General features: G+C 61.0%; 56 protein-coding genes (1 of these 56 cut by a window edge). 35 read left to right on the forward strand and 21 right to left on the reverse strand.

All coding sequences use genetic code 11. From position 1 onward, the window contains the following. Nucleotides 1-99: 99 nt before the first annotated feature. Nucleotides 100-327, reverse strand: a complete 228-nt coding sequence (locus tag AMK02_RS31825; protein WP_189637030.1) for a hypothetical protein — start codon at nt 325-327, stop codon at nt 100-102. Between AMK02_RS31825 and AMK02_RS20960 the strand changes: the two genes are divergently transcribed. Beyond that, nucleotides 275-841 (forward strand): sugar transferase, encoded by a 567-nt coding sequence (locus AMK02_RS20960; protein WP_064806430.1) that lies wholly within the window; start codon nt 275-277, stop codon nt 839-841. The two genes, AMK02_RS31825 and AMK02_RS20960, sit on opposite strands and share 53 nt — an antisense overlap. A gap of 124 nt (nt 842-965) precedes the next feature. Continuing rightward, the gene (locus tag AMK02_RS20965; protein ID WP_082929700.1) at nt 966-3,017 is read left to right on the forward strand and encodes a polysaccharide biosynthesis protein; all 2,052 of its coding nucleotides are present in this window, start codon (nt 966-968) and stop codon (nt 3,015-3,017) included. On the opposite strand, the gene AMK02_RS20970 is transcribed toward AMK02_RS20965, so the two are convergent. The 3 genes from AMK02_RS20970 to AMK02_RS20980 all read right to left on the reverse strand — a co-directional run bounded on the left by AMK02_RS20970 (nt 2,993) and on the right by AMK02_RS20980 (nt 5,304). After that, nucleotides 2,993-4,267 (reverse strand): O-antigen ligase family protein, encoded by a 1,275-nt coding sequence (locus AMK02_RS20970; protein WP_064806432.1) that lies wholly within the window; start codon nt 4,265-4,267, stop codon nt 2,993-2,995. The genes AMK02_RS20965 and AMK02_RS20970 overlap by 25 nt on opposite strands. A gap of 360 nt (nt 4,268-4,627) precedes the next feature. Next, nucleotides 4,628-4,879, reverse strand: a complete 252-nt coding sequence (locus AMK02_RS20975; RefSeq protein WP_064806653.1) for a hypothetical protein — start codon at nt 4,877-4,879, stop codon at nt 4,628-4,630. Between the two features lie 38 nt (nt 4,880-4,917). Continuing rightward, nucleotides 4,918-5,304: a DUF2934 domain-containing protein gene (locus AMK02_RS20980; RefSeq protein WP_064806434.1), complete on the reverse strand. Its 387-nt coding sequence runs from the start codon at nt 5,302-5,304 to the stop codon at nt 4,918-4,920. Between the two features lie 186 nt (nt 5,305-5,490). On the opposite strand from AMK02_RS20980, the gene AMK02_RS20985 reads away from it, so the two are divergent. Both AMK02_RS20985 and uxuA read left to right on the forward strand, forming a co-directional pair. Further along, nucleotides 5,491-6,213: a GntR family transcriptional regulator gene (locus AMK02_RS20985; RefSeq protein WP_064806436.1), complete on the forward strand. Its 723-nt coding sequence runs from the start codon at nt 5,491-5,493 to the stop codon at nt 6,211-6,213. A gap of 44 nt (nt 6,214-6,257) precedes the next feature. Next, nucleotides 6,258-7,445: a mannonate dehydratase gene (gene uxuA, locus AMK02_RS20990; RefSeq protein ID WP_064806438.1), complete on the forward strand. Its 1,188-nt coding sequence runs from the start codon at nt 6,258-6,260 to the stop codon at nt 7,443-7,445. A 12-nt stretch (nt 7,446-7,457) separates the two neighbouring features. On the opposite strand, the gene AMK02_RS20995 is transcribed toward uxuA, so the two are convergent. Continuing rightward, nucleotides 7,458-8,324 (reverse strand): aldose 1-epimerase family protein, encoded by an 867-nt coding sequence (locus tag AMK02_RS20995; protein WP_064806440.1) that lies wholly within the window; start codon nt 8,322-8,324, stop codon nt 7,458-7,460. Between the two features lie 85 nt (nt 8,325-8,409). Then, complete coding sequence (locus tag AMK02_RS21000) at nt 8,410-8,739, reverse strand: DUF6665 family protein (protein ID WP_064806443.1); 330 nt, start codon at nt 8,737-8,739, stop codon at nt 8,410-8,412. Nucleotides 8,740-8,881: 142 nt separating this feature from the next. Between AMK02_RS21000 and AMK02_RS21005 the strand changes: the two genes are divergently transcribed. From AMK02_RS21005 to AMK02_RS21025, 5 genes are all read left to right on the forward strand, one after another. Continuing rightward, nucleotides 8,882-10,504 carry an ABC-F family ATP-binding cassette domain-containing protein gene (locus tag AMK02_RS21005; RefSeq protein WP_064806445.1) on the forward strand — a complete coding sequence of 541 codons (1,623 nt, stop codon included), beginning with the start codon at nt 8,882-8,884 and terminating at the stop codon, nt 10,502-10,504. Between the two features lie 166 nt (nt 10,505-10,670). Next, nucleotides 10,671-11,243 (forward strand): hypothetical protein, encoded by a 573-nt coding sequence (locus AMK02_RS21010; RefSeq protein ID WP_237358360.1) that lies wholly within the window; start codon nt 10,671-10,673, stop codon nt 11,241-11,243. 98 nt (nt 11,244-11,341) lie between these two features. Then, the gene (locus AMK02_RS21015) at nt 11,342-11,506 is read left to right on the forward strand and encodes a DUF1328 domain-containing protein (protein WP_003571841.1); all 165 of its coding nucleotides are present in this window, start codon (nt 11,342-11,344) and stop codon (nt 11,504-11,506) included. A 327-nt stretch (nt 11,507-11,833) separates the two neighbouring features. Further along, nucleotides 11,834-12,355, forward strand: a complete 522-nt coding sequence (locus tag AMK02_RS21020) for a DUF992 domain-containing protein (RefSeq protein ID WP_011427480.1) — start codon at nt 11,834-11,836, stop codon at nt 12,353-12,355. 75 nt (nt 12,356-12,430) lie between these two features. Continuing rightward, the gene (locus AMK02_RS21025) at nt 12,431-12,898 is read left to right on the forward strand and encodes a GNAT family N-acetyltransferase (RefSeq protein ID WP_064806449.1); all 468 of its coding nucleotides are present in this window, start codon (nt 12,431-12,433) and stop codon (nt 12,896-12,898) included. Nucleotides 12,899-12,955: 57 nt separating this feature from the next. Here the strand turns inward: AMK02_RS21025 and AMK02_RS21030 are convergent, their stop codons facing one another. Beyond that, a complete protein-coding gene (locus AMK02_RS21030) occupies nt 12,956-13,885 on the reverse strand; it encodes a LysR substrate-binding domain-containing protein (protein ID WP_064806450.1) in 930 nt (309 codons plus the stop codon). Between the two features lie 73 nt (nt 13,886-13,958). Between AMK02_RS21030 and AMK02_RS21035 the strand changes: the two genes are divergently transcribed. From AMK02_RS21035 to glpK, 10 genes are all read left to right on the forward strand, one after another. Next, complete coding sequence (locus AMK02_RS21035) at nt 13,959-14,876, forward strand: DMT family transporter (RefSeq protein WP_082240391.1); 918 nt, start codon at nt 13,959-13,961, stop codon at nt 14,874-14,876. 111 nt (nt 14,877-14,987) lie between these two features. After that, entirely contained in the window at nt 14,988-15,761 is a 774-nt protein-coding gene (locus tag AMK02_RS21040; RefSeq protein WP_064806455.1) for a DeoR/GlpR family DNA-binding transcription regulator, read from the forward strand. Between the two features lie 121 nt (nt 15,762-15,882). Further along, complete coding sequence (gene glpD / locus AMK02_RS21045; RefSeq protein WP_064806457.1) at nt 15,883-17,397, forward strand: glycerol-3-phosphate dehydrogenase; 1,515 nt, start codon at nt 15,883-15,885, stop codon at nt 17,395-17,397. 42 nt (nt 17,398-17,439) lie between these two features. Continuing rightward, on the forward strand, nt 17,440-18,537 hold the full coding sequence (locus AMK02_RS21050; RefSeq protein ID WP_064806459.1) for an ABC transporter ATP-binding protein: 1,098 nt from the start codon (nt 17,440-17,442) through the stop codon (nt 18,535-18,537). Between the two features lie 9 nt (nt 18,538-18,546). Next, on the forward strand, nt 18,547-19,617 hold the full coding sequence (locus tag AMK02_RS21055) for an ABC transporter ATP-binding protein (RefSeq protein WP_064806461.1): 1,071 nt from the start codon (nt 18,547-18,549) through the stop codon (nt 19,615-19,617). A gap of 3 nt (nt 19,618-19,620) precedes the next feature. Beyond that, on the forward strand, nt 19,621-20,487 hold the full coding sequence (locus AMK02_RS21060) for a carbohydrate ABC transporter permease (protein WP_064806463.1): 867 nt from the start codon (nt 19,621-19,623) through the stop codon (nt 20,485-20,487). Between the two features lie 14 nt (nt 20,488-20,501). After that, nucleotides 20,502-21,329 (forward strand): carbohydrate ABC transporter permease, encoded by an 828-nt coding sequence (locus tag AMK02_RS21065; protein WP_064806465.1) that lies wholly within the window; start codon nt 20,502-20,504, stop codon nt 21,327-21,329. A 13-nt stretch (nt 21,330-21,342) separates the two neighbouring features. Then, a complete protein-coding gene (locus tag AMK02_RS21070) occupies nt 21,343-21,624 on the forward strand; it encodes a DUF2160 domain-containing protein (RefSeq protein WP_064806467.1) in 282 nt (93 codons plus the stop codon). Nucleotides 21,625-21,702: 78 nt separating this feature from the next. Continuing rightward, on the forward strand, nt 21,703-23,427 hold the full coding sequence (locus AMK02_RS21075; protein ID WP_064806469.1) for an ABC transporter substrate-binding protein: 1,725 nt from the start codon (nt 21,703-21,705) through the stop codon (nt 23,425-23,427). Nucleotides 23,428-23,578: 151 nt separating this feature from the next. Continuing rightward, a complete protein-coding gene (gene glpK, locus AMK02_RS21080; RefSeq protein ID WP_064806470.1) occupies nt 23,579-25,081 on the forward strand; it encodes a glycerol kinase GlpK in 1,503 nt (500 codons plus the stop codon). Nucleotides 25,082-25,183: 102 nt separating this feature from the next. Here glpK and AMK02_RS21085 read toward each other — a convergent pair whose 3' ends face one another. The 5 genes from AMK02_RS21085 to AMK02_RS21105 form a co-directional block, all read right to left on the reverse strand. After that, nucleotides 25,184-26,029: an alanine--tRNA ligase-related protein gene (locus AMK02_RS21085; RefSeq protein WP_189637029.1), complete on the reverse strand. Its 846-nt coding sequence runs from the start codon at nt 26,027-26,029 to the stop codon at nt 25,184-25,186. Between the two features lie 145 nt (nt 26,030-26,174). Next, nucleotides 26,175-27,161, reverse strand: a complete 987-nt coding sequence (pdxA, locus tag AMK02_RS21090; RefSeq protein ID WP_064806474.1) for a 4-hydroxythreonine-4-phosphate dehydrogenase PdxA — start codon at nt 27,159-27,161, stop codon at nt 26,175-26,177. A gap of 83 nt (nt 27,162-27,244) precedes the next feature. Then, a complete protein-coding gene (locus AMK02_RS21095) occupies nt 27,245-28,378 on the reverse strand; it encodes an iron-containing alcohol dehydrogenase (RefSeq protein ID WP_064806476.1) in 1,134 nt (377 codons plus the stop codon). Nucleotides 28,379-28,732: 354 nt separating this feature from the next. Next, nucleotides 28,733-29,920, reverse strand: a complete 1,188-nt coding sequence (locus AMK02_RS21100; protein WP_064806478.1) for a sialidase family protein — start codon at nt 29,918-29,920, stop codon at nt 28,733-28,735. A 13-nt stretch (nt 29,921-29,933) separates the two neighbouring features. Then, complete coding sequence (locus AMK02_RS21105) at nt 29,934-30,839, reverse strand: dihydrodipicolinate synthase family protein (protein WP_064806480.1); 906 nt, start codon at nt 30,837-30,839, stop codon at nt 29,934-29,936. A 324-nt stretch (nt 30,840-31,163) separates the two neighbouring features. Between AMK02_RS21105 and AMK02_RS21110 the strand changes: the two genes are divergently transcribed. The 7 genes from AMK02_RS21110 to AMK02_RS21140 all read left to right on the forward strand — a co-directional run bounded on the left by AMK02_RS21110 (nt 31,164) and on the right by AMK02_RS21140 (nt 38,797). Then, complete coding sequence (locus AMK02_RS21110) at nt 31,164-32,801, forward strand: ABC transporter substrate-binding protein (protein WP_064806482.1); 1,638 nt, start codon at nt 31,164-31,166, stop codon at nt 32,799-32,801. A 124-nt stretch (nt 32,802-32,925) separates the two neighbouring features. After that, nucleotides 32,926-33,882, forward strand: a complete 957-nt coding sequence (locus tag AMK02_RS21115) for an ABC transporter permease (RefSeq protein ID WP_029531769.1) — start codon at nt 32,926-32,928, stop codon at nt 33,880-33,882. A gap of 2 nt (nt 33,883-33,884) precedes the next feature. After that, nucleotides 33,885-34,844 carry an ABC transporter permease gene (locus tag AMK02_RS21120; protein WP_064806484.1) on the forward strand — a complete coding sequence of 320 codons (960 nt, stop codon included), beginning with the start codon at nt 33,885-33,887 and terminating at the stop codon, nt 34,842-34,844. Beyond that, nucleotides 34,841-35,848, forward strand: a complete 1,008-nt coding sequence (locus AMK02_RS21125; protein WP_064806486.1) for an ABC transporter ATP-binding protein — start codon at nt 34,841-34,843, stop codon at nt 35,846-35,848. The genes AMK02_RS21120 and AMK02_RS21125 overlap by 4 nt, the downstream gene beginning before the upstream one ends. Beyond that, entirely contained in the window at nt 35,848-36,840 is a 993-nt protein-coding gene (locus tag AMK02_RS21130) for an ABC transporter ATP-binding protein (RefSeq protein WP_064806488.1), read from the forward strand. The genes AMK02_RS21125 and AMK02_RS21130 overlap by 1 nt, the downstream gene beginning before the upstream one ends. Continuing rightward, complete coding sequence (locus AMK02_RS21135) at nt 36,837-37,901, forward strand: four-carbon acid sugar kinase family protein (protein WP_064806490.1); 1,065 nt, start codon at nt 36,837-36,839, stop codon at nt 37,899-37,901. Before AMK02_RS21130 ends, AMK02_RS21135 begins: the two co-directional genes overlap by 4 nt. Nucleotides 37,902-38,032: 131 nt before the next feature. Continuing rightward, nucleotides 38,033-38,797 carry a FadR/GntR family transcriptional regulator gene (locus AMK02_RS21140; RefSeq protein ID WP_064806492.1) on the forward strand — a complete coding sequence of 255 codons (765 nt, stop codon included), beginning with the start codon at nt 38,033-38,035 and terminating at the stop codon, nt 38,795-38,797. Nucleotides 38,798-38,881: 84 nt separating this feature from the next. On the opposite strand, the gene AMK02_RS21145 is transcribed toward AMK02_RS21140, so the two are convergent. The 4 genes from AMK02_RS21145 to AMK02_RS21160 all read right to left on the reverse strand — a co-directional run bounded on the left by AMK02_RS21145 (nt 38,882) and on the right by AMK02_RS21160 (nt 43,837). After that, entirely contained in the window at nt 38,882-40,666 is a 1,785-nt protein-coding gene (locus AMK02_RS21145) for a thiamine pyrophosphate-requiring protein (RefSeq protein WP_064806494.1), read from the reverse strand. Nucleotides 40,667-40,764: 98 nt separating this feature from the next. Beyond that, nucleotides 40,765-41,172, reverse strand: coding sequence for a DUF2934 domain-containing protein (locus AMK02_RS21150; RefSeq protein ID WP_082929701.1), 408 nt, complete (start codon nt 41,170-41,172; stop codon nt 40,765-40,767). Between the two features lie 51 nt (nt 41,173-41,223). After that, nucleotides 41,224-41,751 (reverse strand): DUF4142 domain-containing protein, encoded by a 528-nt coding sequence (locus AMK02_RS21155; protein WP_064806496.1) that lies wholly within the window; start codon nt 41,749-41,751, stop codon nt 41,224-41,226. Nucleotides 41,752-41,854: 103 nt separating this feature from the next. Beyond that, complete coding sequence (locus tag AMK02_RS21160; protein WP_064806498.1) at nt 41,855-43,837, reverse strand: protein-L-isoaspartate(D-aspartate) O-methyltransferase; 1,983 nt, start codon at nt 43,835-43,837, stop codon at nt 41,855-41,857. A 349-nt stretch (nt 43,838-44,186) separates the two neighbouring features. Between AMK02_RS21160 and AMK02_RS21165 the strand changes: the two genes are divergently transcribed. The 3 genes from AMK02_RS21165 (at nt 44,187) to AMK02_RS21175 (ending at nt 46,703) form a co-directional block, all read left to right on the forward strand. After that, the gene (locus AMK02_RS21165) at nt 44,187-46,085 is read left to right on the forward strand and encodes an APC family permease (RefSeq protein ID WP_064806500.1); all 1,899 of its coding nucleotides are present in this window, start codon (nt 44,187-44,189) and stop codon (nt 46,083-46,085) included. A gap of 76 nt (nt 46,086-46,161) precedes the next feature. Beyond that, the gene (locus AMK02_RS21170) at nt 46,162-46,407 is read left to right on the forward strand and encodes a hypothetical protein (RefSeq protein ID WP_064806502.1); all 246 of its coding nucleotides are present in this window, start codon (nt 46,162-46,164) and stop codon (nt 46,405-46,407) included. Between the two features lie 32 nt (nt 46,408-46,439). Next, entirely contained in the window at nt 46,440-46,703 is a 264-nt protein-coding gene (locus AMK02_RS21175; RefSeq protein WP_064806504.1) for a hypothetical protein, read from the forward strand. A gap of 51 nt (nt 46,704-46,754) precedes the next feature. Here the strand turns inward: AMK02_RS21175 and AMK02_RS21180 are convergent, their stop codons facing one another. Then, the gene (locus AMK02_RS21180) at nt 46,755-47,555 is read right to left on the reverse strand and encodes an SDR family NAD(P)-dependent oxidoreductase (protein WP_064806506.1); all 801 of its coding nucleotides are present in this window, start codon (nt 47,553-47,555) and stop codon (nt 46,755-46,757) included. Nucleotides 47,556-47,798: 243 nt separating this feature from the next. Between AMK02_RS21180 and AMK02_RS21185 the strand changes: the two genes are divergently transcribed. Next, nucleotides 47,799-48,005: a hypothetical protein gene (locus tag AMK02_RS21185; RefSeq protein WP_064806656.1), complete on the forward strand. Its 207-nt coding sequence runs from the start codon at nt 47,799-47,801 to the stop codon at nt 48,003-48,005. A gap of 18 nt (nt 48,006-48,023) precedes the next feature. Here AMK02_RS21185 and AMK02_RS21190 read toward each other — a convergent pair whose 3' ends face one another. Both AMK02_RS21190 and AMK02_RS21195 read right to left on the reverse strand, forming a co-directional pair. After that, on the reverse strand, nt 48,024-48,746 hold the full coding sequence (locus AMK02_RS21190; protein ID WP_020922670.1) for a metallophosphoesterase family protein: 723 nt from the start codon (nt 48,744-48,746) through the stop codon (nt 48,024-48,026). Nucleotides 48,747-48,756: 10 nt separating this feature from the next. Further along, nucleotides 48,757-49,563 carry a nucleotidyltransferase family protein gene (locus AMK02_RS21195; RefSeq protein WP_064806658.1) on the reverse strand — a complete coding sequence of 269 codons (807 nt, stop codon included), beginning with the start codon at nt 49,561-49,563 and terminating at the stop codon, nt 48,757-48,759. A 197-nt stretch (nt 49,564-49,760) separates the two neighbouring features. Here AMK02_RS21195 and AMK02_RS21200 point away from each other — a divergent pair, with 197 nt between their 5' ends. Both AMK02_RS21200 and AMK02_RS31830 read left to right on the forward strand, forming a co-directional pair. After that, entirely contained in the window at nt 49,761-49,991 is a 231-nt protein-coding gene (locus AMK02_RS21200) for a hypothetical protein (protein WP_064806508.1), read from the forward strand. Nucleotides 49,992-50,172: 181 nt separating this feature from the next. Continuing rightward, on the forward strand, nt 50,173-50,343 hold the full coding sequence (locus AMK02_RS31830) for a hypothetical protein (protein ID WP_164517816.1): 171 nt from the start codon (nt 50,173-50,175) through the stop codon (nt 50,341-50,343). 4 nt (nt 50,344-50,347) lie between these two features. On the opposite strand, the gene AMK02_RS21205 is transcribed toward AMK02_RS31830, so the two are convergent. Continuing rightward, nucleotides 50,348-51,343, reverse strand: coding sequence for a Gfo/Idh/MocA family protein (locus tag AMK02_RS21205; protein WP_442966373.1), 996 nt, complete (start codon nt 51,341-51,343; stop codon nt 50,348-50,350). Between the two features lie 26 nt (nt 51,344-51,369). After that, nucleotides 51,370-52,359, reverse strand: a complete 990-nt coding sequence (locus tag AMK02_RS21210; RefSeq protein ID WP_064806512.1) for an MDR/zinc-dependent alcohol dehydrogenase-like family protein — start codon at nt 52,357-52,359, stop codon at nt 51,370-51,372. A gap of 179 nt (nt 52,360-52,538) precedes the next feature. Here AMK02_RS21210 and AMK02_RS21215 point away from each other — a divergent pair, with 179 nt between their 5' ends. The 3 genes in view from AMK02_RS21215 to AMK02_RS21225 are tightly spaced (each overlapping or abutting the next) and all read left to right on the forward strand, a layout consistent with a single transcriptional unit that may run on beyond the window. Further along, on the forward strand, nt 52,539-53,642 hold the full coding sequence (locus AMK02_RS21215) for an NAD-dependent epimerase/dehydratase family protein (RefSeq protein WP_064806513.1): 1,104 nt from the start codon (nt 52,539-52,541) through the stop codon (nt 53,640-53,642). After that, nucleotides 53,639-55,678, forward strand: coding sequence for an NAD-dependent epimerase/dehydratase family protein (locus AMK02_RS21220; protein WP_064806514.1), 2,040 nt, complete (start codon nt 53,639-53,641; stop codon nt 55,676-55,678). The genes AMK02_RS21215 and AMK02_RS21220 overlap by 4 nt, the downstream gene beginning before the upstream one ends. Then, nucleotides 55,675-56,068: the beginning of a glycosyltransferase family 4 protein gene (locus AMK02_RS21225; protein ID WP_064806515.1), read on the forward strand. It continues 719 nt past the right edge of the window; the window shows 394 of its 1,113 coding nt (coding positions 1-394); the start codon lies at nt 55,675-55,677; its stop codon lies beyond the right edge, outside the window. The genes AMK02_RS21220 and AMK02_RS21225 overlap by 4 nt, the downstream gene beginning before the upstream one ends.

The raw sequence follows: 56,068 nt of genomic DNA on the forward strand, positions 1-56,068 counted from the left end.
AAAATATCGTCTCATCTGTCCGCGCAGATCTATGGTTAACGAAAGGTGACGGAAATAAACAGGGAGATAACTTCTCGTTAAGATCTTCTGCCTTTGAGATCATGAGGTTGCAAGATTTTTGATCGGCAAGGCGAGGGAAGGATCTATCGACGATCGGACGGCGTTTTCTGGAGAAACGGTGCGGTTGGAGTTGACGTGAAACGCCTTTTTGACGATACGGCGCGATGGCGTATGGCGGAAATCCGCTGAAGAGGCAACGGAAGAAGTGCGGGGCATGGGCTTGAAACGGGCGGTGGATTTTTTCCTGGCTTTGGTGGCTTCGGTCATCCTGCTCGTTCCGATCCTTGTCGTCGCTCTTAGTGTCCGGCTAACGTCGCCAGGACCGATCCTCTATTGGTCAAAACGTATCGGGCGTTTCAATCAGATCTTCCTGATGCCGAAATTCCGCAGCATGCGCGTCGACACGCCGACAGTCGCCACACATCTTCTCGAAAACCCCGAGCGGTTCCTGACGCCCATCGGCTCGTTTCTGCGCAAATCCAGTCTCGACGAACTGCCCCAGCTCTGGTGCATTTTGACGGGCAAGATGAGTTTCGTCGGGCCGCGCCCGGCGCTCTACAATCAGTATGATTTGATCGAATTGCGGACGGCCCACGGCGTCGACAAGCTCCTGCCAGGATTGACCGGATGGGCGCAGATCAACGGGCGTGATGAATTGCCAATTCCGGAGAAGGTGAAATTCGATGTCGAATATCTTGAGCGGCGCTCCCTCGGTTTCGACATGCGCATCCTCTTTCTGACGGCCGACAAGGTAGTCAGCCGTAAGGGAATAAGGCACTAAAGTTACCTACTTCTGATAGATAGGCGGTGCGGAAGACTTTGATTTCCGATTATTTCAGTTGCGCTCGTTGTAGAAAATGACAAGAAGGTGGTTGTCTGATTGATCCGCGAGACGCTGGGAAGCAATGCCTGAAAATACCCCCACTGAGACGCCACGCTCGAGATGGTTCTTGGTGCCGATGCAGGCGCTCGTCGCCCCTCTGCTGGCCATGCCGCGTGCTGCCAAACGCGCGCTCGCCTTGCTGGTGGATTCCGGTCTTTGCGTTCTGACGATCTGGCTGGCTTATTGCTTCCGTCTGAACGAATGGACGGTGCTAACCGGCGTGCAGTGGTTGCCGGTCTTCGTTTCCTTGTGCATGGCGCTTCCCATCTTCATCGTCATGGGCATGTATCGGGCGATCTTCCGTTATGCCAACATGGCCGCTTTCATTGCCGTTCTAAAAGCAATTGCGATCTACGGCGTCGCCTTCATGACGATATTTACGGCACTCAGCGTCCCGGGCGTTCCGAGAACCGTCGGCATTCTCCAGCCCTTCCTGCTGCTGATTGCGATCGGCCTGTCACGGTTGGGCATCCGTTATTGGCTCGGGGATACCTATCAGCGTATTCTTCACCAGAATACGCTCGCCAAGGTGTTGATCTATGGGGCGGGAAATGCCGGACGGCAACTCGCCGGCGCTCTGACGAACAGCGCCGAACTCAATGTCGTCGGCTACCTCGATGATGATCCGCGCCTTAAGGGCGGCATCATGGGCGGTTTGCCGATCTATGACCCGTCGGATCTTCCGGTGCTCGCCGAAGCACTTGGCGTGCACAACGTGCTTCTTGCTCTTCCATCCGCATCGCGACAGCGTCGCAATGAAATTCTCGAGCATATCCGCAAAGCCAGGGTGAACGTCCGGACATTGCCGGATCTCACGGCGCTGGCTCAGGGACGAGTCGCGGTCTCCGATATTCGTGAGCTGGAGATCGAAGACCTGCTGGGTAGGGAAGCGGTTGCGCCGCGGCAAGAGCTGCTCGACAAGGCGATGCGCAACAAGGTGGTGATGGTCACGGGCGCCGGCGGCTCTATCGGCGGCGAGTTATGTCGCCAGATTCTGCGCAACGCGCCTTCGAGCCTCATCCTCATAGATCAGAACGAGTTTGCGCTTTATAATATTCATGCCGAATTGTTGAAGCTGGCCGAAGTTTACAAGCATGAGAGCTTGCAGATCGTGCCGATCCTTTGTTCCGTCCGCGACCAGGATCGCATGGAACATATCATGCAAAGCTGGCGGCCTCAGACGCTTTATCACGCTGCTGCTTACAAGCATGTGCCTCTCGTCGAACACAATGCCGTGGAAGGCATCAAGAACAATGTCATGGGGACATTGATCACCGCACGTGCGGCAAATAAATGCGGCGTCTCGAATTTCGTGCTGATCAGCACGGACAAAGCCGTGCGCCCGACGAATGTGATGGGCGCCAGCAAGAGGCTGGCCGAGATGGTGCTGCAGGCGCTTGCGGCAGAGCTGACCGCTGACAGATTGCGGACGAACTTCTCGATGGTCCGCTTCGGAAATGTCCTCGGTTCCTCCGGATCCGTCGTGCCGCTGTTCCGGCAGCAGATCAAGGACGGCGGCCCGGTTACCCTGACGCATCCGAAAATAACCCGCTACTTCATGACCATTTCGGAAGCCTCGCAACTTGTCATTCAAGCGGGCGCCATGGCCGACGGCGGCGATGTTTTCCTGCTCGATATGGGCGAGCCCGTCCGCATTGCGGATCTCGCCCGCAAGATGGTCGAACTGTCCGGATTGACCGTCCGGGACGTTGATAATCCAGAAGGGGACATCGAGCTTGCCGTTACCGGCCTGAGGCCCGGTGAGAAGCTTTATGAAGAACTGTTGATCGGGGATAACCCCGAGACAACTGAACATCCGCGGATTATGAAGGCGCGCGAGGATTTCCTGTCCTGGGCGGAACTTTCAAAGAAGCTCAACTCGCTCAATGCGTCATTGGACCGAAACGACATGGTCGCGGCACGTGCGACTTTGGCAGAACTCGTTTCCGGCTATTCCTCGACGGGCGAGGTTTCCGATCTTGCGTTTACCGGCGCCGAAACCAATCCGGCGCATGAAGATGTCAACGCGCTAGCCTCAGCCGCAGGAAATCAGCTTCGAACGACAGGTGCATAACGCGTGCTGCCCCGGTCCGCGCAAATAAGAGCGACCATATAGGCGAAGATCGGATCCAGAGCTTTTTGGTTGAACATGATACCGAAGCTGCCGGTTATAATGTAGCTGCTGGTCAGCAAGAGAGCGAGCGCTATGGCTAAATCCCGGCCAGGGCCAGGTTCCTTTTTCCAAGCACCGATCACGGGCGTCAGGAGCAGCAGCGAAAGCGCTGCGATGCCGACAAGGCCGGCGTCAATTCCGGCGGTCAGAAAGCCGTTATGGACATGCGAATAGGGCAGTTGCTGCCTTAGGCTCTCCGGGACTTCTGCCAAGACAGCAGCCATCCGGTTTTGCGGGCCATAGCCGGTCAACGGATCCTTGGTGATTGCCGATAGGGCACCCTTGTAAAGAGCAACCCGCGCGCTCAGCGATGTGATATCGCCATTGGTGCTTTCGAGCGATGACAGATTGTCCTGGAGCTCACGGACGCGATAGACAACCTGGTCGCTGCCCAAGGCGAGAAGTGCCAGCAACAGTACCGATCCGGTGATGGCGAGGCTGCGCAGACTGACATGAAATCGGTTTTTGGGAAAATACCAGAGAAAGATGACGAGCTGAACGGGGATGACAAGCCAGGCCGAGCGTGTTCCGGAAAGCAGCGCGCAGCCGAGGCCAGCGGCATATCCCAATATCGCGATCTTTTGCTCCATGCTTTTGGGAGATTGAATATTGAGTAGCGCGACGCCGCCGAAAAGCACGCCGATAACGCCCAGCAGCGCCGCGTTCGAGGTTCCCGCCTCCGCCCTCGGCATCAGGAACAAGACCTGAAGCAGGCTGAAAAGAAAAGTAACGATCATGCCGAGACCCGCGCCGAGGATAAAGAGCGGCATAAGGCGGCCATCGGGAGATTGACGCATTCGCGGCAAAATCAGCCAGATCGAAAAGAACGGCAGGAGCCGGAAAATCCAATCCAGTTCTTCCGAGAAAGGCGGATTGACGAATATGCTGACGATCATCACCACCGGGTAAATCGTCATGCAAATGGCAACCATTCGGTCGGACTTCGACAGGTTCAGAGGAAAGCGGGCTCTTGCCAGACAATAGAGGCCTGAGACCATCGACCCGAGGAGGATGAAGGAGTTGAAGTTAGGCGAAAGTCCGGGCAGGATTGCAAAGAGAAAGACCGCAATGCCATTGGTTCGATCAAGCGCGCTTCCTGACCCGTTCCCGGGGTGAAGCACCGCAATCACGAGTTGCCTGAAATAATTCACTTTGGTAGCCCTGACGTGTCGCTTTCCAGCCTCGCTAAGGACCGTTGTCACCGCTGTCAAGCCGTGAAGGCAGGAGGAACCTGCGCTTTTTTCACTGTCGTATTCCGGCAACAGCAGATTCGGATGCTCATTGCTCCTGCTCGACGACGGTCGCAACAGGCTGCAACAGCAAAGCTGTTCCGAACAGAAAACACGTTTGAGGTGCGAACCTATTGAGAAGCTTTGTCATCTGGCGGCGCATTCCCGCTATCAGGGAACGCCTGCAGGCACAGGATCTGAATCTCTCGCCATTCCAACCAAAGTGGCCGGCCGTTGTAGGACAGCGACGCGCCAGCGCGCCGCCACTTTTGGGGCCTGCAGCTATCGCCAATATGGGCGCGGCGCGCTTTCCACCGATGACCGGCCGAGGAGATAGCCGAACCCGAATGCGAGAATACCAATACTGAGCAACAATGCGCTGGCGGTGTGCGGGTGGTTTCTAGCCCCGGCCGTGACTGCATGGACCTCACGTTTCACCCCGCTGGCCGCCGATTGGACAACCTTGGCCAGTCCTTCCGGCGGCTCGACGGGGGTGCCGGTAAATCCGGCGTCCAAGTCTTTTTTATCGACCATGTCGGGAGACCTTTCCTGCATTGGCTCAAGACCGCAATTTAATTCTGCTCGCGTGTGCCGGGTGAGGCTTCGCGTTGGTCCGCGTCTTCGATATCCGTCTTGACCAGGAAGGCATCGCTATGTTGGCGCGAGGCCTCGCGCAGCGCTTCCAGCTTGGGAGGATTGTCGGCCTCGCCATATTGCGCATCGAGCTCATGCTCGGCGCGAATCCAGTGCTCCCGATGCCTGCCCTCCGGCCTGCCTTCCTTCTCCCACAGCGCATGTGCTCTTTTCCGGATCTCCTCCTCACGGAGCACCGCCGGGCCGGTTTCGTGTGTGGCTTGCCGCGCCATCTTCCCTTTCCGCGCGCCGGTGAGGGAGAGTTCCTTCAGCCGTGTGTCATCGGTCGTGTCTTCATTTTTTGTGCGTCGTACCGGGTTCCTCATCGGCGCCTCCTTGATTGGATCTCAACCAATTCGGCTGATCTAAGTTCCAACCAACAGTCTCGACAGCATCGAAACCGCGGTGAAACGACCGCGAACCTCCAAATGTGATCCAATCCCTCCGTAGGTCTTGGCAGGGTGTTGCGACTGATATACTAGTATGCCAGAACACCATCGCTGGTTTTGATTATGCGGCAGTCCTCAGAAGCCCAAGCGCCTGCGGTTTCGATTTTTCAGGACGTCGGTCCGAGGTTGCGACGCGTCACCACGGCCGGTGCCATCTACGAACGTCTCTATGCCGACATCGTCTCGCTCAGAATGCCGCCTGGCCTGTTGCTGCAGGAAAAGCGGATCGCCGAGGATTTCGGGGTGAGCCGCACGCCGGTGCGCGAGGCACTGCTCAGGCTCTCTGAAGGCGGGCTGGTCGACATCTATCCGCAGTCGGGCACGGTCGTATCGCGTGTGCCTGTCGCGTCGATCCCGGAGGCGGTGGTCGTGCGCAAGGCGCTCGAAGGTACGACCGTCGAGGCTGCCGCCGAAACCGCCAGCGCTGCCGATATTGCCCATCTGGATGCGATCATCTCCCGGCAGCGCTCGCTTGCTGCGCTCGGCAACGCCTCGAACTTTCATGAAGAGGACGAGGCCTTCCATGAGGCGATCGCTGAGATAGCAGGTTATCCCGGCATCTGGGCGCTTCTGAAGACGGTCAAGGTGCAGATCGACCGGGCGCGGCGGCTGGCGCTGCCGGCGCTTGGGCGCATGGACAACGTTGTCCGCGAACACATCGTCATTCGCAACGCGCTCGCCGCCCATGATGCTGCGGCTGCACGCGGCGCGATGATCCATCACTTGAGCGCCGTCATTCCCGACGTCGACGAATTGCGCTCGCGTTACCCCGATTATTTCTGCTGAGGGCAGGATCACTACGAAACGAAAAGGCGAGGAAAGGAACAAGGATGCGGCAGGGTTGGAGATGGTTCGGGCCGGAAGCGCCGGTGACGCTGGATGATGTCCGTCAGACCGGGGCGACCAACATCGTCTCGTCGCTGCATCAGGTGCCGATCGGCCGGGCTTGGACGGAGAAGGAAGTGCGCGAACGCCAATCGCTGATCGAGACGACGCCGGCCGATCGCTCGTCGCTCGTCTGGTCGGTCGTCGAAAGCATTCCGATCCCGGATGCCGTCAAGCGCAGGGGCGGGGAGGCGAAGGCCGAAATCGAGGCGTGGATCGCCAGCCTCGAAGCGGTCGCCGCCTGCGGCATTCCGATCGTCTGCTATAATTTTATGCCCGTCGTGGACTGGACCCGCACCGAACTCGATTTCGTGACGCCGACCGGGGCCACCGCCATGCGCTTTGATCATGAGCGTTTCGCGGCCTTCGATCTTTTCATTTTGGAACGGCCGGATGCGGCACGAGACTATTCCGATGCGGATCGCGAACGGGCGCGCATCGTCTTCGAGGCGATGTCGGAGGATGAGATCGCCGAAATCACCCGCATCATCACATCGGCTCTGCCGGGTTCGACCACTGAACCTCTGACGATTCCGGCCTTCCGGGAAAAGCTTGTCGCCTATAGCGGCATCGATGCCGCAAAGCTGCGCCGGCACCTGATCGAATTCCTAGAGGCGGTGACGCCGGCGGCCGAAGCACGCGGCGTCAAGCTGACGCTGCATCCCGACGATCCGCCGCGGTCGCTGTTCGGCCTGCCGCGCATCGCCTCGACGGCCGATGATTATGCTGCTCTCTTCGATGCGGTGCCATCGAAGGCGAACGGGATGTGCTATTGCACCGGCAGCCTTGGCGTGCGCGCCGATAACGATTTGCCGGCGATCGCCCGCCGTTTCGCCTCACGGATCTATTTCGCCCATCTGCGCGCAACGACGCGAGAGGGCGATGGCCGAACGTTCCATGAAAGCGCGCATCTGGAAGGCGACGTCGACATGGTCGCGGTTCTCCGGGAACTGGTCGCCGAAGACCGTCGTCGCGGTGCTCAGGATACCATCGTCTTCCGCTCGGACCATGGCCACCGAATGCTCGACGATCTCGACAAAACAGTCACGCCCGGCTACCCGGCCATCGGCCGCATGCGCGGCCTTGCTGAACTGCGCGGCATCCTGCATGCGCTAGGCGCGCCGCCGAATTGAGGGCGCGGGCTGTCATGAAATCTCGACCGTAAAGGCGAAGCGCGTGCTCGCGCCGGGCGCTAATATGTTCGTGTACGGCCGCTGCAACAGTTCGCTCGAGCCTCCCGCTTCCGCAGCGGTTCCATGCCATGGTTCGACGCAGATGAAGGGCGCCCCCGGCTTCGTCCACAGGGCAAGATTCGGCAGGTTTTCGAAATGGAACCGCAAAGTCGGCCCGCCCTCGGCGCCGTAGCGCAGCCCTTCGCCTGCGCCTTTGGGGAAGATCATCGCATCCTGGTCGAACAGGGCATAATCCAGCACCACCCGGCCTTTATCGAAGGGCGAGGGCAACGGCGCTGGATTGATGAGGCCGCCCTCCAGCCGCACAAGCTCCGGCTCACCCTCATTGTCGAGCGCGACGGTGTGGGCGCGCCCGGAGGCACCCGGCAGCGGCCAGGCAAAGGCCGGATGGAAGCCGAATCCGAACGGTATCGCCTTCTGGTCGCGGTTGCTGACTTCGGCGGTGACGGTCAAAGCGCGGCCCTCGACCGCGTGTTCCACGGCCAGCAGAAAGTCGAAAGGATAGATCCCCTGTGTAGCCGCAGAGGCGGCAAGCTCGTACCGGCAGGCTGTTGCCGTAGAGGCTGCGAGGGCAAATTCGCTGCGCCGGGCAAAACCGTGCTGCGCCAATGGATAGACCATGCCGTCGATCGCGATTTTGTCGTCCGGAGCCTTGCCGACGATCGGAAACAGGATCGGCGAGCGCCCTGTCCAGAAGGTCGCGTCGCCCGTCCACAACCAAGAGCGCCCGTCATTGGTGGTCAGCGCCTGCATTTCTGCGCCGAGGGAAGAGATGTCGACGGTGATATCCCGATTGCCGATCCGAATTGTGCTTGACATGGCAATTCCTTTCACGCTGGTTCGGTACAAGCATAGCTGCCTGCACCGCGGTTTCTATCTGTAGGTGGAAGACGCACGTCAGCCGTTATTTCCGTATTGCGCCCAGTCTCGCGATCACTTCGTTCGGGATGCCGTAGCGCTGGATGGCGTCGCGGTTGTTGCGCAAGCCGCAAATCTCCCGCTGAATGAAGAATGCCCAGACGGCGTCGGAGGCGTCATTGACAAGCCTCTCGCGTTCCTCTGCGCTTTGATGCTCGCCGGTCCAGGCTTTCAGCGCGGTGAGTGCCGCCTCCACCTTCAGCCCGTGACGCCCGAGCGCATCGGCGCGTTCCGACATCAACTCATATTCGAGGACGTTGAAGCCGTTTCTATCCTGCTGGGATTGTCTGAAGGATTGCGGCGGACGAACGCTCATGGGTGCGGATTCCTTGATCGGCGTAGGCCAACAACATTATCCAATGCGGCCTTCGAGATCGAGAGGGTAGGGGAACGGACCTATCCCGCCGTTTCCCTGCGTGGTAAGGGCGCCGTAACTTTTCTCAGGCCCCGCACACATCATGATTCGTATCGAAAATATCAGCAAGCAGCTCAGCCACCGCATCCTCTTTATCGAGGCTTCGGCAGCCCTCAACAAAGGCGAGAAGATCGGCCTCGTCGGCCCGAACGGCGCCGGCAAGACGACGATCTTCCGGATGATCAACGGTGAGGAGCAGCCCGACGAGGGACAGGTCTCCTGCGAGAAGGGCGTCACCATCGGCTACTTCAACCAGGACGTCGGCGAAATGTCAGGCCACAGCGCCGTCGCCGAGGTGATGAACGGCGCCGGGCCGGTCAGCGTCGTTGCCGCCGAGCTGCGGGAGTTGGAGGCTGCCATGGTCGACCCCGAAAGGGCCGGCGACATGGAGGAGATCATCGAGCGCTACGGCGAGGTGCAGGCGCGTTACGAGGAGCTGGACGGTTATGCGCTCGACGGCCGCGCCCGCGAAGTACTTGCGGGCCTGAGCTTCAGCCAGGACATGATGGACGGCGACGTCGGCGCGCTGTCGGGCGGCTGGAAGATGCGTGTGGCGCTTGCCCGCATCCTGCTGATGCGCCCCGATGTCATGCTGCTCGACGAACCGAGCAACCATCTCGACCTCGAAAGCCTGATATGGCTCGAAGAGTTCCTGAAGGGCTATGAGGGTGCGCTGCTGATGACCTCGCATGACCGCGAGTTCATGAACCGCATCGTCAACAAGATCCTCGAGATCGATGCCGGCTCGCTGACCTCCTATTCCGGCGACTATGAATTTTACGAGCAGCAGCGGGCGCAGAATGAAAAGCAGCAGCAGGCCCAGTTCGAGCGCCAGCAGGCGATGCTCGCCAAGGAAATCAAGTTCATCGAGCGGTTCAAGGCGCGCGCTTCGCATGCTTCGCAGGTGCAGAGCCGCGTGAAGAAGCTGGAGAAGATCGACCGGGTGGAGCCGCCCAAGCGCCGCCAGTCGGTCGCGTTCGAATTCCAGCCAGCCCCGCGCTCGGGCGAGGACGTGATCAGCTTGAAGAACGTCCATAAGAAATATGGCACCCGAAGCATCTATGAGGGGCTGGACTTCATGGTGCGGCGGCGGGAACGCTGGTGCATCATGGGCATCAACGGCGCCGGCAAATCGACATTACTGAAGCTGGTGACGGGCACCACGACGCCCGACGAAGGCAGTGTCGCTCTCGGGGCGAGCGTCAAGATGGGTTATTTCGCCCAGCACGCCATGGATATTCTTGATGGCGAGCGCACGATCTTCCAATCGCTGGAAGATCGGTTTCCCCAGGCAGGGCAGGGGCCTTTGCGGGCTCTCGCCGGATGTTTCGGTTTTTCCGGCGATGATGTCGAGAAAAGGTGCCGGGTGCTGTCAGGTGGCGAGAAGGCCCGATTGGTCATGGCGATGATGCTGTTCGACCCGCCGAACCTGCTCGTGCTCGACGAACCGACCAACCATCTCGACCTCGACACGAAGGAAATGCTGATCAAGGCGCTCTCGCAATATGAGGGCACCATGCTCTTTGTATCCCACGACCGGCATTTCCTGGCTGCCCTTTCCAACCGCGTGCTGGAGCTGACGCCGGAGGGCGTCCATCAATATGGCGGCGGTTACACGGAGTATGTGGCGCGCACGGGCCATGAGGCGCCTGGCCTGCGCAGCTGACGGCTACTTTTTCGTCGGCAGGTCGAAACCATCGAAATCGAAACGACCAGCAGAGCGCCGTCCGAAATAGTGTTGGATGGCCGGAGCTCTATCGGCGGTTTTATGTGAGCGAAGAAGAGCGCCAGCCGACATTGCCGGCGCTCTGCCACGATGATGACCCATTTCCGTGGTGTTCGGGCCTTCTTCAAACAATCGGGGCGGGCACATCAGCATGGACTGGATCAATCGTCATATCGATCAGCCGTTATTGAACGGCGCGGCAGGCTTGCTGCGGCAGTGGCACATTCGTACGCGGCAGTCGCCGGAGCTGCTGGAGCCGACATGGAATCTCGTCGTACTGTCCTTTCTCCTTATCGCGAGCGGACAGGTTATGGCGGGCAAACCTTTCGCGCTCAGCATCGCCGCGCTGATCATGCTGGCCCTGCCTTCAGCCAAAAAATTGCTTTCGGCGGTCAAGGCAGGGGGAAGCGCCTATGGCGCCCGGGAATACAAGTCGTCGAGGGCGCGCGCCGTCGCCAAACGGGAGGCGGAATGGTCGGTGCGGATTATCGTGCTGTTTTCATCCGCCTGCCTTCCATTCATCGCCCGCATCGATGATCCGGTGGGCGCCTGTTTCATGCTGGGGGCAAGTGTCTGGTTCGTGCTGACCGGGCCGCTCAAGACCTATCTCGATGCGGCCGAACCTCCCGAACCGACCGAAGGCGACCGGATGTACAGCGGCGTCTTTCATTTCGGTTGAACAAAGCCAATGCGACGGTCCATTCGCAGGCCGTGAGAGTGAGGGAACCAAACCGGGCGGTCGCCGTTATCTCCGCAGCAACGTAAAAGGAGATTGCGATGCTTTACTACGCTCTGGTGTTTCTCGTTGTGGCCTTGATTGCCGGTGTCCTCGGATTTGGCGGCATCGCAGGGGCTTCAGCTTCCATTGCCCAGGTTCTGTTCTTCATTTTCCTGGTGTTGTTCGTCGTCTCGCTTGTCATGCGCTTCATGCGCAGAGTATAGTGAAGATGGGTCAAGTATAAAGCCCGGTGATAATTATCACCGGGTTTTGTTTTTCTTGACGGCCCTCAGCGGCCGGTGGAGACTCGCTTCGAGCGAATGTGCTTTTCGTGCAACCATTCCTAACAAGATCGTGAAAGACCGCATGCTGGTCGCATATGCCTTCGAAATGTCCCAATGGGGCTGAACCGTGGAGCTGTCGCTTGCGCATTCCCACGCGCTTTGAGACGCGACGCGAAAACGGCGCCGTCCGGGATTGCTTTGCCGTCCCCTCCGATATCCGGTGCCGCCAGCCGGGTGTTCCCGTCACGATTTGAGAAGGAGAGACTTATGAAAAAAACTCTTGCGACGGCGTTTGCCGCGGTATCGTTGACGTTTGTCGGCGCGGGGGCGGCCAATGCCGCCGACCCCGTCACCAGAACCTATGAAGAGCCGGACCTGCGCAACGGCGTGAAGATCGGTTATCTCACTTGCGATATCGGCGGCGGCACGGGTTATGTGCTCGGTTCGTCCAAGGAAGCCGATTGCGTCTTTCAGTCAATTGTCGGCAATGAGCTTTTCGATCATTACACCGGCGAAATTCGAAAGCTTGGTATCGATCTCGGCTTTACCACGCGCAGTCGCCTGATCTGGGCGGTGTTTGCACCCACGGCTGGTTATCATCGCGGGTCGCTCGCCGGACTTTATGTCGGCGCCAGCGCAGAGGCGACGGTCGGTGCTGGCGTCGGCGCCAACCTCCTGGTCGGTGGCACCTCCGGTTCAATCCATCTGCAGACGGTTAGCCTGACCGGCCAGCTCGGCCTGAACGTTGCGGCCGGCAGCGCATCGATGACCTTGACCCCGGCGGATTGACGGGTTTGTCGCCCCCCGCCGCGACGCGGCGGGGGCGTCACGAGATTATTCGGTTGGCTTGCTGGCGACGAAACGATGGATATCCGAATTGCAACGCCCGACGAGGATGAGATCCTGGTCGGCCACTACCTGAAAATCTGGGACAGCTATGGCACGCCGCCCGAACATTACAGGCCGGATGCGGCGGCGCGGATATTGTCGTTTTTGAGAAGCGGTCGCGAGGAGCGACGCCTCGCCTCGTTCCTGGCCGTTGTGGACGATGAAATCGCCGGTTCCGTATCTTGCCAGCTGCACCAATCGCCGTTTCCGGAAGTCATTCGGCCGGAGCAGCGGTTGCACGGTTACATATGGTCCGTCTATGTCGCCGAGGCCTTCCGCCGGCGCGGCATTGCTTTGGCGCTGACGAACAGGGCCCTTGATTATCTGAAATCCATCGGCTGCACGACTGCCGTCATCCATGCCTCGGATGTGGGGGAACCAGTCTATCGCAGCGCTGGCTTCGAGCTGGCGAAGGAAATGCGCCTAAAGTTTCCTGTGGAGTGAGCCGCATAGCCGAAGCGCCTACAGACGGCTGAGGAATGTGCGCGGCGCGTTTTCTGTTTATGTTTTCGGCTTGCCAGGTGCGATAAAGGCGTTGATCGCCGCCTCGTCATGGCCGGCTTCGCGCAGAAAGCGGCTGGCGAATTCGATGGCAGGGCTTCTCAATGCATCGTCCGGCCGGATCAGGTGAAAAGCGACATGGGAATCGAGGGTACGCTGTGACACTGCGACAACGCGCCCGGCGGCAAGCGCGGCATCCGACAGCGGCGGCCGCGCAAGCGCAATGCCGAGCCCTTGCGCGCAGGCATCGACCACCAGATTGTAATCCTCGAAGCGTCGGTCCTGACCACGCGGCGTATAGTCGACGCCCTCACGCGCTAGCCAGCGACGCCAGCCCTCGATATTGGAGTCGTGAAGGATCGGCAGATCGAGCAGCGAAAGCGCATCCGAGCGCTGCCCGAGTCGCGCTGCCATCGCCGGTGAGGCGATCGGAAAGGATTTCTCCTGCCAGAGCGGCAGGGCGCGCACGCCGGCCCATGGTCCCTTGCCGCAGCGGATGGCAAGGTCCGTGCCTTCGCCAAAGTCCGCCAGGCGGTGCTCGAGCGTCAATTCGACATGCAGCTCATTTCCTTCGAGCTTTGCCAGGCGCTGAAACAACCATAGAGAGGCAACGGACGGGGTAACGGAAAGGCGCACCACGGCCTTGTTCGGCCGTGGCAGCCAGCGCTCGCCAGTGTTACCGAGCAGGGAAAGGGCTTCCTCGGCACGGGCGAAGAAGCGCATGCCCTCCGGGGTGAGGCGCACACCGCGAGCTTCACGCGCGAAGAGCCGCACACCCATCCAGCGCTCGAGCCGCGAGACCTGCCGCGATACGGCGCCATGGGTGATTCCGCTTTCCTCGGCCGCGGCCGAAAATGATCCGAGCCGGGCGGCGCGGGCAAAGGTCTCGAGCGTATCGAGCGGTGGGAGCACTGGCGAGCTGTGAACCATGCGCACATTTGATCATCGATTGCGGTGCTTTTCAAGCATGCGTCCAAGGCCTAATCCATTGTCGCACGCACGGATGGAGGCGAAAATGAGCATGGCGGCAAGCGCACCGGTTTCGGCAAGAGAGCAAGGCGGCTTCGATCTGATCGCCTTTGCGGCGATTGTCGTCACCATTCTCTTCTGGGCCTCTTCCTTCGTGGTCATCCGCATCTGTCTCGGTCCGCTGACGCCGATCGAACTGGCAACGGCGCGTTATGTGGCGGCCGGTGTTCTCGCGCTTGTCTACCTCGCCATCTACCGGCCGATGCCGGAAAAGCGTGATTTCGTCCGCCTCTCGGTCGCTGCCGTCCTCTTCATCGCCGCCTATGCGGTTCTCCTGAACACCGGCGAGCAGACGGTGGCGGCGGGGCCGGCGAGCTTCATCATCAATACCATGCCCGTCTTCACCGCTCTGATTGCCACATTCGCGCTCGGCGAGCGCTTCGGACGCTGGGGCTGGGCGGGAACTGCGGTTTCCTTCGGCGGCGTCGCGCTGATCGCCGTCGCCTCCGACGGCGGCTTTAAGCTCGATCCGAACGCTGTGTTGATCCTCGGCGCAGCGCTCTGCTCGGCGATATCAAGCGTGCTGCAGAAGCCGCTGCTCGCTCGCCTGCCGGCGCTTGCCGTCACCGCCTGGATCCTGCTGATCGGCTCCGTGCCGCTGTTTCCGGCCGTCCCATCGACGATCCGCGCGCTGGCGGAGGCGCCAGCAGAGGTCAATTGGGGCGTTGCCTATCTCGTCATTTTCCCGACTGCGATCGGCTATCTCACTTGGGCCATCGCCTTGAAGCGGCTGACGGCCGCGCGCGCCTCGAATTTTCTCTACGGCGTCCCGCCGGTCGCAACGCTGATCGGGTTCGTCTGGCTGGGCGAGACGCCGACGGCATTGGGTGCTGCCGGCGGCGTCATGGCGATCCTTGGCGTGCTCGTGGTCAACGTCATGCGGAAGCGATAACTGCATCGCGCTGCCGCCACGTTCGGAGTGTGGAAGCCGGGCGACTGACAAATAGGCATTGCGCCGCCGTTCGCTTTCTTTAAAAACGAAAGCAGAGCGAAAGGGGCGCCGATGTTCTTGACCGACCGACAAACTGAAATCGTGGCGATTGCGAAATCGAGCGGCAGGGTTCTGGTCGAGGAACTCGCCTCCCGCTTTTCGGTGACGCCGCAAACGATCCGCAAGGATCTGAACGATCTCTGCGACGCGCAGGTGCTGACGCGCATCCATGGCGGCGCAACATTTCCGAGCGGAACGGAGAACGTCAAATACGAGGCGCGGCGCCAGATCGCCGCTTCGGAGAAGCAGGCGATCGGTATGGCGGCAGTCGAGCTGATCCCGAGCGGAGCCTCGCTTTTCATCAACATCGGCACGACGACCGAAGCGGTGGGCGAGGCGCTCGCCAATCACCACGAGCTGATGGTGATCACCAATAACATCAATGTTGCCAACAGGTTGCGTCTCTTTCCGGCAATCGAGGTGGTGATTGCCGGTGGCGTCGTGCGTGGCTCGGATGGCGGCATCGTCGGCGAAGCGGCTGTCGATTTCATCCGCCAGTTCAAGGTCGATTATGCCGTCATCGGCGCATCGGCAATCGATATCGATGGCGCGCTCCTCGATTATGATTTTCGCGAAGTGAAGGTCGCTCAGGCGATTATTGCCAATGCCCGCCACGTTATTCTCGTTGCCGATTCGACCAAGTTCGAACGCGCCGCGCCGGTTCGGATCGGCCAGCTTTCCCAGGTCCATACCTTCATCACCGACCACTGTCCGGTGCCGTCGATCCGCAATCTCTGCCTCGAAAACAATGTGAAGCTGATCGAAACGAGCACCAGATCGCGCTAGGTCATGCGAATGGAACAAACATTCGTTTGACATTCACATTCCTTTCGTTTTAACTGTTATCACTTTCGCAATCGCGCGAGTTTTGTGCGATGCGAAATCAGCAGCGGGCTCGGAGGGGCAATTGGGCCGGGAGATACACGACATATTCGTCATCGGGGGCGGCATCAACGGCTGCGGCATTGCCCGCGACGCCGTCGGGCGCGGCTATTCCGTCGCGCTGGCGGAGATGAACGATTTCGCCTCCGGCACCTCGTCCGGAGCCACCAAGCTGATCCATGGCGGCCTGCGTTATCTCGAGCATTATGAATTCCGCCTGGTGCGTGAATCGCTGATGGAGCGCGAGATCCTCTGGGCGATGGCGCCGCACATCATCTGGCCGCTGCGCTTCGTATTGCCTTATCATAAGGGCGGCATTCGCCCCGCCTGGCTGATCCGGCTCGGGCTCTTCCTTTACGATCACCTCGGTGGCCGCAAGCTGCTGCCGGCGACTGATGTGCTCGACATGCGCAGGGATCCGGCCGGCAAGCCGCTGAAGGCGCTGTTCACAAGGGCGTTCGAATATTCCGACGGCTGGGTCGACGATGCCCGCATGGTCGTGTTGAACGCCCGCGACGCTGCCGACAAAGGGGCGACGATCATGCCGCGCACCAAAGTGGTGTCGGCGCGGCGCGAGAATGGCCTCTGGCACATTGAAACGACCGATACGGTCACTGGCCGCAATGACAGCCATCAGGCCCGCATGCTGATCAATGCCGCCGGTCCCTGGGTCGATCATGTCATCCGTTCCGCCTTCGGCCAGAACGGGGCTCATCATGTCCGTCTCGTTCAGGGCAGCCATATCGTCGTCAGGAAGAAGTTCGACGACCCGCGTGCCTATTTCTTCCAGAATCCCGACAATCGCATCATCTTCGCTATTCCCTATGAGGGCGACTTCACCCTGATCGGCACCACCGACCGCGACTACACCGCCGATCCAAAAGATGTCCGGATCTCCGAGGAGGAGACCGTCTACCTCTGCAACGCGGCTTCGGAATATTTCAAGGAGCCGGTGCGGCCCGAGGACATCGTCTGGACCTACTCGGCAGTCAGGCCGCTTTTTGACGACGGCGCCTCGAAGGCGCAGGAGGCGACGCGCGATTATGTGCTGAAGCTGGAAGGCGAGGGCGGGGCTGCGCCGCTGCTCAACGTCTTCGGCGGCAAGCTCACCACCTATCGCCGGCTTTCCGAACATGCGCTGGAGAAGATCGGCGCCGCGATCGGCGTTAAGGGTGCTCCTTGGACGGCCAAAAGCCATCTGCCCGGCGGCGACTTCCCGGTCCGTGGCTACGAAGCGGAGGTCGCCGGTCTGAAGCGGCGCTATCCGTTCCTTGCCGATGCACACGCCCGCCGACTGGTGCGCCGCTACGGCACGCGGGCTGTGACGCTGCTTGGCGCTGCCCGCGGCCTTGAGGACCTCGGGCGGCTGTTCGGCGGCGATCTCTACGAGATCGAGGTCAAATATCTCGTCGAGCATGAATGGGCCCGGCACGCCGAAGACGTGCTGTGGAGGAGAACAAAGGATGGTCTGCGCCTTTCGAAGGAACAGGCTCAGTCACTGGAGGAGTACATGGCTGCCATACCGGCGATGGCCGGATAAGGCGGCGTGTGGTCCCCGCTGCGTGGAGGCACGGGAATCGGAATGCTGGAACTGCGAAACGCCGCCAAGATGGTAGGCGCGGACTATCACATCTATCCGACCGATCTGGTCCTTGAGCGGGGTACGCTGAATGTCCTGCTCGGGCCGACGCTGTCGGGCAAGACGTCGCTGATGCGGCTGATGGCCGGGCTTGATCGTCCGACCGCCGGCTCCGTCCATTTCGACGGCGCCGATGTCACCGGCATGCCGGTGCAGAAGCGCAACGTCGCCATGGTCTACCAGCAGTTCATCAATTATCCGGCGCTGACCGTATACGAGAACATTGCCTCGCCGATGCGCATCTCGGGCAAGGATGCCGCCACAATCGACCGCGAGGTGCGCAAGGCGGCCGAGCTTTTGAAGCTGACGCCCTATCTCGACCGCACGCCGCTCAATCTGTCCGGCGGCCAGCAGCAGCGCACCGCTCTTGCGCGTGCACTCGTCAAGAATGCCAGCCTCGTGCTGATGGACGAGCCGCTCGCCAACCTCGATTACAAGCTGCGTGAGGAACTGCGTGAGGAACTGCCGAAGATCTTCGCCCAATCCGGCGCGATCTTCGTCTATGCCACGACCGAACCGTCCGAGGCGCTCCTGCTCGGCGGCAATACGGCGACATTGAACGAAGGCCGGGTAACGCAGTTCGGGCCGACCATCGATGTTTACCGCCGGCCCGCCGACCTCGCCACCGCCGGCATCTTCGCCGACCCGCCGCTGAACACGCTCGACGTCACCAAATCCGGCAATGTCTTTACGCGTCCGGGCGGGGCAGCCCTTCCGGTCCCCCCGCATCTGGCTGCCGTGCCGGACGGGCCGGTGACCGTCGCTTTTCACCCGCACCATCTCGGCTTCAAGCCGCAGACGGACGACGCAGCCCGTCTGCAGGCGCGCACGCTGGTTTCGGAGATCACCGGTTCGGAGAGCTTCGTTCACCTGGATTATGACAGCGTGCGCTGGGTGATGCTGGCGCATGGGATTCACGATATCGATCCCGACATGGAGATCGAGGCCTTCCTCGACACGCGCCACCTCTTGGCCTTCGGCGCCGATGGCCGCGCTATCGCTGCAGCCGGCCGCGCTGTCGCAACGACCGGAAAGGCATAGGAGAGCACAATGGCACGCATTACGCTCGACCATATCCGCCACGCCTACGGAGCCAATCCGCAGACGGAGAAGGATTATTCGCTGAAGGAAGTCGACCACGAGTGGAACGACGGCGGCGCCTATGCGCTGCTCGGCCCCTCCGGCTGCGGCAAGACCACGCTGCTGAACATCATCTCGGGTCTGCTGCAGCCCTCGCACGGCCGCATCCTCTTCGACGGCAAGGATGTCACGAACCTGTCGACTCAGAGCCGCAACATCGCGCAGGTCTTCCAGTTTCCGGTCATCTACGACACGATGACCGTTTACGACAATCTCGCCTTTCCCTTGCGCAACCGCGGCGTGGCGGAAGCCGATGTCGACCGGCGCGTCCGCGACATTCTCGAAATGATCGACCTTGCCGGTTGGGCCAAGCGCAAGGCGCAGGGGCTGACGGCCGATCAGAAGCAGAAGATCTCGCTCGGCCGCGGCCTGGTGCGCAACGACGTCAACGCCATCCTGTTCGACGAGCCGCTGACCGTCATCGATCCGCATATGAAATGGGTGCTGCGCTCGCAGCTGAAGCGGCTGCACAAGCAGTTCGGCTTCACTATGGTCTACGTCACCCACGACCAGACCGAGGCGCTGACCTTCGCCGAGAAGGTCGTCGTCATGTATGACGGCCAGATCGTTCAGATCGGCACGCCGGCCGAGCTCTTCGAGCGGCCGAGCCACACCTTCGTCGGCTATTTCATCGGCTCGCCTGGTATGAACGTCATGCCGGCGCAGATCGACGGCAGCGCCGTCAAGGTCGGAGACGAGGTGCTGACGCTCGATTACGCGCCGAAGACCGCAGGCAGTTCCAAGACCGAGCTCGGCATCCGCCCCGAATTCATCCGTCTCGGGCGGGAAGGCATGCAGGTTACCATCGCCAAGGTCGAGGATATCGGCCGGCAGAAGATCGTGCGCGCCCACTTCGCCGGCCAGCCGATTGCGATCGTCGTGCACGAGGATGCCGACATTCCCACGGATGCCCGCGTCACTTTCGATCCGTCCGCCATCAGCATTTACGCCGACAGCTGGCGTGTCGGCAGGGAGGCCTGAGCCATGCAAAAGACGTGGAACAATAAAGCCTGGTTTCTGGTCCTGCCGGTGCTGCTGCTCGTCGCTTTTTCGGCCGCCATCCCGCTGATGACCGTCGTCAACTATTCGGTCCAGGACACGTTCGGCAACAACGAGTTCTTCTGGGCCGGCACCGACTGGTTCGTCCAGACCCTGCATTCCGACCGCTTCTGGGAAGCGCTCGAGCGCAACCTGCTCTTCTCCTTCATCATCCTGGCGCTGGAAATTCCGCTTGGCATCTTCATCGCGCTCAACATGCCGAAGAAGGGCATCGGCGTTCCCGTCTGCCTCGTTCTGATGGCGCTGCCGCTGCTCATCCCGTGGAATGTCGTCGGCACCATCTGGCAGGTCTTCGGACGCGTCGATATCGGCCTGCTCGGCCACACGCTCGAAGCGATCGGCCTCGACTACAACTACGTCCGCGATCCGGTCGATGCCTGGGTCACCGTTATCATCATGGATGTCTGGCACTGGACGAGCCTCGTCGTGCTGCTCTGCTATGCCGGCCTCGTCTCGATCCCCGATGCCTATTATCAGGCCGCCAAGATCGACGGCGCCTCGCGCTGGTCCGTCTTCCGCTACATCCAGCTTCCGAAGATGAAGCGGGTGCTGCTGATCGCCGTGCTCCTGCGCTTCATGGACAGTTTCATGATTTACACCGAGCCCTTCGTCGTCACCGGCGGCGGCCCAGGCAACTCGACGACCTTCCTGTCGATCGATCTCGTGAAGATGGCCGTTGGCCAATTCGATCTCGGCCCCGCCGCGGCGATGTCGATCATCTACTTCCTGATCATCCTGTTGTTGTCATGGATCTTCTACACGGTCATGACCAGCAGCGACGCCAACGCCTGAGAAAGGAGAGATCCATGGGTTCGACAATGAAATACAAGCCCGCCGGAAATTTCTCCTGGGTGGTCACCACGCTCTACATCCTCTTTCTGCTCCTGCCGATCTATTGGCTGATCAACATGAGCTTCAAGGAGAATGCCGAGATCACCGGCGCCTTCTCGCTTTGGCCGCAAAACCCGACGCTCCGGAACTACGCCGTCATCTTCACCGATCCGTCCTGGTATAGCGGTTACATCAATTCCATCATCTACGTGGTGATGAACACTGTCATATCGGTGCTTGCGGCGCTGCCGGCGGCCTATGCTTTCTCGCGCTACCGCTTCCTCGGCGACAAGCATCTGTTCTTCTGGCTGCTCACCAACCGGATGGCACCGCCCGCCGTCTTCGCACTGCCCTTCTTCCAGCTCTATTCGGCCTTCGGCCTGATCGATACCCACATCGCCGTGGCGCTCGCCCACTGCCTGTTCAATGTGCCGCTGGCCGTGTGGATCCTGGAAGGTTTCATGTCGGGCGTGCCGAAGGAGATCGACGAAACCGCCTATATCGATGGTTACTCCTTCCCGCGCTTCTTCGTGAAGATCTTCATGCCGCTGATTGCGAGCGGGATCGGTGTCGCCGCCTTCTTCTGCTTCATGTTCTCGTGGGTCGAACTGCTGCTGGCCCGGACGCTGACGACGACGGCGGCAAAGCCGATCTCGGCGATCATGACGCGCACGGTTTCGGCGGCCGGCATGGACTGGGGCGTTCTGGCGGCAGCCGGCGTGCTCACCATCATCCCCGGCGCGCTGGTCATCTATTTCGTCCGCAACTACATCGCCAAGGGCTTTGCCCTGGGCCGCGTCTAAGGAGGAGACGGCCATGAATTTTTCCTGGATGGCCTGGACGCTGCCGACGGCGCTGTTCTTCCTGACGATCCTGGCGCTGCTGATCGCCATGAGCGTCTGGGAATATTTTTCGCCGGGCGGCACGCCGCGCACGGGCGTGCTGCGTTTCGAGACGACGCGCGGCGACCGGCTTTTCATTTCGCTGCTTGGCGCAGCGTTCATTCATCTTGCATGGCTTGGGCTCGCTGGGCCCAACCTATGGTGGGCTCTTGCCATTTCCGTAGTCTACGCCATCGGCGTGTTCCGCTACGTGTGACGGCAAGGAGAAGACAGATGGCCGGGGGTACTGGCCGCCTGAGACGTGACTGCAATCGCAAACCCTTGGGAGGATATTATGCGACGGCACTTATTGACGACGACAGCAGGCTTGCTGCTGGCGATGACAGCATCGGCCTATGCCGGCATGGACGAGGCCAAGACGTTCCTCGACAAGGAAGTCGGCGACCTCTCGACGCTTACCCGCGCCGACCAGGAAAAGGAAATGCAGTGGTTCGTTGATGCCGCGAAGCCTTTCGCCGGCATGGACATCAAGGTCGTTTCCGAAACGATCACCACGCATGAATATGAATCGAAGGTGCTGGCTCCGGCCTTCACCGCGATCACGGGCATCAAGATCACCCATGACCTCATCGGCGAAGGCGATGTGGTCGAAAAGCTGCAGACGCAGATGCAGTCGGGCGAAAACATCTACGACGCCTATATCAACGACTCGGACCTGATCGGCACCCATTGGCGCTACCAGCAGGCCCGTTCGCTGACCGACTGGATGGCCAACGAAGGCAAGGATGTCACCAATCCGGGCCTCGACGTCGACGACTTCATCGGCAAGTCGTTCACGACAGCGCCTGATGGCAAGCTCTACCAGCTGCCGGACCAGCAGTTCGCGAACCTCTACTGGTTCCGCTACGACTGGTTCAACGACGAGAAAAACAAGGCGGACTTCAAGGCGAAGTACGGCTACGATCTCGGCGTGCCGGTCAACTGGTCGGCTTATGAGGATATTGCCGAGTTCTTCACCGGCCGCGAGATCGACGGCAAGAAGGTCTATGGCCACATGGACTACGGCAAGAAGGATCCGTCGCTCGGCTGGCGCTTCACCGACGCCTGGCTGTCGATGGCCGGCAATGGCGACAAGGGCATTCCGAACGGCAAGCCGGTCGACGAATGGGGTATCAAGGTCGACGAGAACTCCCGTCCGGTTGGCTCGTGCGTCGCGCGCGGCGGCGACACAAACGGCCCGGCAGCGGTCTATTCCATCCAGAAGTATCTGGACTGGATGAAGGCCTATGCACCGGCCGCCGCTCAGGGCATGACCTTCTCCGAATCCGGACCGGTCCCCTCGCAGGGTGAAGTCGCCCAGCAGATGTTCACCTACACGGCCTTCACGGCCGACTTCGTCAAGGAAGGCCTGCCGGTCGTCAATGCGGACGGCACACCGAAATGGCGTTTTGCCCCGAGCCCGCATGGCGTCTACTGGAAGGACGGCATGAAGCTCGGCTATCAGGATGCCGGCTCCTGGACGCTGATGAAGTCCACGCCTGTCGATCGCGCCAAGGCGGCCTGGCTCTATGCCCAGTTCGTCACTTCCAAGACTGTCGACGTGAAGAAGAGCCACATGGGCCTCACCTTCATCCGCCAGTCGACGCTCGACCATAAGTCCTTCACCGATCGCGCGCCGAAGCTCGGCGGCCTGGTCGAATTCTACCGTTCGCCGGCCCGCCTTCAGTGGTCGCCGACCGGTACGAACGTTCCTGACTATCCGAAGCTCGCGCAGCTGTGGTGGCAGGCAATCGGTGATGCCTCTTCCGGCGCCAAGACGGCGCAGGAAGCGATGGACTCGCTTTGCTCCGAGCAGGAAAAGGTGATGCAGCGCCTCGAACGCGCCAAGGTCCAGGGCGATATCGGCCCGAAACTGGCCGAAGAGCATGATCTCGCTTATTGGAACGCGGATGCGGTGAAGAAGGGCAACCTGGCACCGCAGCTGAAGATCGAGAACGAGAAGGAAAAGCCGCTTACCGTCAACTACGACGAACTCGTCAAGAGCTGGCAGAAGAAGTAAGGCGGACCCGGCCGGAGGCGACGGGGCCTCCGGCCATCATTTCCTGCCGCCGGCAGCAAGCCGGTGGCACCCCACAATCTTTCTCTCATCAAACCCGGCGTCCTGCCGCTGAGCGGCGGGCTGAGCGGTTTCGTGCGAGCCGGAGACGGATATGAGCGGCTATATTCTTTCGATCGACCAGGGCACGACGTCTTCACGCGCCATCATCTTCGATGGCGACATGAAAATGGCCGGCTCGGCGCAGGCGGAGATCACCCAATATTATCCGCAGCCCGGATGGGTGGAGCATGACGCCGCCGAAATCTGGCAGTCCGTCCTTAATACAGTGCGCAAGGCGATCGCCGATGCCGGCATCGACGCCGCCGTGATCGCGGCGATCGGCATCACCAATCAACGTGAGACGGCGGTCGTCTGGGATCGCAAATCCGGCAGGCCGCTTCACCGCGCGATCGTCTGGCAGGACAGGCGCACGGCCGAAATGTGCGAGAGTCTGAAGGCCGACGGATATGAGAAGCTGTTCAGCGCCAAGACCGGCCTGCTGCTCGACCCCTATTTCTCGGGAACGAAGCTGCGCTGGCTGCTCGACAATGTCGATGGCCTGCGCGAGAAGGCCGAGGCGGGCGAGGTTTGCTTCGGCACGATCGACAGCTGGCTGATCTACAAGCTTACTGATGGTCGCGTGCACGCCACCGATGCGACCAACGCGTCGCGAACGCTGCTCTACAATATCGATGACGGCGCATGGGACGAGGAGCTTCTCGGCATTCTCGGCATTCCCTCAGCCATGCTGCCCGAAGTCAGGGAATGCGCCGATGATTTCGGCCTAGTCGACGAGGCTCTGTTCGGGGCCGCGCTTCCGATCCTCGGTGTCGCCGGCGACCAGCAGGCGGCGGCCGTAGGCAATGCCTGCTTTGACCCCGGCATGATGAAATCCACCTATGGCACCGGCTGCTTCGCTCTGCTGAACACCGGCTTGGACCGTGTTTCCTCCTCCAACCGCATGCTGACGACCATTGCCTGCCGGCTCGACGGCGAGACGACCTATGCGTTGGAAGGCTCCATCTTCATTGCGGGCGCCGCCGTACAATGGCTGCGCGACGGCCTCGGCATCATCAGCCAGGCTTCCGAGGCGGGGGTTCTTGCGACCAAGGCGGACCCTGGCCAGCAGGTCTACATCGTTCCGGCCTTCACCGGCCTCGGCGCGCCCTATTGGGATCCGGGCGCGCGCGGCGCGATCTTCGGCCTGACGCGCAACAGCGGCCCGGCGGAATTTGCCCGCGCCGTGCTCGAGTCCGTCGCCTATCAGACGCTCGACCTGCTGGTGGCGATGAAGAAGGACTGGGGCGCTAACCAGTTGGAAACGGTATTGCGCGTCGATGGCGGCATGGCGGCTTCGGATTGGACGATGCAGTGCCTGGCCGACATCACGGGAAATCCCGTCGACCGCTCGGCGATCCGCGAGACGACGGCGCTGGGCGCCGCCTGGCTCGCCGGCTCGAAAGCCGGTATCTGGCCGGGCAGGCGGGAGTTCGCGCGGGCCTGGGCCTGCGACCGCCGCTTCAATCCCTCGATGGAGGAGGGCGAGCGGCAGGCCAAGATCATCGGTTGGAAGAACGCCGTGTCGCGCATGATTTCGGACACAGCGGCGGGATAGCGCCGGATCGGGTTTGGACTGTCTGACGCAGGCATGTGCCCAGAGGGCGTTCGGCGTATGGCAAGGCCGCCTGTCATCGCCTGTCAGGCGGCCCTATCCTTGTTATTCGCCCATGGTCTCCTGAACGTCGGCGAGATCAATGCCATGGGTGTCAAACCACCAATCCGCACTCATGGCGGAATAGCGGTCACGCAGGCGCAGATATTTAGCGCGAAGCCGCTTCTGGCGCTCGACCTCGTCCTTGAAAAAGGGATGGTCGAGCGCGCCGCCCATTTTATGGATGCGGCGGAGCAATTTGCGCAGAACATATCCCTGCTCCTTGTTGCCCGGCCGATAACCGCTCTCCACGATCGTCATGACCGTTTCGCGCAATGTCTCAAGCGCATCGCTTTGCGGCGTGCCGTTGACGATCATGTTGAGACGCTCCGCGCCGAAGCCGACGTCTATGCAGCTTCCGAGCGGATTGACGATGTTTCCAATCTCGACGCCATCCTTGTAGAACTCGGTGCAGTATCCGGTGATGCTGCCATCGCTCCAAATGCATTCCCGATCTGGAACGACGGGCACGCGCCCGCCATAGAGCGGCGTCCATTCGAGAAGGCAGTCCGGATGGATCGTTACGTGATCCGGCGTGAAGCCCAGCGTTCCCAGAAACGCAAGCCAGAAGTCGATGGCATCGCCGACTGTCATTTCTCTGAAGGAGAAAAGGCCGAGCATGGTGAAGTGGAGAAGATGAGTCCCGTCGCCGATCTCATCGAGGTCGCCCATGCGCAGGCAAGCCTGGCTGTTTGCGACGGTTCCACGATAGGAAGGATCGGAGAAGAGAGATTTGTACCGCTGCATTCCAGCGCTGCAGAAGAGCGTTGTATCGTCGTGCGGCCGTACGGATTCAGTGCGTGTGAAATCGATGCCTTTGGAAAGGCAGAAGTCTTGATAGTGCTGGATCAGGCGTCCCGCGATGACATAGGCAACCTCCTTTGCTGTTCGTGCCTTTCTGCAAGATAGCGCTATCGCACGCCTGCGGCAATCTGCTGGCACCAAAGGCAGAGCATGACGACGCTGTCCTGCATCTGCGCAGCTCAGGATCTTGTAATTACGTCCTCTGCCGCGGCGAGCGGGCCATCAGCCGCGCATAGGCGATCGCCGAGAGCATATTGACGTGATTGGCCTTGCCGGTGCCGGCGATGTCGAAGGCGGTGCCGTGATCGACCGAGACGCGGTCGATCGGCAGGCCGAGCGAGACGTTGACGGCCGTCTCGAAGGCGACGAGCTTGATCGGGATATGGCCCTGATCGTGATACTGGGCAATGACCAGATCAAAGGCGCCGTTATAGGCCCGGGCGAAGACCGTATCGGCGGAGATCGGGCCAACAACGTCTATACCCCTGGCCTGCGCCTGCTCGACGGCCGGCACCAGGAATTCCATGTCCTCGGTGCCGAACAGGCCATTTTCGCCGCAATGCGGATTGAGGCCGGCGACCGCAATGCGCGCCTTCTTGCCGAGGCGCAGGAAATGCCTGTGGCCGGCTTCGATGGTGGCGAGCACCCGCTCGGTCTTGGCGCGTTCGATCGCGCCCTTCAGCGAGATATGGGTCGAGACATGGATGGTGTTCAGCCGCTCGGAAGCAAGCAGCATGAAGGAGCTCTTCGAGCCTGTGAGGTGTGCGAGAAGCCCGGTATGGCCGTCATGGTGATGGCCGGCAAGGTTCATCGCTTCCTTGTTGATCGGGGCGGTGACGATGACATCGGCTTGTCCGGACATGGCGAGATCGACGGCGCGGGTGATGTAGCGCACCGATGCATCGCCGGCGACCGGGCTGATCTTGCCGATTTCGGGCAGGGCGGCGCCGAGCGAGACCTCGTCTACCGCGATCCTGTCGCCGCCGGCGACCTCGGCGGGTCCGAATTTCAGGCCCGAGCCGGTAACGCGATCGGCCCGCTCTAGCGCTTCCACATTGCCCACGATGACGAAATCGCGACGCTCTTCGCTTGGAAGCGCCGCCAAGGCCTTGACGATCACTTCGGGGCCGACGCCGGCGGGATCACCGAGTGTCACGGCGACTTTCGCATTCCTGTCCATCAATCGAGTTCCTTCTGAAACCGTTGCTTAGGTCCGAAGCATGATGTCGTCCGAAAACTGCCCACACTTTTCGGCACCATGCTTTAAAAGGCGGCCGCGTAAATTGAGCGAATGTCGGCGCGGGTGAGATCGCGCGGATTGTTGTCGAGCAGTCGGCGAATGGCAAAGGCGTCGTCGGCCATCGCGTCAAGATCGCTTTCCGGCACGCCCAGACCGGAGAGCTTCATTTCGATGCCGAGTTCGGCGCAGAAAGCGTAAGCCGCATCGAAGACGGAGGCGAAATTTTCCGCGGTTTCGTAGCCGAGCGCCGCCATTACCGCTTTCGTCTTCTCCGCGGCTGCCGGCGCGTTGAAGGCGAGAACATGCGGGAAGATCAGAGCATTCGCGGCACCGTGCGCCACGTGCCAGCGCGTGCCCAGAGGGTAGGCGAGAGCATGGCCGCCGGCGGTATTGACCGGGCCGAGACAGAAGCCGCCGTAAAGCGAGGCGAGCGCGAGACCGGCGCGCGCCTCCGCGTCGTTGCCGTCCTTGACGGCACGGGCAAGATACCTGCCGACGAGCCGCGTTCCCTCGATCGCATAGATGTCGACCATCGGATGGGCTTTGCGGTTTGTGAAGGCCTCGACACAATGGGCCATGGCGTCGACGCCGGTTGCGGCGGTGGTGCGCGCCGGCACGCTGAAGGTCAGCGCCGGATCGACGACGGCGATGTCGGCCAGCATATGCAAGCTTTCAACGGCGAGCTTCGCCATCGTCTTGGGATCGGTGACGAGCGCGCGGATGCCGGCCTCGCTGCCGGTGCCGGAAGTCGTCGGCACCTGGGCGAGCCCGACTTTGCGCGGGCCGTTGACCTTGTTCGGACCGACGACCTCGTGCAGAGTCTGCGTCGAGCCGGCAAGAACGGCGGCGAGCTTTGCCAGATCCATGGCGCTGCCGCCGCCGAAGCCGACGATCAACTCGGCATCGGCCGCGTTGGCCACTGCCAATACGTTGTCGAGATTGGCCGTATCCGGCTCAGGTGTCACCTCGGAAAACACCGTGACCTCGCCCTTCAGTGCCAGCACATCGATGCGCGAAGCGTTGAACGCATCCGAGATCACAAGCGTGCGCCTGTAGCTTTTTTCGGCAGCCCATCCGCCGAGCTTTCCCGCTGTGCCGATGCCGAACTCGATCAAATGCGGCCGAACTATCGTGATTGGCGAACCCAAGCTGGCCATGAACCAGTCCTCCCTGCGGATCTTGCGGCAACAGTGTCGTCTTCTTTAATGTAAAGTTGTAATGTCAATGTCAAGTCGGCATTCCCGAGAGCTGAAAATTTTGTCGCCTGATATCGGAAGGTTGAAGCTCTCACGCGGAGAGAATACATATAAACATTAGACAAATCTGGGAGTTATCGGATCTCCCTCGCTGAACTCCAATAGCCCACGCAGGCCGAACCTGCCTGTCGTATGTTCGAGGAGCCAGCCGAACTTGTTATCAAGCTCAAGACGTTCGGCCGGCCGAAGCCATTGAAACCCGCGTCCTTCTCCTTCTTCGGACGCAGATTTACAATTGGTCGGTCGCCGCTTCGCTTACGGCAAGGATTGCGGGGCGAGGCGCACATATTTGATGGCCCGCCGATAGTATGTGTAGGCGATATGGAGTGTACCGTCGCCGCCTTGGACGATCGACGGATAGGAGAATTCGCGGTTCAGCGAATCCTTGGAATTGTTACTGAGGCAGAAGCCGTCGCCGGTATCGAGATCCATGCGATGCGGAAAGCTCTCGCCGCCATCCCGCGATATCGCAAGGCTCAGTGGCGCACGCGGCACACCCCAGACCGCCTTGCGGCCGATAACGGCAACGACGGCGGCCGTTTCTCCAGCCCCGTCGCCTCCGATTTCGTCATAGAGAGACTGGCGCCGCGCATCCGACATGGCTGCATTCGAATGATTGTAAACCATTGCAATCGCTCCATCATCCAGGACCGTGGCCTGGATCGAGGAATTGTTGTTCGGCAGGTCCGTGGGCTCGGGAGCGCTCCACGTCCTGCCGCCGTCGTTCGACCGGCTGGAAAGAACGGTCTCGGCGAAACGGTTGCGGTAGAAGGCGATCATCTCGTCGCCGCCGAGCGGGAGGATGTTCATGTGCACGGCGCCGATGCTGTCGGGAACGTCGTTCATCTGCCAGCTCGCGCCACCATCGCGCGAGATCAGTACCGCTGCCGTATCGGCGTCGCCGCTCCAGCGCCGGCCGTCGAGGCCGACACAGCGGAAGATCGGCAGCAGCCATTCGCCTCTGTCGTTCACGACGATCGGCTGGCGAACGAAGGTGCCGGCGCTGTCGCAGAGGATACGGACCGTGCCGAACGTCCGGCCACCGTCATCGGAGATCCGGCATTTGACAACGGAACCATCCTGATTGCCCGAGGTCTGCGAGGTAAAAAGCAGCCATGTCTTTCGGTCAGGAGCATTGAAAATCAAAGGGTTCTGCTCGGATTTTTCCGGATCGTCGCTCATCTTTTCCGGTTCCGACCAGCGGTCGGCGCCCGGCGCCAGCCGCGACATGTAAATCGAAATGTCGCCCATGCCCTCCATCGTGCCGCCGAACCAGACGCAGCTCAGCGTGCCGTCGGGCAGAAAGGCGAGATTGGCTGCATGGTTCTGGATGCACGGCGAGGGCAGATAGGCGGCCGCGCGACCCTCGACAGCGGGGTGAGGGGTGATGGCCCCGGTCATCAGGGCTGGAACGGCTTCGGGGGGCAGGCCGGTAGAGCGCATGGCGGGGGTCTCCTCAGGGCAGCTTGGCGTAGCTCTCGGCGAGTGCGGCATAATCAGCTTCGCCGAGCGGCATCAACGGTGCGCGGGTGCGCTTCCAGGCGGGATTGCCTGTCTTCAGCCCGACCATCGCCTTGATGGTCGGGATTTGGACGTACGAGTTGGATAGTGTGCGGTAGGCGTTGATGCGCGCCTGCGCCGCCTCGATTTCGCCGGCGCGCCTCTCGTCATGGACATGGTCGTAGACCGTGCGCAGCGAACTGGCCACGAGATTGGAGGTGGCCGTGATGCAGCCCGCGCCGCCGGCTTTCAAGAGCGGCAGCAGCAGGGGATCGGCGCCGGCCAGGACGGAAAAACCGGGATAGGCGGCGATAATGGCCTGCATGTTATTGAAATCTCCAGCAGATTCCTTGATGCCGACGACGGTTTCCGGGAAGGCGGCAATCAGTCGGCCGATCAGCGGAATGGAGAGCGGCACACCCGAGACCTGCGGAATATGATAGAGGATGACCTGTAGCCGCGTGTCGGCGACTTTCTCCAGCACCTGCGAATAGGCGGCAAAGAGGCCGTCGTCTGAGACGCCCTTGTAGTAGAAGGGCGGCAGCATCACCACCTTGGTGACGCCGAGCGACAGGGCGTGCCGGGTCAGTTCGACGGTCTCCGGAATGGCGACGACGCCCGTTCCCGGCAGCAGCTTGTCGGCAGGAATGCCGGCCTCCAGCGCCGCTTCCAGAATGGCGCGCCGCTCGCCTCCGGAAAAGGAATTGGCCTCACCCGTCGTGCCGAGCAGGGCCACGCCATGACATCCCTCGGCCAGCAGCCGGCGGCAATGATCGGTCAAAAGGCCGAGATCCGGCGTATTGTCTGCGGTCAGCGGCGTTGCGGCCGCGCTGAAAACGCCTGTAATCCTGTGATGGCTCATTCCGCCCTCCCTTCGGCGCGCTTGTCTTGCCGATCCGTCGAACCGTCCGACACCACATGCGATTGTCATTTGTCTGTGGCGATGGAATGCAAAGAACTTTTCCATCGCGGTGCTTTTGTCAAGAAGACAAAATGAGTGACTCCGGGGGCGGAAAATTATCTAGCTGTAATTACAGCGTTATTTTTATCAGATAATTTTCGTCGGATTAAAATCGCGTTTTTTTGTTGACATATTTACAATAACGAGGGAACGATATGACAGGGATTATGCTGCGCCTGGGAGGGTGCAGGGAGAGTGCTGCCGAATTAATCGTGGGAGGAATGCATGTCTTTTGATCAATCTGACAAAACCAATCTATCACGTCGCAATGCGTTGAAACTCGGCCTCGCCGCCGGCGTCGGCCTTACCGTCTTCGGGATGAATGCCCGCATAGTGCTGGCGGACGAGGGCCAAGTCCTGAAAGTCGCGCATCCGGCTTTCGACCAGGACTGGTCGCCGCTGCGCGGTGGCGGCAGGACCTTCCGCTGGAACTCGATCTGGTGGGCTTCTCCGATGTATTTCGACAGTCAGGGCAATATCAAGCCCTACGTCTTCACCAGCTGGGAATCGGCCGACAATACCGTCTGGACCTTCAAGATCGACCCGAAGGCCGTCTTCTCCGACGGCAGCAAGATCACCTCGGCCGACGTCAAGGGATCGTGGGAAGTCGCCTCGATGCCGAACACCAAGAGCCAGCGCGCCGACCAGGTGCTGAGCAAGGTCAAGGGCTACGCCGAAATCGCCGCCGGCTCGGGCAACGAACTAACCGGGGTCGCGACGCCCGACGAGGGGACGGTGGTCGTGACGCTCGTCGCCGCCGATCCGATCTTCTTCATGCGTCTCGCAAATCACATCGCACCGATCACCAAGGCGTCGCAGTCGCGCGGCAGCGACGGCGAGGAAATCATCGACTGGTACAAGCCGGAGAACAAGCCGGTTTTCTCCGGCCCGTTCAAGCTGACGAGCATCGATATCGATGCCGGCAAGATCACCTTCGAGCCAAATGAGAAATTCTTCGGGCCGAAGCCCAAGCTTGCCCGCATCGACATCACCTCGATCGAGGACAATGTCACTGCGACGTCGCTGATCAAGTCGGGCGAGTTCAACGCCCATACCGAGCTCGTCACCTCGACGATCATTCAGGATCTCGGCCCGGAATTCTCGGCCGGCCCGCTGATCCCGACCAGCCAGCACTTCTGGTTCAACACTTCCCGCGCGCCGATGGACGATCCGAAGGTGCGCCAGGCGCTGATCATGGCGGTCGATCGCGACGGCCTGTTCAAGGCGTCCTATCCGGATGGCCCCCACAAGAAGGCCGACCAGATCCTCAACTCGGTGCCCGGCGCCGACAATTCCGGCTTCGAGCCTTTTCCCTATGATCCGGCAGCCGCCAAGAAGCTGCTTGCCGAATCGAGCTATGGCGGGCCCGAGCGCCTGCCGAAGCTCCTCTTCGTCGGCATCTCGGCGCCGGCCATTCAGGCGGCCGCCCAGTTCATCGCCGAGCAGTGGCGCCAGAACCTCGGTATCACGGCCGTCGACATGAAGCCGCAGCAGGACGCCTATGCCGGTCCGGATCAGAACTCGGTCCAGATCTTCCGCGACGACGTCGGCACCCGTGTTCCAGACGCCGTTTCCTATCTGGCGGGCAGCATCGCCTCGACCTCGTCGAACGCGCAGAACAAGCTCGGCGGATACAAGAACGACAAGGTCGACAGCGCCCTTGCCGAAGCGGCGACCAAGGCTGCGGACGATCCGCAGCGCGTTACTCTCGCCCAGCAAGCCCAGAAGGCGTTCCGCGAGGATTGGGCCTTCATTCCATGGTATTCTCAGGCGATGTCGCGCTGGGCCATCAAGGAGGTCAAGGGCATGGAGAAGAACCTCGACTGGCAGATCGCCGAACCCTGGAACATCTCCATCGGCTGATTGGGAATTATCGTTCCTGGCAATAAACGCGCGAAGGCTGCAAGGCCTTCGCGCAAGTTTCAAGACGAAGAGATGCGATCTGGCTTCAGGGGTGGACCGCATCGACAACAGGTGGGAGGTGGCCTTGCTGCGCTACGTGCTAACCCGGTTCGCCATCTGGATTCCGTCCGTTCTCGTGGTGATGCTGGCCGTCTACGCGCTGGCTTTCTACGGCGCCGGCGATCCGATCAAGCTCATCTTCCTGCGCGCGCCGGGCGACGTCGCCTATAATCCGCAGCGCATCGAGGCCATCCGTGAAAGTGCAGGCCTCAACAGGCCCTTCATCGAACAGTTCGGCCTTTACATCTGGAACCTGCTGCACGGCCAGTTCGGCAATTCGCTGACATCGGGCCGCGCCGTCTGGGCGATGGTCTCGGCTGCCGCCCCGGTCTCGTTCCAGCTTGCCCTCTGCGCCATCATCCTGACGGCTGTCGTCGCGATCCCGCTCGGCATGATCGCCGCGCTGAACCAGAATTCGCGCCTCGACTATGCCATTCTGGGCTCGGCGCTCTTCCTCTGGGCGATACCCGCTTATGTCGCCGGTCCGCTGCTGATGGTCGGCCTCATCGTGCTTTTGCCGGGCACGAGCGTGCCTTATGGCTGGGGCGGCGTCTTCGATGTCCGCATCCTGCTGCCGCTGCTCGTGCTTTCCTTCCAGCCGATTGCGCTGATCGTGCGCCAGACGCGCGCCGCCGTCATCGAAGTGCTGTCGGAGGATTTCGTCCGCACGGCGCGCGCCAAGGGTGTGCCGGAGATCATCGTGGCGCTGCGCCATATTCTGCGGCCGGTGCTGACGCCTGTGGTGACGCAGCTCGGCCTGATCATGATCACCATCGTCAACGGGGCGATCTTCGTCGAGCTGGTGTTCGGCCTGCCGGGCCTCGGCCGGCTGACGGTGCAGGCGCTGATCAATTCCGATTATCCCGTCATTCTGGCAATCACGCTGATCGGATCGTTCCTGGTGATGGTGTCGAACCTCCTGGTGGACGTGCTCTATCCGTTGCTCGATCCGCGCGCCAATGATTCAAGAAGGAGCCGCTGACCATGTCCGCAATCCCTCTTTCCACCCCCGAAACCATCGAGGAGCCGCCGGTCAGCCTGTGGCGCGACGCCTGGCATCGGCTGCGGCGCAACAAGCTCGCCGTCTTCGGCCTCATCGTCGTCCTGATCCTTGCCTTCACGGCGATCCTCGGGCCTTATCTCACGCCCTATGATTATCTCAGCCAGGATCTCAACGCCCGCAACGCGCTGCCGTCGATGAGCCATCTCTTCGGAACCGATGACCTCGGCCGCGATGTCTTCAGCCGCGTCGTCTTCGGCACGCGGACCGCGTTCCTCGTCGCCGTCATCGTCACCTTCTTCGCGGTGCTGATCGGCCTGACGCTTGGTGCGGTCGCCGGCTTCTTCGGCAATCCCTTCGACCGCGCCATCATGTGGCTGACCGACGTGACGATGTCCGTCCCCAACCTGCTGCTCGTCGTCGTCATCAACGCGTCGCTGAAATCGCCGATCACCCGGTGGATGGAGGCGCGCTACCTCGAGACCCTCAATCCCTTCTACCGCCAGACCATCTGGGTGGATTTCATCCTCGTCTTCGGGTCGATGGCGCTGATCTCCTGGCCGCCCTACGCCCGTCTGGTGCGCGCCCAGGTGTTGTCGATCCGCAGCCGGCCCTATATCACCGCGGCCCAGGCGCTCGGCCTGTCGAACTGGGTGATCATCAAGCGCTATGTCGTGTCGAATGCGCTTGGTCCGCTGATCGTCTCGGTCAGCGCCGGTCTCGGCACGGCGATGGTGCTGGAAAGCGCCTTCAGCTTCCTCGGGGTCGGGGTCAATCCGCCGACGCCGAGCTGGGGCAACATGATCTCGGACGGTCTTCGCGTCTGGCAGCATTATCCGCATCTTCTCGCCGCTCCGGCGGCCGTGCTCGGCCTTGCCTCGGTTGCCTTCAGCTTCCTCGGCGACGGCCTCAACGACGCGCTCAATCCGCGGGGCAGCAAATGATGGACACGCAAAACAGAGAACGCCTGCTCGATGTCAGGGGCCTCACGGTCGAGATCGACGGCCGCAATGGGCCGGCCGTCGTCGTCGACGGCATCGATCTCCATGTCGACAAGGGCGAGACCCTTGGCGTCGTCGGCGAATCCGGCTGCGGCAAGAGCCTCACCATGCTGAGCCTGATGCGGCTCCTGCCGAACAAGATCAAGGTCGCCAAGGGAACGGCCACCTTCGACGGCCGCGACCTGCAGACGATGTCGAACAGCGAGCTGCGCAAGGTGCGCGGCGGCGATATCGGCTTCGTCTTCCAGGACCCGATGACCTCGCTCAATCCCGTCATGCGCGTCGGCGACCAGATCTGCGAGCCGCTGATCTATCATCGCAAGACGAAGAAGGCGGAAGCCCGCGCTCGCGCTGTCGAGCTTCTACGTCTGGTCGGTATTCCTGGTCCCGAAGAGCGCCTGCAGGCCTTTCCGCACGAACTATCAGGCGGCATGCGCCAGCGGGTGATGATCGCCATCGGCCTCGCCTGCAATCCGAAGCTCCTGATCGCCGACGAGCCGACGACGGCGCTCGACGTCACCATCCAGGCCCAGATCGTCGATCTGGTGAAGGATCTCAGAGCCAAGCTCGGCATGTCCGTCGTCTGGATCACCCATGATCTGGCGCTGATTGCCGGTCTCGTCGATCGCGTCGCCGTGCTCTACGCCGGCACGGTCGTCGAGGATGCGCCGGTGGACGAGCTCTATGCTCGTCCCAGCCATCCCTATACGCGCGGCCTGCTCTCCTCTATCCCGAAACTGTCGGATCCGCCGGCAAGCCGGCTGAGCTCGATCGGCGGCACCCCGCCGGAGCCCGGCCGCCGGCCGAAGGGCTGCCCCTTTGCGCCGCGCTGCCCGCTCGTCGAGGCGATCTGTCACGAGCAGGTGCCGCGGCTCGAACCCTTGAGCGGCAGCAGCAACCATCGCGCCGCCTGTTTCGTCGTGCAGAGAATGCAGGAGGCCGCGTGATGGCTGCTCAACCGCTGCTCAAGGTCGAAAACCTGGTCAAGCATTTCCACGTCAAGCTCGGCGCTTTCGGCGAACGCTCGGCAACCGTCTATGCGCTCGATAATGTCGATCTCGACATCATGGAAGGCGAGACGCTCAGCCTCGTCGGCGAATCCGGCTGCGGCAAATCGACGACCGGCTTCACCATCCTCAACCTCTATAAGGCGACCAGCGGCAGCGTGGTCTACAAGGGCCAGGACCTCGCCACGCTCGATGAGAAGCAGATGCGGCCTTTCCGCCGCGATCTGCAGATCGTCTTCCAGGATCCCTATTCGACGCTCAATCCACGCATGACGGTGGGCGAGGCGATCGGCGAGCCGATCCTGTTTCACAGGCTCTGCACCAAGGCCGAACTCAAGGAGAAGGTGGCGGCGCTGCTCACCGATGTCGGCCTGCCCACGCGCTTCGCCCAGCGTTACCCGCACGAGCTTTCCGGCGGCCAGCGCCAGCGCGTCGTCATCGCCCGCGCGCTCGCCTGCCAGCCGAAATTCATCGTCTGCGACGAGGCAATTTCGGCGCTCGACGTGTCGATCCAGGCGCAGATCATCAACCTCCTGCTCGATCTGCAAGAAAAATACGGCCTGACCTATCTCTTCATCGCCCATGATCTTGCGGTGGTGCGCCATATCAGCACCCGTGTCGGCGTCATGTATCTGGGGCGGCTCGCCGAGCTTGCGACCCGGGAGGAGCTCTTCGACAATCCGCTGCATCCCTATACCAGGGCGCTGCTGTCGGCCGTTCCGGAGACCGATCCGGAACTGGAGCGCACCCGCCAGCGCCAGATCCTGCAGGGCGACGTGCCGAGCCCGCTGAACCCGCCGTCCGGCTGCCGTTTCCACACGCGCTGCCCGATCGCCATGGATGTCTGCAGCAAGGTCATCCCCGCCTGGAAGGAAGCCAGGCCCGGTCATCTCGTTGCGTGCCACGCCGTCAATACGGAGCAAATCGCATGATCCTGAAGGCTGCGATCATTGCCGACGATCTGACCGGTGCGCTCGATACCGGCACACCCTTCGTCGAAGCCGGCCTTTCGGTGGCCGTCGCCATCGATATAGAGGCGGCGCAGGAGGCGGTCGCCACCGGCTGCGATGTCGTCGTCATCAACACCGCCTCCCGCGCACTGGACGAGCGCGAAGCCGCCGAAAGAGTACACTCGGCGGCGGCGGTCTTTCGTGGCGAGAAGCCTGCGGTCGTCATGAAGAAGATCGATTCCCGGCTGAAAGGCAATGTCGCGGCGGAAAGCATGGCGCTGGCGAAGGTCTTCGACCTCAAGACCATCCTCGTCGCGCCCGCCATTCCCGATCAGGAGCGGTTGACCTACCGGGGCTGTGTCGTCGGCCGCGGCGTCAACCGGCCGCTGCCGATCGCTGAGCTGTTCAAAACCGGCGCGGACCGCGTTGTCGTTGCCGATGCCGAGGACGATGCCGATCTTGACCAGATCGCCGAGGGGCATGACTGGCAGACGACCCTTGCGGTCGGCGCCCGGGGTCTCGGCGCCGCACTTGCGCGCCACCTCGGCGAGGCAGGTCAATCGATCGGGAGGGAATTTGCAGCGAGCCCGCGGACCCTGTTTGCCTTCGGCTCGCGCGATCCGATCACTGCCGCTCAGATGAACCGGCTTGAAAGCACGGGCGCCTTGCGCATGGTGGTGGACGCGCCAATGGGCGAGATCGAATGTGGAGAGGGCCTGGCGCTGCCGGTGCTGTTGCGTTGCACAGGCGATATGGCAGCCGATGCGGGGCTCGTCGCCTGCAACTTTGCGGCAGGTGTTAAGGCCGTCATCGACGACACGAGGCCTGATATGCTGATGGTCGGCGGTGGCGATACGGCTCTTGCCGTTTTCCGCACATTGGGCGTGAGGGTTTTGGCGCCCAAGGGCGAGATCGAGGCTGGCATTCCCTGGTTCGATGTCACGGCCGCCGATGGCCGGCGTTTTCGGTGCGCCGTCAAGTCGGGGGGCTTCGGCAAGCCCGATAGTCTGCTAAAGCTGGTTCTTCGGAATCAGGCGGCATAGAACAGGACGATTTAGGCCAACCAGCCTAAATCGTCCTGTTCTAAATTCTGGAGTGAGAGCATGATGTCGTCCGAAAACCGCTCACACTTTTCGGCATCATGCTCTAGTAAGATACCGTCGGGGAGAATGACGTGGTTGAAGCGAATGGCGAATCTTTGAACGCGGAAACCGGCCCGCCGGGCAAGCCCGAACGCGGCAAGGCCGTCAAGCTGGTGGATCGTGTCTTCGACCAGTTGCTCGAGCGGATTCGTGGCGGAAATTATCCGCCGGATTCACGCCTTCCCGGCGAACATGAACTTGCCTCGATGCTGGGTGTTTCCCGGCCGATCGTCCGCGATGCGCTGGCGCGCCTGCGTGATCAGGGCATGGTCTATGCCCGACAGGGGGCCGGCACCTTCGTCAGTGCGCATGGATCGCCGACAACGCAGCTTGCCTATTCGCCGGTCAAGACGATTGCCGATATTCAGCGCTGCTACGAGTTTCGTCTGACCATCGAGCCAGCCGCGGCCTATTTCGCCGCCAAACGCCGCAATGAGCAGGCGATCCAGAAGATCGCCAGCGCCCTTGCCGATCTGCGCGAAGCGACCAGCCATCAGCTGCACCGCACCGACGCCGATTTCATCTTCCATCGCGCGGTGACGGAGGCAGCCAACAATCACTATTACACGGCCTCGATCGATGCGCTGAAAGCGCATATCGCCGTCGGCATGCACCTTCATGGTCTTTCCTTGCTCGGTCCCCGCCAGGGGCTGGAACAGGTCTATGAGGAGCACAACGCCATCTACAAGGCGATCGCCGATGGCCGGGCTGATGATGCGCAACGGCTGATGAAGGCACATCTCGAAGGCTCCCGGGACCGGCTGTTCGAAGGCAGGGTGCTCGACCTGTCCTTTTGAACCTTGTCGCCGAGCCTCATACGGGCATCAGATGTCATTCCCCAGTCCGAGCCGCTTTAGTGATATTTTGAAGCGGTAATGAGGTTATCGTCGCAAAAGAATGCCGGCAAAGAGCTGGCGGAAAGTACCGGCAATGACACCCTCCTGATGCGGATCCCCCGTCATTAAGGCCGAGGTGAGATTTCGCATCTGCTCGAAGGTGATGTGCGGCGGCAGCGGCGGCACTTCCGGGTCGGTCTTCACCTCGAGGATGACGGGGCAACCGGCGGTCAGGGCTGCTTCCCATGCGGCGCCGAGCCTATCCGGCTGGTCGACGAAAATGCCGCGCAATCCGATGAGATCGGCGAACTTGTGATAGGCTATGTCGGGAATAGATTGAGACGCGTTGAATTTGGGATCGCCCTCCATCACTCGCTGCTCCCACGTCACCTGGTTCAGATCCTGGTTGTTGAAGACGCAGATGACGAAAGTCGGATCGGCCCAGCTCTTCCAGTATTTGGCAACGGTGATCATCTCGGCGAGATTATTCATCTGCATGGCGCCGTCGCCGACCAGGCCGACGACGGGGCGATCGGAATGAGCGAATTTGGCGGCGATCGCGTAAGGGACGGCAGCTCCCATCGATGCCAGGCCACCGGAAAGCGATGCCTTCATGCCGCGGCGCATCTTCAGGTCCCGGGCATACCAGTTTGCGCAGGAGCCGGAATCGCTGGTGACGACGGCGTTTGCCGGCAGCCGCGGCGAAAGTTCGGTGACGACGCGCTGCGGATTGACCGGATTGGCGTCGACATGGGCGCGCTCGTCCAGGGTCTTCCACCAGGAGGCGACGTCTTTCTCGATCGTTTGCCGCCAGCTGGTATCAGGATTTTCCCACAAGAGAGGCAGCAGCGCGCTGAGCGTTTCGGCCGCATCACCGGTCAAGTTGAGCTCCATCGGATAGCGCAGCGACAGCATGTCGGGATTGATGTCGATCTGCACGCCGCGCGCCCGGCCTTCTTCCGGCAGGAATTCGGAGTAGGGAAAACCGGAACCAATCATCAACAGGGTGTCGCAGTCGCGCATGAGGTTCCATGAGGGCTCTGTCCCGAGCAGGCCGATCGAACCCGTCACCCATGGCAGGTCATCCGGCAGCGCGGCCTTGCCGAGCAGGGCTTTGGCAGCGCCCGCCTGCAGGCGATCCGCAACGGCAACGACCTCGTCCGTTGCGTTGAGCGCGCCGGCGCCGACGAGGATCGCCACTTTCTTTCCCGCGTTCAGAATATCGGCCGCAGCCTGAAGATCGTCTCCATGCGGAAAGACCCGCGGCGGGTGGTAACCCGGTCCCGAATGCACGGTTCCATGCTTTCGCGCTGGCTCCTCATAGGGCATTTCCTGCAGATCGTTCGGCAGAATGATCGCTGTCACCGTCCGGTTTGCGAGCGCGATGCGAACCGCGCGGTCGATCAGATGGCGCACCTGCGCCGGAGCGGAAGCCTGCTGCACGAAATCGCTCGCGACGTCCTTGAAGAGGGCGGCAAGGTCGAGCTCCTGCTGGTAATGTCCGCCGAGGGCATGGCGCGCCTGTTGGCCGACGATGGCGAGAACCGGCTGGTGGTCCATGCGAGCGTCGTAAAGACCGGTGATCAGATGGGTGGCACCAGGTCCCGAGGTTGCAATGCAGACGCCGAGTTCGCCTGAGAACTTCGCATAGGCGGCTGCCATGAAAGCCGCCATTTCCTCGTGTCGCGCCTGGATGAACTCCATCTTGTCGGATGCGCGATGGAGCGCCCCGAAGACGCCGTTGATGCCGTCGCCAGGATAGCCAAACAGACGCCGCACCCCCCATTCGCCAAGCCGTGCCACAAGAAAATCGCCGACAGTTTTCGCCATGGATGCTGTTCTCCTGGGATCGTGTGGGATGTGCTGGAAGCGGATCTACTCCGGATCAAGCCGCAGTTTCGGCGCCGGGCCAACCGGTGCGGTCTGCTTCAGCTGTGGATTTGATACCCGAGGCGGCCCCATGACGGATTCCATTCGACGTCCTCGACAAGTTCGACGAAGACGGGCTGGCCGCTATTGCCTCTATGGGACTCCGCCAGTTTGAATGCCGCCTCGGGCTCCATTTCCTCGCCGGGATAGACCGTGTCATCCAGGTCGGTCTCCGCGACCTTGCGGACATATCCCCGGATCTGGTCACCCGATCGATAAAGTTTAATGATCAGCGACCCTGCCGGCGCCGCGCCACGGGAATATCGCATATATTCCCGACCATCCTCGGCCGGCTCGACCGTATCGTCACCCGCTCGATACCAATGTGCGAGGTCCTGACCTTCCGGGCGTCCCTCGCTCTCCCAAATCCGGTAGGCGCGGGTTCTTCTTGTCTCCTCATCGATCATTCTTGCCTCCCGGCGGGCCTCATGATCACCTTGACCATGCGGTCTTGCCGCTTACTTGTTGAGCTCTTTGGCCATCTGCAGATGATGTTCCAGACCGGGGCGCGTGCTTGCCGCCCATGCCTTCAGTTCGGGATTGTCCCCTTCGTCGCCATAGCGCTTGAAGAGATCGACCGCGTCCTCATGGGCAGATTCCTGGTCGGAGTGATATTGCTTGTTGAAATCGGCTCCTTGCAGGCCGTTCAGCTTGTCGAGCATGCTTTGCTGATCCGACGTCATGGCGCTCGGAAGCGTCGCCTTGACCTTGCCGCCGGAAACCAGCGCCTTGAGTTCCTCGCTGGTCTTCTGGTGGTCGGTGAGCATCTGCTGCGCGAAGGCCTTCGTCGCATCGTCGCCACGCTCGGTCGCAAGCTTGCTGGAGGCGATTTCGAATATGTCGCTTGCGGCTGCTTCCTTGACGAAATCTTCCGTTTTCGGCGGCACACCGATTAGGGAATTGACCCCGCTTTTTTCGGCAGCCGATTGCGCGAAGGCCGGGACAGCAAGCGAGAGGGCAAGCGAAGCGATAACAAAGCGTTTCATAAGGATCTCCTGGGTTGGTGATCGCCAAACTTGCGGACAGGCGCAGAGTTCCCGCCTTATCGCGTTGTTGATGATCGCTGTTCGTTCGACAGCGGCCGGGGCTTTAGAGCCCAAAGGGAAAAGTTTCTGGATCCGATGTACCGGACTCCGGTGCCATGAGCGGTGAAAGCGCCCGGGTTTCATCGAACCAGAGAAATGCATCATATTGCCGCGACAGCGATGTCGACATGTAATGGCTCAGCCGTTCCGTTTCCGGCCGGTAGATGACGCCGATGAAGCGCTGAAGCCGCTGGTCGACGAGGCTTGCATGCAATTCCTCATCGGCCGCGAGGTCGAGGAGAAATCGCGGCTTTCCGGAATCGTGACAGAGACGCTCATAGCTTTGCGGCAGGGACGGATTGACTCGCTTCTTCTCGGCCTGTCCATCCCAGTCGTTTGCCGCAATCACCTCGCCGGAATGCGTTCCCAGTCCAATGAGGCTGGTCATTCCATCGAAACGCTGCCGGCACAACTGGCCAAGGTTCAGTTCGTCGCGGGCGGCTGCCATATCGGTATAGCGGGCATCGCCGATATGCGAGTTGTGCGCCCATATGATGATCTTTGCCGTCGGACCGTGGAAATCGAGGAGGTGCTCGACGGTATCGGCCATGTAGGTGTCGCGGAGATTCCAGGCTTGAGAACCGCCGTAGTACATGATCCGGTAATACCGCTCGGCTGCGGCAAGCAACCGCGCCGACTGGGCGGCGTTCAGAAAGTCATGACCGTCTGAGGCGGCATCATCCAGGGATCGCGCCAGCAGCTCCGTGCATTGCTTCAGCACCGCCTCCTCGCATGACCTATAGGCATCGGTAAGCACGGCCCGGCCATAAGTCGCCGGATCGCTCTGCCAAGGATTGAGGCAGCCGTAGCGTTCCCTGGCAATCTCGGCGGTTTCCGGGCTGACATTTTCGAGATAGTCGAGGACGGAGCGGATCGATCCCGACATGTTGTAGAGATCCAGGCCGTAGAACCGGACCGGATCGGCATGTAAAGCCTTGCGACGCTCGTTATCCCCCTTCAGCCAGCCGAGGAATCGCGAAAATTCCAGGTTCCGCCACATCCACTTGGGAAAACGGCTGAACGGCTGATCGCCTTTCGACGGCTGGCCGTTTATCCAGCGGTCGATCGCCGCGGCGTCCGGCCAATCCGCTTCGACCGCCACCATATTAAACCCGTGATGTTCGATCAGGTGACGGCTGATGGCAGCGCGCGCCTCGTAGAACTCGGCCGTGCCATGGGTGGATTCACCAAGCAGAACGATGCGGCTTTCGCCAAATCGATCGAAAAGGGCGGCAAAGCTCCGGTCGTCGACCGAGGGAAATTCTTCCGCCACGGCCGCGATGAGTTCGTAAGGCGTTTCCTCCATGCGCGATGACGAGGCTGCCGCCGTGTACATCGGATGTGCGGCAGTCCAGGCATCCTCGCCGATCAGGGGCACGAAGAAGACGCCGCCGAGATCCTCCTCCTCGAAGGTGGTTGCACCGGTGCGCGTGATGCGTTTCAGGCGCTGCTCGTCACCTCGGCCGACCGGGATAACGAGCCGCCCACCAAGATCCAGCTGCTCCTTCAAGGCGGCCGGCACTTCGGGTGCGCCCGCCGAAACGATAATGGCATCGAAGGGAGCGGCTTTGGCCCAGCCCTTGCTGCCGTCGCCCACTCGCACGTCGATGTTGCGGTATCCGAGCTTCTCGAATCGCTCCCGAGCCTGAACCGCCAGCCTTTCATGCCGTTCAATGGAATAGACGTGTTTTGCGATCCGGCTGATGAGGGCCGAGGCGTAGCCGGAACCGGTTCCGACCTCCAGAACCTTGTCGCCAGCGTCCAGATCGGCTTTTTCGATCATCAGTGCGACGATGTACGGCTGCGAAATTGTCTGCCCCTCGCCGATCGATAACGGCGCATCCTCATAGGCGAATTCCTCGAAACCAGGATCGACGAATTTTTCGCGCGGCACCATCCGCATCGCCCTGGTGACGCCTCGATCGCGAATGCCGCGACGCATGACATGATGTTCCACCATGTGGTCTCGGATGCGGGTCATATCCATGGGTCACCTCCAGTCTCGGGGAGAACAGCTGAAAGCAGGTGGTTGTTCCCCGGCAATGCGGCCATGTCCTTGGTAGGGCTCGTTTGCGGCCATGGCTTGCGGGTTCAACCGGATCGCAGCGCCCGTCAGCACGGCTGATATCAGCCGCGCGTCGTAGATGGTCGAGCACAATACTGCACGCAAGGCCGATTGTTCCGCACAACTCGTGAGTTTGCAATTTCTGAGCGGATGCGATCGGCGGCAAAGGGGACGGGCCAGCTGCCTGGGTCTTTCTATGCCCTTGGCTCCGGGAACCCGAGCGGCCGCTGGTTGTTGGTTATCGCCCCAGCCCCCGGATAAGGAATAAAAATTGAACCTCAGCACCCTCCTGTTCGGTCGGCGTCTCGCCAATCGCGAGCACGAAGACAAGAAGATCGGTTGGATAGAAGCCGTGCCCGCCATGGGGCTCGATGGCCTCGGCTCATCATCCTACGGGCCGGAGGCAGCGCTCACCATCCTCATTCCACTCGGCGCGCTCGGCGTTGTCTATATCGGCCCGGTGATCTTCTGTATCGTCGCTCTGCTGGGGATCCTCTATTTCTCCTACCGGCAGACGCTCGCCGCTTACCCGACGAATGGCGGCGCCTATGTGGTGGCGAAGGAGAATCTCGGAGAATATCCGAGCCTGCTTGCCGCCGCGGCGTTGATGATCGATTACGTCCTGAATGTCGCGGTCGGCGTTTCGGCAGGGGTTGGGGCACTCGTCTCGGTGGTGCCGAGCCTTCACCCCTACATTCTGCCCCTCTGCCTTGGCATCGTCCTCCTCGTTATGCTGGCCAATTTACGAGGAACGGGAGAGGCCGGCTGGCTATTCGCATTGCCGACCTACCTCTTCATCATCTGCTTCCTGGGCGCCATCGGCTATGGGCTAGCCGGGATCGTTCTGGCGGAGAAACCTGCACCCGTCGTCCTGCCGCCTCCGCTCGGTCTGGCAGCACAAGGCGCGACGATATGGATTCTCATGCATGCATTTGCCAGCGGTTGCACGGCGATGACCGGGGTTGAAGCCGTTTCCAACGGGATGGGTTCGTTTCGGCAACCGGTCATGCGCAACGCCTACATCACCCTCACGATTATCGTCGTCATTCTCACTTTGTTGCTCGGCGGCATCGCAACCATCGCCACCGTCTTCGAGATCGGCGCAATGGATCAGACGAAGGAAGGATACCAGAGCGTGCTGTCGCAGTTGATTGCCGCCGTCGCCGGCCGTGGCGCCTTCTACTATATCGCAATGGCAAGCCTTCTCAGCGTCCTTTGCCTCTCGGCCAATACCAGCTTTGTCGGTTTTCCGCGTCTCTGCCAGATGGTCGCTGCCGACGGCTACCTGCCTAAGGCGTTCGCTCAGCCGGGGCGCCGGCTGGTGTTTAGCGCCGGCATCCTCTTCCTTTCCGGCTTCGCCGCACTGCTTCTGATCGCCTTCGGAGGGATCACCGACCATCTGATCCCGCTCTTTGCAATCGGCGCATTCTCGACGTTCACGATTTCTCAGGCAGGCATGACCGTGCACTGGCGCCGCCAATCCAGAGGATACGCGGCAAAACTGACGATGAACGCCGTCGGTGCGGCAGCGACCGGCGTTGCGCTCGTCATCATCCTGACCGCAAAATTTGCCGAAGGCGCGTGGATCACATTGATTACCGTGCCGCTGACGATCGCCATTCTGAAGTCGATCAAAAACTACTACCGATCGCTTCAGCGCGAATTGCGCAAGCCCGGTCCGATCACCGTCGAAGACGTCGAGCCGCCGACCGTCATCGTTGTCACCGAGACCTGGAACAGATTGAGCGAACGCGCCATCAAGTTTGCCTTGACGATTTCGCCTGATGTGGTCGCCGTCCATTTGATCCGTCTCGGCGGACCGGAGCGGGATGAACGTGAAAACGCGCTTCGCGAGGAATGGCGTGCCGAGGTGGAAGAACCGATCGCTGCGCACGGACTGAAGCCGCCCAGACTCATGTTCATTCCCGCGCCTTATCGGCAACTGCATGAACCGCTCCTGCGACTGATCGAAAAGCTCGATGCCGATAGTCCGGAACGGCGGGTGGCGGTTCTCATCCCCGAAACGGTTAAAGACAAGTGGTGGCAGAAGCTGCTGCATATGAACAGGGCAGGGCGGCTCAGGGCAAAACTGGTCAAGCTCGGCGGGCCTCGTCTGACGGTCGCAACGGTTCCCTGGCGATTATATCGGGAAGAGCAGGAGGCGGGGTAATCGCTCTTTTGCCCGGCCTGTCGGTGGAACTTAGTATAAGGAGCGAAGTTGGACAGTCATCAGCAAAGAGGCGCCAGTGTCCACCAATCCACTTACCAGCGAACCGGTCGAAGATTTCGTCTCTCGTCTTGAGGTGATGACGGACGACGAATTGTTCGTGATCATGAATGATCTGGAAAAAGCGAGCGAGACCGCCAAGGGCGGCGCAGCAGAGGAGGTTCTTGCCCGGATCGCTTTGGCCGAAAGCGAGATCGAACGGCGCTATCCCGGCCGGTTGCTCGCCCCGTATCGCGACTGGAAGCAACGACAACCGCTCCTGTAAGCGCTTGCGATATCATGTGAAAGGAAGCTTCAATGAGCAGTTCTGAGACAACGACGGATCATAAGAAAATCCGCAAATGGGCGGAGGAAAGGGACGGCAGGCCGGCGGCTATCCGGACACGCGGCAAGGGCGGCGTTCTCCGGATCGATTTCGGCGAAAAGGAAGAGGAATTCGACGAGATCGACTGGGACGAATTCTTCAAGATCTTCGACGAAAACAAGCTCGCCTTTCTCTACCAGAACAAGACCAAGGACGGAAAGACGAGCCGCTTCAACAAATTCGTCGAGCGCGACTGAGCGCTCGACCTCATTGCCTTCTGCTCGCTGCCGTGATGACGGCGGCGCCCGCTATTTTGTGCCCGAACCAGGTTTTGCCGCTTTCGAATGCTGATGGGCGAGCACGCTTGCCGGCGTGACATTGGCAACCGCTGCCTGGAGTTTGTTCTTCCAACCGCTCACAACATCGCCTTCGCCGTCCATCATCGCGTCATAGCCGATGCGCGCGACCTCGCCAGCGTCGTCCTTCTTCGACTGACCGAGCGCCGTATCCAGAAGACTGGCGCGCTTGAAGAACTCGGTTTCCGTCGCCCCTGGCATCAGGCAGCTGACGGTGACACCGGACTCCTTCAACTCCTCGCGCAAGGCGAAGGAGAAGCTGTTGATGAAGGCCTTGGTGGCGTTATAGACGGCCTGGTAGGAACCCGGCATGAAACCGGCGATCGAGCCTGTCAGCAGAATGCGGCCTTGGCCGCGGCTGCGCATCTGATTGCCGATCTGATGAATGAGATAAATCGTTCCGGTGATGTTGGTATCGACGACCTTGCGCGCCTCGTTGAAATTCTGATCGAGGAAACCTTCGCCGATGCCGCGGCCGGCATTGGCCATCAACAGATCGACCGAACGGCCGCTGGCGGTGATGCGCTCGGTCAGCCGGTCGACGCCTTCAAGCGTCGAAAGGTCGGCTTCGACAGCATCGACTGACGTGCCGAACGCCTTGAGATCTGCGGCTGCCTGGTTGATCCGCTCCTCGTCGGCGACAACGATGAGATCATAACCGTCCCGGGCCGCACACTTCGCCAGTTCGTAGCCAATGCCGGTGGAGGCGCCGGTGACGACGGCCAGGCCTTTGCCTGATTCATCAGGAGCCATCATATTTCTCCTTAAGGTTTGAGAACATCCGTCCTGCTTGTCGCGAAATGTCTTGTAGAGGGTCGGACCGTCTTCCAGCGGTTCTCCTCGCCGGTCGCCGACGGCGCTTCAACCTCAGCTTCGGAGAAATGTTCCCGGCGATGCAGGGCTTTCATGGTCGCCGCTCATGAGCTGCTTCAGGGGAACCAGGGGCTATGCAGTGAGTTCACTCCGGAAGGGCTGCAACGTTTCAAGGAGAAATTCATGACCTCCCCCAAACATGCCAAGACCACCAAGCCTAGCGATATCGACCTTTCGGACGACCCGGGCATCAGCCGTTCGCGTGGCATCGTCTCGCCGCCGGACGACGAAGTGATGCAGGCCGAAAACACAGTCGAAGGCGATACAGCCAACGATACGACGCCCCAGGGCGGTGTAGATCCACGCCATCGTGGACGCACCAACAAATAGTCGTGATACTCGGGCCGGTCAGAGATCGAGCAACGCGTAAGTCTTGCCGGTGGGCTTCTCGATATGGGCGGCGACATTGTAGACGGGGGCGCCGCCCGGCGTACGGCCCTCATAGGATCCCCGGTGGGCATGACCGTGTACGACCGCATTGACGCGGAATCGGTCGATCGTTTCGGCCAGCCGTGAAGAGCCGAGAAACGGATAGATTTCCAGGGGTTCGCCCACCACTGTTTCGGCAATCGGCGCGTAGTGCAGCACGACAAGGGAACGATCGGAGCGGACTTGGCGCATCGCGTTTTCCAGGCGCATCGACTCCTCGACGCTTTCGGCGACCATCGCCTTGATCGCCGCCTCGCCGAACGAGCCGAGCATGTGTCGCCCGAAGCCGCCGGCAAAGCCCTTGACGCCGACGAAACCGACTCCGGCGACTTCGGCCGCCTGGCCGTTGAGCAGTTTCACGCCGGCATCGGTCAGGACCCGGCAGACGTCATCGACCTGGCCGCTCTCGTGATCATGGTTGCCGAGGACGGCGACGGTCGGCACCGTGCAATGGCGCAGATCGCTCGCAAGCAGTTCGGCTTCCCTCGGCTTGCCGAGATCGGTCAGGTCGCCGGCAATGACGAGAACGTCGGCCACTGAGGAAATCTCCGCGAACAGATCCTTGTAGGACTTGGCGCCGTCTTCCGTCACATGAAGATCGGCCACCGCTGCAATTCTCACGCTCTTTCGCTGATCATCCATTGGGTTTCTCCTAATCTCCTCGCAATTCACCTTCGCCGCCGACATCGGCAAAACCCCACTCCCTCACGTCGATTTCGAAATCGATGCGGGAATACATCCGGCCGCGGCATATTTTCATTTGCGGCAGCGGCAGGTCCTGCTGCGCCTTGAGCCGGTCCAGCAGCTCCTCCAGCAGCCATTGCGGAATCTTGTCTCGCTCGGTCGGGTAGATCCACCTGAAATTGAGAAGATGGATGAGGAGGACTTCCCAGTGGACTTCCAGATAAGCCAGCAGCTTGCGCCAATCGATGGAGTCATGTGACTTCAAGATGACGTGCGCGATATCGGCACCATCATAGCGGTGGCGCAGCTGGACGAAGCATTTCGACCAGATCAGTTCGGTCGGGCTGACAATCCTGACCGTGTGGCCGCACATCTTGACCCTGCGCGCATCCTCGAACCAGTCGTCGCCGACCGGCATCGTTCCGTTGGAGGAGGCAAAGATGACGTCGAAGAAATGGTTGCCCTTGAAGACCTTTCCGAGCCAGCGCTCGTCTTCGACTTCGACCGTGTAACCCTTTGCCTTGAAGTGGCCGAGAATGCGCGCGTAGTCGCCCGCTTTGCAAAATATGTCGAAATCCTTCGTCTGGCGCGAAATACCCGTATAGGCGCAGACAGCATAGGTGCCGGCGACCAGAAACGGGATCTGCGATCCGACGAGTTCTCGGACCGCCTGGGTCACGAACGGTTCGGCGTCTGGATCGATGAGTTCCGGAACCGCCTTCACTTTCATGAGCGTATTGTTGTTTTTGCCTCTTTCGGCACTTCGAGCGGTCATCGTCGATCCCAGCATTGATAGGAAAAGCAACACTTGGATGGCTTCTATGTTCCGCCGCGCCTGTCCGGGCGATGAAGCTGCAGTAATGGCAGGGGCCGACGAAAGCTCTCGAATCATTCGGAACTTCGCTACCGGCGCGTCGTTTGGACCATAACAAGCATCGCAGAAACTTTCCCGAGATCTGAACGGAGGATGTCATGGACAAGCGAGCGAAAATATCGACCGGCACCAACGACAGGCCCAGAAACGAGACCATTGCTGAAAGCGGCCCCGGCATTCCCGACGATAGCGGCCGGATGGTTGAGGTGCCGGATGCGGAAGCAAGGCGTATGAAAGCATCGCTGCTGCGCGATCGGCTCGACGAACTCAAGGAGAAGCTCGATGAAGAGACCGAGCTTCCGCAAAGGGGTTCTCCACGAGCGAGGTGAGGAAAGGCGGCCCCAACCCTTCAGGAATGAGCCACGATAATTCCAAACCGCCGCGGCGTATGATGATATTCGTCGTCACCATCTTCCTGATCGCCTGCCTTGTCGCACTCGCATTCACATGGATGAGACATCCCGGCGAACCGGACGAGAAATCACCTGCGGCGACGACGGAGCAGACACGATGAGCGAGGGGGATAGAGATCCTGTTCAGCGGCCATCGTCCTCTTCCGTAGGCAAGCGCACCAGGCTCAATGCCGGCAGAATAGCCCTGATCCTGATCGGCACGGTCGCCGTTGTCGCATTCACGCTTTATGCGACAATTGTTCTCTACGGGCTCATCAAGGGCTCCTGATCAATCACATGCCGGCGCCATAGATGCCGTCGATCGCCTCCGCGACCGCAATGAAATTCTCGCACGCGGGATCGTAACGCTGGCCTCTGGCGAGCTTTCTTGCCCAATCCACGGCAGCCCGTCCGCCCCAGTCGTCGGGAGGGAGGGCCAGAGTTTCGCTCGAAGTGCCGGACATCCTGACGGCCGTAAAATCGTAGAATGAGCCATCGACATTCCTGAAGGAGGCGCCTCCCTCGGTCCCGAAGAAATCGGCGCCGATCTCGGCGTCACAGCCGGCGTTGAGGCGCCAGGAGCATGTCAGTCGGATGATTTCGCCGCCGGCAAGCGTCAGCGTTGCGGCCGCAAAATCCTCGACCTGACCTTTGTTTTCAAGCCGTTTCCCGCCCGCTCTCAAGGCGCTCGTGACGTTGGTGACGGAAGGAAAATCGAGGCACCATAAGGCGAGGTCGACGAGGTGAACACCGAGATCGATGACGCAGCCGCCGCCGGACTGGTTCTTGTCGTAGAACCAGGGCTTGTCGGGGCCATAAGCATTATGAAAGGTCAGATCGGCCGCAAAGATCTTTCCAAGAGCGTTCGAACGGATGAGCTGCCGGATCTGCTGCATGCCTTGCGTGTGTCGATAGGAAAGATCGACGCCAAGCAGCCTGTCGGCGGTTCTGGAAGCATCGACGACGGCCCTGACCTCGGATGCCGTTCGGCCAAGCGGCTTCTGGCAGAAGACGGCAAAGCCTGCCCCGAGGGCGCGGATGGACTGTTCGGCATGTGCGGCGCTCGGCGTTGCGATGACGATTCCATCGAGTTCCAGGTCAAGCAACGCGTCGAGATCGGAAACGATCCCGGCATTGGGGGCGAGTGCCGCGGCCTCCCGCGCCATGTCCGCGGAAGGATCGGCGATAGCGGCGGCCTCGGCCGTGCCGCTGTCGAGGATCGCTTTCATCCTATGCCGGCCGATCCATCCGACGCCGAGAAAGCCGAGCTTCGGCCGTTTGATGGTCACCGCATGTTCTCCGGAGATCCACGCCTTCATGAATATTGCACCAGAGCCTTGAGAAAACCGTCCGGCCGGTCGCGCGTCGTGTTGAGGGCGTCGTCCAGCCTCTCCAGCGGATAGATATGCGTGTAGAGCGGCTGCGGATCGATCCGACCGTGGCGCACGGCTTCTATGGCGTCGCGAATGCCTTTGATATAGACGGCCGGCTCGCGCTCGTGAGCGTTGATGACGTCGAGCCCGCGCCAGTTCCAAAGCTGCATGTTGATCTGGCGGGCGCCATCCTGGTGATAACCGGCGATGATCAGTCGCCCCCGTTCCTTCGTAAGCTCGCCCGCCAGGTCGAGCGGCCATTGTTTGCCGACGGCTTCGATGACGCAATCGCAGAATTTTCCGCCCGTAAGTGTTTTGACGCGCTCGATGATGCGCCAATGATCATCCATCGGAATGATCTCGGCCGCTCCCATCTCTCTCGCCACCTCAAGGGAATAGGGCCGGCGCGAGATGGCGATCACCCTTGCGCCGGCTGCCGCGGCAAGCCGGGTGAGAAGGGCGCCCAAGAATCCGATGCCGACGATGGCGACGGTCTGACCGCCTTCGATGTTGCTGCGGTCGAAGATATTCATGGCGCAGCCGAGCGGTTCGCCCGGAAAGGGCTTGCCATCCAACTCCTTCGGCAGTGATGCGACCATCGAGGCATCGGCAATGTCGTGCGTGGCGTAGGCATGGTAGGAAAGAGCGGCGACCCGCTCTCCCATCCGAATCCCCGTGACATCGGGGCCGATCGCGTCGACAATACCCCAGCCCTCATGGCCTAACCCACCCGCCTCGGTGGGGAACGTCATCCAGTCCGGTCCGGCCCAGGGCGTGAGGTTCGAGGCGCAGACGCCGCATCCTTCCAGTTTCACCCTGACCTGGCCCGGACCGGGTTTCGGCAAGGGGCGGGTCTCCACCGAGATATGTCCGGGGCTGGTGACGATGGCAGCCCGCATGAGCCCGGTCTTCTGTCTCGCCGCAATATCCATAAGATGTCCTCCAATGTGGGCATCCCTAGAACAAAAGGCCTCCCGAAGAGTTCCGGTAGAGGTCAAAGAAGCATAGATGATGAAGTCAATAAAGATGTCATTGAAGAAGGAACTTTTCCATTCGCGTTCGGTTCGGCGCCTATCTCCGAAGCTAATTATTCAACCGGACGGATCTCATAATGACGATTTTGATAACTGGAGGATGCGGCTTCATTGGTCGCCACGTTGCTGAAGAACTTCTGAACAATGGCTATGACGTGCGCATTCTCGATGCGCTGATCGACCAGGTGCATGGCGACGCCGAAGTCAGCGTGCCCGATGGAGCCGAGATCATTCAAGGCGATGTCAGGGACAAGGACGCTGTGCGCGCGGCGCTTGCCGGTGTGAACGGCGTCATCCATCTCGCTGCCGAAGTCGGCGTCGGACAGTCGATGTACGAAATTGCCCGCTATGTCGGCTGCAACGACCTCGGCACCGCGGTGCTCCTGGAAGCCATGATCGGCCTTCCCGTCAAGACGATCGTCGTCGCCTCATCGATGAGTGTCTATGGAGAGGGGCTCTATCGGACGGCGGATGGAAAGCGGCTCGGCTATGTCAGGCGGCGCATGCAGCATGTCAAGCAGGGCCGCTGGGATCCGCTCGACCAGGACAATCAGCCGCTGACACCGGTCGCCACCGACGAGGAGAAGCCGGTCGATCTTGCGTCCATCTACGCTTTGACGAAATACGCTCAGGAGAGGCAGGTTTTGATTTTCGGCGAAGCCTACGGGCTAGATGCCGTCGCGCTGCGTCTCTTCAACGTTTTCGGCGCTGGTCAGGCGCTTTCCAATCCCTATACCGGCGTGCTCGCCAATTTCGGTTCGCGCCTCGCCAACGGCCAGCCGCCGATGATCTTCGAGGATGGGAGGCAGCGGCGCGATTTCGTCCACGTCCGCGATGTGGCGACAGCCTTCCGCCTGGCTCTGGAAAAACCCGCGGCAGCCGGTCACGTGATCAACATCGGCAGCGGCCAGGCCTATTCGATTGCCGATGTCGCGACGCTTCTCGCCGATGCCATGGGTGTGCCCGAGATCGGCCCCGACATCATGAACAAGGCGCGTTCGGGGGACATCCGCAATTGCTTCGCCGACATTTCCAAGGCGCGCGAACTGCTCGGCTTCGAACCGAAATATCGTCTCGAAAATGCCCTCGCTCCCTTCGCCGAATGGGTGCGTCAGACCGGGGCGGTCGACCGTGCCGTCGAAATGAAGCGGCAACTGGAAGAGCGGGGGCTGGTTTCATGAACAAGGCCGGTGCTCGAGCATCCGATCAGGAGACGAGGCAATTCGGTTTCGTCGAATGGTTCCGGCCCGGAGAATATGAGCGGGCTGAGGCCGCGCTGCCGGATATGCTGAGAAGCGGAGCCAGCTATCTCCGTACGCATCTTTCCTGGGCGGAATATCTGGCGCCCGGCGGCCAGCAATGGTTCGATTGGCTGATCCCGCGTGTCGGCAGTGAAATCGATCTTCTACCCTGTATACACTACACGCCGCCTTCCCTCTCCCGGACGGGCAGGTCTTCTGGCGCGCCGGTCAATCTCAAATCCTATGCCGACTTCGTCGATCATATCCTGACGCGCTATGGTCGTTATATCAGTCATATCGAACTCTGGAACGAGCCGAACAACCTGCTTGACTGGGATTGGCGCCACGACGGCGACTTTCTGCTTTTCTGCGAAATGGTCGGGGGCGCCGCCTACTGGGCGAAGCAGAGGGGCTACAAACCGGTGCTGGGCGGTCCGTGCCCCTTCGATCCCTATTGGCTCAATCTGATGGGCACGCGCGGCGTGCTCGGCGTCGTCGACGCCGTCGGCTTCCACGGTTTCCCTGGAACCTGGGACAGCGAGGAGGCAAGCTGGGGCGGCTGGGACATGCATCTCGGAGAGATGCGTGGGATTATCGATCGTTATAATGCCGATGCAGAAATATGGATCACCGAAACCGGCTACTCCACCTGGCGCAATGACGAGATCGAACAGGCGCGGCGCTTCATCAGAGCGCTGAACGTGCCGGCCGATCGCATGTACTGGTATTCATGGCGCGACGTGCCGCCGGATGTTCCGGTTCAGGAAGGCCTGTGGTTCGATCCCAGGCATTATCATCTTGGCGCTGTCAGCCACGACAATAAACCGAAGCTTCTTGCCCGCCTTCTCACGGAAGGAGGCGTCGAGAGGCTGGAGGAGGTCGCGGCCCTTGCCGCTCCCAATATCACCTCCGGCGCCGCGCCGATCATCGTCACCGGCGGCAGCGGGTTTGTCGGCTGCAATCTCGCCGACCGCCTGCTCAGCGACGGCGAGGACGTCGTCATTCTCGACAATCTCGCACGATCGGGAGTCGATCAGAATCTCTCCTGGCTGAAGGAGCGGCATGGCGGGCGGGTGCATCCGGTCCTCGCCGACGTTCGCGATCTGCTGGGCATCGAAGCAGCCTTCAGGGATGCCAAGGCCGTCTTCCATTATGCTGCGCAGACGGCGGTGACCACCAGCCTCGTCGACCCGCTGGAAGATTTCGAAACGAACGCGCGCGGAACGCTCAATGTGCTGGAATCGGTGCGCAGAGCAGGCAAACGGGCTCCGGTCATCTTCGCCAGCACCAACAAGGTTTATGGTGCTCTCGGCGATCTCGGCATGATCGAACTCGATGATCGTTATCTTCCCGAAGACGAGACCATCAGGAGGCAAGGGATCGGCGAGGATCGGCCGCTCGATTTCTGTACGCCATATGGATGTTCGAAGGGTGTCGCCGATCAGTATATTCTCGACTACGCGAAATCCTACGGCATCCCTGCCGCCGTCCTGCGGATGAGCTGCATTTATGGACCGCGCCAGTTCGGCACCGAGGACCAGGGCTGGGTGGCGCATTTCCTGATCCGTGCGCTCGGCGGCGAACCCATTTCCATCTACGGCGACGGCAAGCAGGTGCGCGATATTCTGCATGTCGATGATGCCGTTGCTGCCTATCGGCTGCTGCTTTCCAATATCGAGCGGGTCAGCGGCAAAGCATTCAACCTCGGCGGCGGGCCGCGCAACGCCGTCAGCGTGCTCGCGGTGCTGCGCGAGATCGAAGTGCTTGCGGGCCGGCCTGTCGAAACCAGCTTTGGCCCATGGCGCGCCGGCGATCAGCTCTATTTCGTGGCCGACACGACGAGACTTGAACAGGAAACCGGCTGGCAGGCCGGAATCGGATGGCGTCATGGTTTGCGGCACCTCGCCGAATGGCTGATCGCCCATCGTTTCGGCGGCCGGCAGCTCCGCAGAGAAAAGCGGAAGGCATCGGCATGAGCGAACATGAACGAAGCAAGGGGCACCGCCGCGTGCTGATGACGGTTGACGCTATCGGCGGCGTCTGGCGCTACGCTATGGACTTGGGCGCAGCCCTGAAATCGAACAACATCGAGGTTGTCTTTGCCGGACTGGGGCCTTTCCCGGCAGACGACAAGATCGCCGAGGCCGGCCGGGTCGGCAAGCTCGTCTGGCTGGATGCGCCGCTCGACTGGACGGTCGAGAATGAAGAGGCAGTTGCCGAAGTTCCGGGGCTGATCGCCGCTCTCGCGCGCCGGGAACAGGCCGATCTACTGCATCTCAATCTGCCGTCGCAGGCGGCGGGCATGGAAACAAACCTGCCGATTGCGGTGGTTTGCCATTCCTGTGTCGTCACATGGTTTGCCGCCG

The sequence above is a fragment of the Rhizobium sp. N731 genome (genome assembly GCF_001664145.1).
GTDB classification, from domain to species: domain Bacteria; phylum Pseudomonadota; class Alphaproteobacteria; order Rhizobiales; family Rhizobiaceae; genus Rhizobium; species Rhizobium esperanzae.

Excerpts from the sequence above, each read along its gene's own strand:
- AMK02_RS20960 (WP_064806430.1), top strand. The coding sequence starts at position 275 with ATGGGCTTGAAACGGGCGGTGGATTTTTTCCTGGCTTTGGTGGCTTCG.
- AMK02_RS31825 (WP_189637030.1), bottom strand. The coding sequence starts at position 327 with ATGACCGAAGCCACCAAAGCCAGGAAAAAATCCACCGCCCGTTTCAAG.
- AMK02_RS20965 (WP_082929700.1), top strand. The coding sequence starts at position 966 with ATGCCTGAAAATACCCCCACTGAGACGCCACGCTCGAGATGGTTCTTG.
- AMK02_RS20975 (WP_064806653.1), bottom strand. The coding sequence starts at position 4,879 with ATGGTCGATAAAAAAGACTTGGACGCCGGATTTACCGGCACCCCCGTC.
- AMK02_RS20980 (WP_064806434.1), bottom strand. The coding sequence starts at position 5,304 with ATGAGGAACCCGGTACGACGCACAAAAAATGAAGACACGACCGATGAC.
- AMK02_RS20985 (WP_064806436.1), top strand. The coding sequence starts at position 5,491 with ATGCGGCAGTCCTCAGAAGCCCAAGCGCCTGCGGTTTCGATTTTTCAG.
- uxuA (WP_064806438.1), top strand. The coding sequence starts at position 6,258 with ATGCGGCAGGGTTGGAGATGGTTCGGGCCGGAAGCGCCGGTGACGCTG.
- AMK02_RS20995 (WP_064806440.1), bottom strand. The coding sequence starts at position 8,324 with ATGTCAAGCACAATTCGGATCGGCAATCGGGATATCACCGTCGACATC.
- AMK02_RS21000 (WP_064806443.1), bottom strand. The coding sequence starts at position 8,739 with ATGAGCGTTCGTCCGCCGCAATCCTTCAGACAATCCCAGCAGGATAGA.
- AMK02_RS21005 (WP_064806445.1), top strand. The coding sequence starts at position 8,882 with ATGATTCGTATCGAAAATATCAGCAAGCAGCTCAGCCACCGCATCCTC.
- AMK02_RS21015 (WP_003571841.1), top strand. The coding sequence starts at position 11,342 with ATGCTTTACTACGCTCTGGTGTTTCTCGTTGTGGCCTTGATTGCCGGT.
- AMK02_RS21020 (WP_011427480.1), top strand. The coding sequence starts at position 11,834 with ATGAAAAAAACTCTTGCGACGGCGTTTGCCGCGGTATCGTTGACGTTT.
- AMK02_RS21025 (WP_064806449.1), top strand. The coding sequence starts at position 12,431 with ATGGATATCCGAATTGCAACGCCCGACGAGGATGAGATCCTGGTCGGC.
- AMK02_RS21030 (WP_064806450.1), bottom strand. The coding sequence starts at position 13,885 with ATGGTTCACAGCTCGCCAGTGCTCCCACCGCTCGATACGCTCGAGACC.
- AMK02_RS21035 (WP_082240391.1), top strand. The coding sequence starts at position 13,959 with ATGGAGGCGAAAATGAGCATGGCGGCAAGCGCACCGGTTTCGGCAAGA.
- AMK02_RS21040 (WP_064806455.1), top strand. The coding sequence starts at position 14,988 with ATGTTCTTGACCGACCGACAAACTGAAATCGTGGCGATTGCGAAATCG.
- AMK02_RS21050 (WP_064806459.1), top strand. The coding sequence starts at position 17,440 with ATGCTGGAACTGCGAAACGCCGCCAAGATGGTAGGCGCGGACTATCAC.
- AMK02_RS21055 (WP_064806461.1), top strand. The coding sequence starts at position 18,547 with ATGGCACGCATTACGCTCGACCATATCCGCCACGCCTACGGAGCCAAT.
- AMK02_RS21060 (WP_064806463.1), top strand. The coding sequence starts at position 19,621 with ATGCAAAAGACGTGGAACAATAAAGCCTGGTTTCTGGTCCTGCCGGTG.
- AMK02_RS21065 (WP_064806465.1), top strand. The coding sequence starts at position 20,502 with ATGGGTTCGACAATGAAATACAAGCCCGCCGGAAATTTCTCCTGGGTG.
- AMK02_RS21070 (WP_064806467.1), top strand. The coding sequence starts at position 21,343 with ATGAATTTTTCCTGGATGGCCTGGACGCTGCCGACGGCGCTGTTCTTC.
- AMK02_RS21075 (WP_064806469.1), top strand. The coding sequence starts at position 21,703 with ATGCGACGGCACTTATTGACGACGACAGCAGGCTTGCTGCTGGCGATG.
- glpK (WP_064806470.1), top strand. The coding sequence starts at position 23,579 with ATGAGCGGCTATATTCTTTCGATCGACCAGGGCACGACGTCTTCACGC.
- pdxA (WP_064806474.1), bottom strand. The coding sequence starts at position 27,161 with ATGGACAGGAATGCGAAAGTCGCCGTGACACTCGGTGATCCCGCCGGC.
- AMK02_RS21095 (WP_064806476.1), bottom strand. The coding sequence starts at position 28,378 with ATGGCCAGCTTGGGTTCGCCAATCACGATAGTTCGGCCGCATTTGATC.
- AMK02_RS21100 (WP_064806478.1), bottom strand. The coding sequence starts at position 29,920 with ATGCGCTCTACCGGCCTGCCCCCCGAAGCCGTTCCAGCCCTGATGACC.
- AMK02_RS21105 (WP_064806480.1), bottom strand. The coding sequence starts at position 30,839 with ATGAGCCATCACAGGATTACAGGCGTTTTCAGCGCGGCCGCAACGCCG.
- AMK02_RS21110 (WP_064806482.1), top strand. The coding sequence starts at position 31,164 with ATGTCTTTTGATCAATCTGACAAAACCAATCTATCACGTCGCAATGCG.
- AMK02_RS21120 (WP_064806484.1), top strand. The coding sequence starts at position 33,885 with ATGTCCGCAATCCCTCTTTCCACCCCCGAAACCATCGAGGAGCCGCCG.
- AMK02_RS21125 (WP_064806486.1), top strand. The coding sequence starts at position 34,841 with ATGATGGACACGCAAAACAGAGAACGCCTGCTCGATGTCAGGGGCCTC.
- AMK02_RS21130 (WP_064806488.1), top strand. The coding sequence starts at position 35,848 with ATGGCTGCTCAACCGCTGCTCAAGGTCGAAAACCTGGTCAAGCATTTC.
- AMK02_RS21135 (WP_064806490.1), top strand. The coding sequence starts at position 36,837 with ATGATCCTGAAGGCTGCGATCATTGCCGACGATCTGACCGGTGCGCTC.
- AMK02_RS21145 (WP_064806494.1), bottom strand. The coding sequence starts at position 40,666 with ATGGCGAAAACTGTCGGCGATTTTCTTGTGGCACGGCTTGGCGAATGG.
- AMK02_RS21150 (WP_082929701.1), bottom strand. The coding sequence starts at position 41,172 with ATGATCGATGAGGAGACAAGAAGAACCCGCGCCTACCGGATTTGGGAG.
- AMK02_RS21155 (WP_064806496.1), bottom strand. The coding sequence starts at position 41,751 with ATGAAACGCTTTGTTATCGCTTCGCTTGCCCTCTCGCTTGCTGTCCCG.
- AMK02_RS21160 (WP_064806498.1), bottom strand. The coding sequence starts at position 43,837 with ATGGATATGACCCGCATCCGAGACCACATGGTGGAACATCATGTCATG.
- AMK02_RS21175 (WP_064806504.1), top strand. The coding sequence starts at position 46,440 with ATGAGCAGTTCTGAGACAACGACGGATCATAAGAAAATCCGCAAATGG.
- AMK02_RS21180 (WP_064806506.1), bottom strand. The coding sequence starts at position 47,555 with ATGGCTCCTGATGAATCAGGCAAAGGCCTGGCCGTCGTCACCGGCGCC.
- AMK02_RS21185 (WP_064806656.1), top strand. The coding sequence starts at position 47,799 with ATGACCTCCCCCAAACATGCCAAGACCACCAAGCCTAGCGATATCGAC.
- AMK02_RS21190 (WP_020922670.1), bottom strand. The coding sequence starts at position 48,746 with ATGGATGATCAGCGAAAGAGCGTGAGAATTGCAGCGGTGGCCGATCTT.
- AMK02_RS21195 (WP_064806658.1), bottom strand. The coding sequence starts at position 49,563 with ATGACCGCTCGAAGTGCCGAAAGAGGCAAAAACAACAATACGCTCATG.
- AMK02_RS21200 (WP_064806508.1), top strand. The coding sequence starts at position 49,761 with ATGGACAAGCGAGCGAAAATATCGACCGGCACCAACGACAGGCCCAGA.
- AMK02_RS31830 (WP_164517816.1), top strand. The coding sequence starts at position 50,173 with ATGAGCGAGGGGGATAGAGATCCTGTTCAGCGGCCATCGTCCTCTTCC.
- AMK02_RS21210 (WP_064806512.1), bottom strand. The coding sequence starts at position 52,359 with ATGGATATTGCGGCGAGACAGAAGACCGGGCTCATGCGGGCTGCCATC.
- AMK02_RS21215 (WP_064806513.1), top strand. The coding sequence starts at position 52,539 with ATGACGATTTTGATAACTGGAGGATGCGGCTTCATTGGTCGCCACGTT.
- AMK02_RS21220 (WP_064806514.1), top strand. The coding sequence starts at position 53,639 with ATGAACAAGGCCGGTGCTCGAGCATCCGATCAGGAGACGAGGCAATTC.